This window comes from Devosia crocina (assembly GCF_900116545.1).
GTDB classification, from domain to species: domain Bacteria; phylum Pseudomonadota; class Alphaproteobacteria; order Rhizobiales; family Devosiaceae; genus Devosia; species Devosia crocina.
In genome coordinates this window covers 172,034-227,376 of the sequence record NZ_FPCK01000001.1, presented here as the reverse complement: position 1 = coordinate 227,376, position 55,343 = coordinate 172,034, and the positions used below count along the sequence as shown (strand labels likewise).

The 55,343-nt window shown below is 61.3% G+C and carries 57 protein-coding genes and 1 other RNA gene (2 of these 58 running past the window's edge); 18 read left to right on the top strand and 40 right to left on the bottom strand.

Translation table 11 applies throughout. The annotated features are described in order from the left end of the window. The 4 genes in view from BM364_RS01040 to BM364_RS01025 are tightly spaced (at most 8 nt apart) and all read left to right on the top strand, a layout consistent with a single transcriptional unit that may run on beyond the window. Positions 1-532, top strand: partial view of an ABC transporter permease gene (locus tag BM364_RS01040; RefSeq protein WP_092419721.1) — the 3' portion only. The gene continues 308 nt to the left of window position 1, outside the view; 532 of the gene's 840 nt are visible here — the last part of the coding sequence; its start codon lies beyond the left edge, outside the window; it ends in the stop codon at positions 530-532. Continuing rightward, a complete protein-coding gene (locus BM364_RS01035) occupies positions 532-1,902 on the top strand; it encodes an ABC transporter substrate-binding protein (RefSeq protein WP_092419719.1) in 1,371 nt (456 codons plus the stop codon). The genes BM364_RS01040 and BM364_RS01035 overlap by 1 nt, the downstream gene beginning before the upstream one ends. Positions 1,903-1,910: 8 nt before the next feature. Beyond that, complete coding sequence (locus tag BM364_RS01030; RefSeq protein WP_092423717.1) at positions 1,911-2,294, top strand: VOC family protein; 384 nt, start codon at positions 1,911-1,913, stop codon at positions 2,292-2,294. Continuing rightward, positions 2,291-4,000, top strand: coding sequence for an SUMF1/EgtB/PvdO family nonheme iron enzyme (locus tag BM364_RS01025; RefSeq protein ID WP_092419716.1), 1,710 nt, complete (start codon positions 2,291-2,293; stop codon positions 3,998-4,000). The genes BM364_RS01030 and BM364_RS01025 overlap by 4 nt, the downstream gene beginning before the upstream one ends. Before the next feature lie 140 nt (positions 4,001-4,140). On the opposite strand, the gene BM364_RS01020 is transcribed toward BM364_RS01025, so the two are convergent. The 21 genes from BM364_RS01020 to ruvC form a co-directional block, all read right to left on the bottom strand. Then, a complete protein-coding gene (locus BM364_RS01020; RefSeq protein WP_092419713.1) occupies positions 4,141-5,328 on the bottom strand; it encodes a YeeE/YedE family protein in 1,188 nt (395 codons plus the stop codon). A 211-nt stretch (positions 5,329-5,539) separates the two neighbouring features. Further along, complete coding sequence (locus tag BM364_RS01015; protein ID WP_210186403.1) at positions 5,540-6,400, bottom strand: sulfurtransferase; 861 nt, start codon at positions 6,398-6,400, stop codon at positions 5,540-5,542. 330 nt (positions 6,401-6,730) lie between these two features. Beyond that, on the bottom strand, positions 6,731-8,038 hold the full coding sequence (locus tag BM364_RS01010; RefSeq protein WP_092419710.1) for an MFS transporter: 1,308 nt from the start codon (positions 8,036-8,038) through the stop codon (positions 6,731-6,733). 40 nt (positions 8,039-8,078) lie between these two features. Next, entirely contained in the window at positions 8,079-9,098 is a 1,020-nt protein-coding gene (murB, locus tag BM364_RS01005) for a UDP-N-acetylmuramate dehydrogenase (RefSeq protein ID WP_092419707.1), read from the bottom strand. Positions 9,099-9,139: 41 nt separating this feature from the next. Next, a complete protein-coding gene (denD, locus tag BM364_RS01000) occupies positions 9,140-10,123 on the bottom strand; it encodes a D-erythronate dehydrogenase (RefSeq protein ID WP_092419704.1) in 984 nt (327 codons plus the stop codon). Between the two features lie 80 nt (positions 10,124-10,203). Beyond that, a complete protein-coding gene (locus BM364_RS00995; protein ID WP_092419701.1) occupies positions 10,204-10,893 on the bottom strand; it encodes an outer membrane protein in 690 nt (229 codons plus the stop codon). A gap of 116 nt (positions 10,894-11,009) precedes the next feature. After that, positions 11,010-12,353, bottom strand: a complete 1,344-nt coding sequence (gene glmM / locus BM364_RS00990; RefSeq protein WP_092419698.1) for a phosphoglucosamine mutase — start codon at positions 12,351-12,353, stop codon at positions 11,010-11,012. Positions 12,354-12,456: 103 nt separating this feature from the next. Further along, positions 12,457-14,388 carry an ATP-dependent zinc metalloprotease FtsH gene (ftsH, locus tag BM364_RS00985; protein ID WP_092419695.1) on the bottom strand — a complete coding sequence of 644 codons (1,932 nt, stop codon included), beginning with the start codon at positions 14,386-14,388 and terminating at the stop codon, positions 12,457-12,459. 475 nt (positions 14,389-14,863) lie between these two features. Beyond that, positions 14,864-16,138, bottom strand: coding sequence for a tRNA lysidine(34) synthetase TilS (gene tilS / locus BM364_RS00980; RefSeq protein WP_092419692.1), 1,275 nt, complete (start codon positions 16,136-16,138; stop codon positions 14,864-14,866). Continuing rightward, positions 16,123-17,157 (bottom strand): tol-pal system protein YbgF, encoded by a 1,035-nt coding sequence (gene ybgF, locus BM364_RS00975; protein ID WP_092419689.1) that lies wholly within the window; start codon positions 17,155-17,157, stop codon positions 16,123-16,125. The genes tilS and ybgF overlap by 16 nt, the downstream gene beginning before the upstream one ends. 172 nt (positions 17,158-17,329) lie before the next feature. Then, positions 17,330-17,830 carry a peptidoglycan-associated lipoprotein Pal gene (gene pal, locus BM364_RS00970; RefSeq protein WP_092419686.1) on the bottom strand — a complete coding sequence of 167 codons (501 nt, stop codon included), beginning with the start codon at positions 17,828-17,830 and terminating at the stop codon, positions 17,330-17,332. Between the two features lie 320 nt (positions 17,831-18,150). Then, positions 18,151-19,461 carry a Tol-Pal system beta propeller repeat protein TolB gene (gene tolB / locus BM364_RS00965; RefSeq protein ID WP_092423713.1) on the bottom strand — a complete coding sequence of 437 codons (1,311 nt, stop codon included), beginning with the start codon at positions 19,459-19,461 and terminating at the stop codon, positions 18,151-18,153. Between the two features lie 65 nt (positions 19,462-19,526). Then, positions 19,527-20,759: a hypothetical protein gene (locus BM364_RS18290; RefSeq protein WP_175528412.1), complete on the bottom strand. Its 1,233-nt coding sequence runs from the start codon at positions 20,757-20,759 to the stop codon at positions 19,527-19,529. Positions 20,760-20,768: 9 nt separating this feature from the next. Beyond that, positions 20,769-21,212 carry an ExbD/TolR family protein gene (locus tag BM364_RS00955; protein WP_092419683.1) on the bottom strand — a complete coding sequence of 148 codons (444 nt, stop codon included), beginning with the start codon at positions 21,210-21,212 and terminating at the stop codon, positions 20,769-20,771. A gap of 1 nt (position 21,213) precedes the next feature. Continuing rightward, complete coding sequence (tolQ, locus tag BM364_RS00950; protein WP_092423711.1) at positions 21,214-21,915, bottom strand: protein TolQ; 702 nt, start codon at positions 21,913-21,915, stop codon at positions 21,214-21,216. A gap of 197 nt (positions 21,916-22,112) precedes the next feature. Further along, the gene (ybgC, locus tag BM364_RS00945; protein ID WP_092419680.1) at positions 22,113-22,544 is read right to left on the bottom strand and encodes a tol-pal system-associated acyl-CoA thioesterase; all 432 of its coding nucleotides are present in this window, start codon (positions 22,542-22,544) and stop codon (positions 22,113-22,115) included. After that, positions 22,544-23,038: an NUDIX hydrolase gene (locus BM364_RS00940; RefSeq protein ID WP_092419677.1), complete on the bottom strand. Its 495-nt coding sequence runs from the start codon at positions 23,036-23,038 to the stop codon at positions 22,544-22,546. The genes ybgC and BM364_RS00940 overlap by 1 nt, the downstream gene beginning before the upstream one ends. Continuing rightward, entirely contained in the window at positions 23,035-23,898 is an 864-nt protein-coding gene (locus BM364_RS00935; RefSeq protein WP_092419674.1) for a metallophosphoesterase, read from the bottom strand. The genes BM364_RS00940 and BM364_RS00935 overlap by 4 nt, the downstream gene beginning before the upstream one ends. Positions 23,899-23,902: 4 nt before the next feature. Then, on the bottom strand, positions 23,903-24,946 hold the full coding sequence (ruvB, locus tag BM364_RS00930) for a Holliday junction branch migration DNA helicase RuvB (protein ID WP_092419671.1): 1,044 nt from the start codon (positions 24,944-24,946) through the stop codon (positions 23,903-23,905). A gap of 103 nt (positions 24,947-25,049) precedes the next feature. After that, positions 25,050-25,667, bottom strand: a complete 618-nt coding sequence (ruvA, locus tag BM364_RS00925; protein ID WP_092419668.1) for a Holliday junction branch migration protein RuvA — start codon at positions 25,665-25,667, stop codon at positions 25,050-25,052. Next, a complete protein-coding gene (ruvC, locus tag BM364_RS00920; protein WP_092419665.1) occupies positions 25,664-26,170 on the bottom strand; it encodes a crossover junction endodeoxyribonuclease RuvC in 507 nt (168 codons plus the stop codon). Before ruvC ends, ruvA begins: the two co-directional genes overlap by 4 nt. Positions 26,171-26,654: 484 nt before the next feature. On the opposite strand from ruvC, the gene BM364_RS00915 reads away from it, so the two are divergent. After that, positions 26,655-27,437, top strand: coding sequence for a GGDEF domain-containing protein (locus tag BM364_RS00915; RefSeq protein ID WP_092419662.1), 783 nt, complete (start codon positions 26,655-26,657; stop codon positions 27,435-27,437). 88 nt (positions 27,438-27,525) lie between these two features. Here the strand turns inward: BM364_RS00915 and BM364_RS00910 are convergent, their stop codons facing one another. The 7 genes from BM364_RS00910 to BM364_RS00880 form a co-directional block, all read right to left on the bottom strand. Next, positions 27,526-28,272, bottom strand: coding sequence for a YebC/PmpR family DNA-binding transcriptional regulator (locus tag BM364_RS00910; protein WP_092419660.1), 747 nt, complete (start codon positions 28,270-28,272; stop codon positions 27,526-27,528). 194 nt (positions 28,273-28,466) lie between these two features. Continuing rightward, positions 28,467-29,282 (bottom strand): TIGR00282 family metallophosphoesterase, encoded by an 816-nt coding sequence (locus BM364_RS00905; RefSeq protein ID WP_092419657.1) that lies wholly within the window; start codon positions 29,280-29,282, stop codon positions 28,467-28,469. Next, complete coding sequence (locus BM364_RS00900; protein WP_092419654.1) at positions 29,279-29,866, bottom strand: 5-formyltetrahydrofolate cyclo-ligase; 588 nt, start codon at positions 29,864-29,866, stop codon at positions 29,279-29,281. Before BM364_RS00900 ends, BM364_RS00905 begins: the two co-directional genes overlap by 4 nt. 27 nt (positions 29,867-29,893) lie before the next feature. After that, positions 29,894-30,051: non-coding RNA, 6S RNA (ssrS, locus tag BM364_RS00895), on the bottom strand. A 65-nt stretch (positions 30,052-30,116) separates the two neighbouring features. Next, a complete protein-coding gene (locus tag BM364_RS00890; RefSeq protein WP_092419651.1) occupies positions 30,117-31,319 on the bottom strand; it encodes a phosphoglycerate kinase in 1,203 nt (400 codons plus the stop codon). An 84-nt stretch (positions 31,320-31,403) separates the two neighbouring features. Beyond that, positions 31,404-31,694, bottom strand: coding sequence for a hypothetical protein (locus tag BM364_RS00885; protein WP_139232446.1), 291 nt, complete (start codon positions 31,692-31,694; stop codon positions 31,404-31,406). Positions 31,695-31,780: 86 nt separating this feature from the next. After that, entirely contained in the window at positions 31,781-33,592 is a 1,812-nt protein-coding gene (locus BM364_RS00880; RefSeq protein ID WP_092419645.1) for an ABC transporter ATP-binding protein, read from the bottom strand. A 208-nt stretch (positions 33,593-33,800) separates the two neighbouring features. Here BM364_RS00880 and rpmE point away from each other — a divergent pair, with 208 nt between their 5' ends. Both rpmE and BM364_RS00870 read left to right on the top strand, forming a co-directional pair. After that, the gene (rpmE, locus tag BM364_RS00875; protein WP_092419642.1) at positions 33,801-34,022 is read left to right on the top strand and encodes a 50S ribosomal protein L31; all 222 of its coding nucleotides are present in this window, start codon (positions 33,801-33,803) and stop codon (positions 34,020-34,022) included. Between the two features lie 248 nt (positions 34,023-34,270). Next, on the top strand, positions 34,271-35,380 hold the full coding sequence (locus BM364_RS00870) for a DUF4214 domain-containing protein (protein WP_139232445.1): 1,110 nt from the start codon (positions 34,271-34,273) through the stop codon (positions 35,378-35,380). Between the two features lie 48 nt (positions 35,381-35,428). Here BM364_RS00870 and rcdA read toward each other — a convergent pair whose 3' ends face one another. From rcdA to BM364_RS00850, 4 genes are all read right to left on the bottom strand, one after another. Then, a complete protein-coding gene (rcdA, locus tag BM364_RS00865; RefSeq protein ID WP_244542730.1) occupies positions 35,429-35,950 on the bottom strand; it encodes a protease adaptor protein RcdA in 522 nt (173 codons plus the stop codon). Positions 35,951-36,256: 306 nt separating this feature from the next. Then, on the bottom strand, positions 36,257-36,466 hold the full coding sequence (locus tag BM364_RS00860; RefSeq protein WP_139232444.1) for a hypothetical protein: 210 nt from the start codon (positions 36,464-36,466) through the stop codon (positions 36,257-36,259). Between the two features lie 23 nt (positions 36,467-36,489). Further along, positions 36,490-36,711: a hypothetical protein gene (locus tag BM364_RS00855; protein ID WP_139232443.1), complete on the bottom strand. Its 222-nt coding sequence runs from the start codon at positions 36,709-36,711 to the stop codon at positions 36,490-36,492. A gap of 95 nt (positions 36,712-36,806) precedes the next feature. Beyond that, positions 36,807-36,995: a DUF1192 domain-containing protein gene (locus BM364_RS00850; protein WP_244542729.1), complete on the bottom strand. Its 189-nt coding sequence runs from the start codon at positions 36,993-36,995 to the stop codon at positions 36,807-36,809. 96 nt (positions 36,996-37,091) lie between these two features. Between BM364_RS00850 and BM364_RS00845 the strand changes: the two genes are divergently transcribed. Together BM364_RS00845 and BM364_RS00840 are read left to right on the top strand one after the other, a co-directional pair. Next, on the top strand, positions 37,092-38,120 hold the full coding sequence (locus tag BM364_RS00845; RefSeq protein WP_244542728.1) for an NAD(P)H-quinone oxidoreductase: 1,029 nt from the start codon (positions 37,092-37,094) through the stop codon (positions 38,118-38,120). 135 nt (positions 38,121-38,255) lie between these two features. Beyond that, a complete protein-coding gene (locus tag BM364_RS00840; protein WP_092419624.1) occupies positions 38,256-38,981 on the top strand; it encodes a DUF1013 domain-containing protein in 726 nt (241 codons plus the stop codon). Between the two features lie 309 nt (positions 38,982-39,290). Here BM364_RS00840 and BM364_RS00835 read toward each other — a convergent pair whose 3' ends face one another. The 4 genes from BM364_RS00835 to BM364_RS00820 all read right to left on the bottom strand — a co-directional run bounded on the left by BM364_RS00835 (position 39,291) and on the right by BM364_RS00820 (position 43,284). Continuing rightward, positions 39,291-40,085 carry an inositol monophosphatase family protein gene (locus BM364_RS00835; protein ID WP_092419621.1) on the bottom strand — a complete coding sequence of 265 codons (795 nt, stop codon included), beginning with the start codon at positions 40,083-40,085 and terminating at the stop codon, positions 39,291-39,293. Between the two features lie 130 nt (positions 40,086-40,215). Next, on the bottom strand, positions 40,216-41,364 hold the full coding sequence (locus tag BM364_RS00830) for a tetratricopeptide repeat protein (protein WP_092419618.1): 1,149 nt from the start codon (positions 41,362-41,364) through the stop codon (positions 40,216-40,218). Next, positions 41,361-41,960 carry a thiamine phosphate synthase gene (locus BM364_RS00825; RefSeq protein WP_175528411.1) on the bottom strand — a complete coding sequence of 200 codons (600 nt, stop codon included), beginning with the start codon at positions 41,958-41,960 and terminating at the stop codon, positions 41,361-41,363. Before BM364_RS00825 ends, BM364_RS00830 begins: the two co-directional genes overlap by 4 nt. Positions 41,961-42,252: 292 nt before the next feature. Then, entirely contained in the window at positions 42,253-43,284 is a 1,032-nt protein-coding gene (locus BM364_RS00820) for a class I fructose-bisphosphate aldolase (RefSeq protein ID WP_092419612.1), read from the bottom strand. A gap of 174 nt (positions 43,285-43,458) precedes the next feature. Between BM364_RS00820 and BM364_RS00815 the strand changes: the two genes are divergently transcribed. Beyond that, on the top strand, positions 43,459-44,289 hold the full coding sequence (locus BM364_RS00815) for an aldo/keto reductase (protein WP_092419609.1): 831 nt from the start codon (positions 43,459-43,461) through the stop codon (positions 44,287-44,289). Positions 44,290-44,391: 102 nt separating this feature from the next. Here BM364_RS00815 and BM364_RS00810 read toward each other — a convergent pair whose 3' ends face one another. Further along, positions 44,392-44,766: a cell division protein ZapA gene (locus tag BM364_RS00810; RefSeq protein ID WP_092419606.1), complete on the bottom strand. Its 375-nt coding sequence runs from the start codon at positions 44,764-44,766 to the stop codon at positions 44,392-44,394. 3 nt (positions 44,767-44,769) lie between these two features. Continuing rightward, complete coding sequence (locus tag BM364_RS00805) at positions 44,770-45,057, bottom strand: DUF4164 family protein (RefSeq protein WP_092419603.1); 288 nt, start codon at positions 45,055-45,057, stop codon at positions 44,770-44,772. Between the two features lie 248 nt (positions 45,058-45,305). Between BM364_RS00805 and tkt the strand changes: the two genes are divergently transcribed. The 4 genes from tkt (at position 45,306) to BM364_RS00785 (ending at position 49,601) form a co-directional block, all read left to right on the top strand. Next, complete coding sequence (gene tkt, locus BM364_RS00800; RefSeq protein WP_092419600.1) at positions 45,306-47,282, top strand: transketolase; 1,977 nt, start codon at positions 45,306-45,308, stop codon at positions 47,280-47,282. Between the two features lie 50 nt (positions 47,283-47,332). Continuing rightward, entirely contained in the window at positions 47,333-48,340 is a 1,008-nt protein-coding gene (gap, locus tag BM364_RS00795) for a type I glyceraldehyde-3-phosphate dehydrogenase (RefSeq protein ID WP_092419597.1), read from the top strand. Positions 48,341-48,441: 101 nt separating this feature from the next. Beyond that, positions 48,442-48,990 (top strand): hypothetical protein, encoded by a 549-nt coding sequence (locus BM364_RS00790; RefSeq protein ID WP_092419594.1) that lies wholly within the window; start codon positions 48,442-48,444, stop codon positions 48,988-48,990. Positions 48,991-49,070: 80 nt separating this feature from the next. Next, positions 49,071-49,601 carry a putative glycolipid-binding domain-containing protein gene (locus BM364_RS00785; protein ID WP_175528410.1) on the top strand — a complete coding sequence of 177 codons (531 nt, stop codon included), beginning with the start codon at positions 49,071-49,073 and terminating at the stop codon, positions 49,599-49,601. Between the two features lie 49 nt (positions 49,602-49,650). Here BM364_RS00785 and BM364_RS00780 read toward each other — a convergent pair whose 3' ends face one another. Then, complete coding sequence (locus BM364_RS00780; RefSeq protein ID WP_092419588.1) at positions 49,651-50,676, bottom strand: peptidoglycan -binding protein; 1,026 nt, start codon at positions 50,674-50,676, stop codon at positions 49,651-49,653. A 3-nt stretch (positions 50,677-50,679) separates the two neighbouring features. Further along, entirely contained in the window at positions 50,680-51,669 is a 990-nt protein-coding gene (locus tag BM364_RS00775; protein WP_092419585.1) for a flagellar motor protein MotA, read from the bottom strand. A 181-nt stretch (positions 51,670-51,850) separates the two neighbouring features. Here BM364_RS00775 and BM364_RS00770 point away from each other — a divergent pair, with 181 nt between their 5' ends. The 4 genes from BM364_RS00770 to BM364_RS00755 all read left to right on the top strand — a co-directional run. Further along, a complete protein-coding gene (locus BM364_RS00770) occupies positions 51,851-52,609 on the top strand; it encodes a sulfite exporter TauE/SafE family protein (RefSeq protein WP_092419582.1) in 759 nt (252 codons plus the stop codon). Positions 52,610-52,852: 243 nt separating this feature from the next. Further along, positions 52,853-54,661: a M3 family oligoendopeptidase gene (locus BM364_RS00765; RefSeq protein ID WP_092419579.1), complete on the top strand. Its 1,809-nt coding sequence runs from the start codon at positions 52,853-52,855 to the stop codon at positions 54,659-54,661. An 82-nt stretch (positions 54,662-54,743) separates the two neighbouring features. Continuing rightward, positions 54,744-54,857, top strand: coding sequence for an aa3-type cytochrome c oxidase subunit IV (locus BM364_RS00760; RefSeq protein WP_175528409.1), 114 nt, complete (start codon positions 54,744-54,746; stop codon positions 54,855-54,857). Positions 54,858-54,916: 59 nt separating this feature from the next. Next, positions 54,917-55,343, top strand: the beginning of a protein-coding gene (locus tag BM364_RS00755; protein ID WP_092419573.1) for a Re/Si-specific NAD(P)(+) transhydrogenase subunit alpha. It continues 881 nt past the right edge of the window; 427 of the gene's 1,308 nt are visible here — the first part of the coding sequence; the start codon lies at positions 54,917-54,919; its stop codon lies beyond the right edge, outside the window.

Genomic DNA, 55,343 nt, shown 5'->3' with positions numbered 1-55,343 from the left:
CGGAGCGGTCGACATGATCATCATGCGGGTCGTCGACGCCATGCTCTCCTTCCCCGCCCTGGTGCTTGCCATCGCGCTCGCCGCCGCCTTCGGTCCGAGCCTCAATAATGCCATGCTGGCCGTCGCCATCACGCTTGCGCCCCAGTTTGCCCGCGTTGCGCGCAGCCAGGCGCTTGCCATTTCCGTCAAGCCCTATGTCGAAGCCGCCGTTTCACTGGGTTTGCCGACGCGCCGCATTCTCTGGAGATATGTGTTCGCTAATGGCCTCGGCCCGCTCCTTGTACAGGCCTCGCTCAGCTTCGGCAGCGCCATTCTGCAAACCGCTAGTCTTGGCTTCCTTGGCCTCGGCGCGCAGCCACCTCTGGCCGAATGGGGCGCCGACGTTTCGGCAAACCTGCAATATATGCGTGAAAGCCCATGGGTCGCGCTGTCGCCCGGCATGGCGATCCTTCTGACCGTCCTGTGCTTCAATCTGATTGGAGACAGCTTGGCCGACTGGTTCAACCCGCGCCGGCGAAACGAGATCGACTGATGCTGACGATCGCTCTTGAAAAGCTCGACTTCCTTCCGGCCAATCGAGTGACGGACGATACCTCGATCCTGACCCTGAAAAACCTGGTCTTCGAGCCATTGCTGCGCTGGCAGCCGGGCGGACGCGTTGCCCCGGCCCTTTTCTCGCACTGGTCGCACAGCGCCGACGGACGGCACTGGAGCTTCACGATCCGGCCCGGCGCGACCTTTCATGATGGCGTCGACTGCACTGCCGATCACGTCATGGCCTTCATCGAAGGCATCCTGAACTCCGTCGACATGTTCGGCATGAAGTGGAGCTATTCACGCTACCTGGCGCAGGCCAGGATTAGCGCGCCTAGCCGCGATGTCATCGAGGTCGACAATCCAGAGCCGCTGGCCGACATTCTCGATATCTTCTCGGAATTCTTCATCTGCCGGCAGGACAGCCAGGGTCGCGCCGTGCTGGGCACAGGACCATACCGCGTTACGGCGTTCACGCCGGGACAATTCGCACGCCTCGACGCGGTGGCGGGCGGGCGGTCGATCGAGGTCCAGTGCGTCCCGAGCGCCGAGGAGCGTTATGCAAAGCTCAAGGCGGGGCAGATCGATGCTGCCCTTAATCTTGAGCGTCTCGATGAGCCCGTCACGTTCGATCCGCAGTTCCAGTGGGGCAAGGCAGTCAACACGCTCTCGGTGATGTATTACCTCAATTGCAGCACCGGGCTGTTCACTGCGCCTCAAGCGCGTCTCGCGGCCAATCACGCCATCGACAAGAAAAGCCTGATCGCGGAGATTTTCCAGGGCCTCGGTGCTGAAGCCTCCACCATTGTCAGTCCTTTTCACCTCGGGATGGCAGAGCCCATAGCCCCAATCGCCTATGACCCCGATGCGGCCAAGCGCCTCCTCGACGCGGCAGGCGGGCCCAGCGCCATCACCCTGCGCACGCCGCTCTACATGCCCGAACGCGCCCCCCGCATCAGCCAGTTCGTCGCCGCAGCGCTTGAAGCAATCGGGCTGAGCGTAACGATCGACACCGAAACGGATCGGCCCGACTATGCCCGCCAGGTCGGGCGCAAGGCGATGGGCGACATGGCCATTTTCGATTCCTCGCCGCAAAGCACCTTCCGCGTCCTCGACGATAAGATTTCTGCGCGCAACCAGGCTGTGTGGTGGCAGGGCTTTGACGATCCGGAGACCGAAAGTCTCATCGCGGCGGCCAATCGCGCGGTCCATGACGACGATCGTGAAAGAGCCTATGGCGCCACTCTCAGACGCCTCAACGCCAATCCACCCTGGCTTTACCTCTTCCACCCCACCGATATTTTTGCGGCCCGCGCCGGCCTAGGCGGACTGGGCATCGACCACAAGGGGATCCTGACGATCCAATGAGCAGCGACATGACCAAAGACTATTCCATCACCTTCTTCTACTATCCCGACATTCACGCTGTGACGGCCTTTTATGAAGAAGTGCTCGGCTTCGAGCTGGTTCTGGACCAGGGCCTCGCGCGCATCTATCGCATCGCGCCAAACAGTTATTTCGGCGTAGTGGACGGGAATCGCGGCCATCTCAAGCATCAGGAAAAGAGCGCCGTCCTGCTCACCATCGTGGCTCAGGATGTGGAAGGCTGGCACGCGCGCATGAAATCAGCCGGCGTCGCCAATCTTTCGGAAATGCTGCGCGGCAACTATTGCGAGCACTTCTTTTTTGAGGATCCGGCCGGTTACGCCATCGAAATTCAGCGCTTCCACAATCCCGAAATTGCCAAGCTCTTTCGATGATCGAGCCTCATTTCACGCTGCGGGTGAATTTCACCCATGAAGACAAGGCCGCCAAGGGTCTGCGCTCCTTGCGCGAACCATTGGCCGCGCCAATCCCGCCCGTCTATTTCACCGCTGAGGAAGCTGTGGACATGTATCCCCGGCTGCTGCTGCTCGGCGAGCGGGGTGCAGGCAAGACCACTTTTGCCAAGGACCTGGCGGCCAAAACCGCCGCCACCTATGTCGATCTCGCCCTGGGCCGCGATATTCCGGCAGAAGGGCCACTGATCCTTGACGGTCTCGACCGCATCGCCGAGACCGAGCTTGCGCCTCTCTTCGAGGCGATTGACGATCGCCCGGTAGTGCTGCTCGGCGACGGCGCGGTGGTGAAGGGCTGGAAGTTTCCCGCCGGCATCACCATCCACACCCTGAAGCCGCTTGAACAGACCGAACGTGCAGCATTTCTTGAAAGCAAAGGCATTGCTGCGCCCGCCGCACTTTCCGAGGCGGCAGGCAATCCTGCGCTTTTCGCGCTGGCGACGAGCATGAGCGAACCGGCGGAGACGGCAGAGGACATCATCGATATTTGGCTGCGCAATGAACCCGAACGGGCCGAAGCGGGCTTTCAGGCCCTCTCGACCGGCGCCTCCGCCAATCGTGCGATCGACGGCCTCGTGGCCGGAAAATTTCTGAGCTCACGCGACGACGCCAGCGTGGCGCGGCTATTCCTCGATGATAGTGCCCTTTGGACGCCGAGCCTTGCCAGCCTTCTGCGACGCATGCCCCAGCGTGCGGAAACCCTTGCTCCCCTGCTGATCTCGGGCACGAGCGATGCCGCCCTGCGCGGCGCCCTTCTGGTTGCGGACTTCATCCCCGATGACACCGCGGTTCTGGAGCGCCTGCAAGATCTCATCGAAAGCGGGCGGCTCTCCGCGTTAGAGCGCAACCGTGCCGCTCAGATCCTCTCGGTTCGGGGCGACCCGCGTGACCTTGAAGCGCTCTGCCTCATCCCCGGTGGCCGCTTCACAATGGGCTCTACCACACATCCCAATTCCACCCCGGTGCATCACGTACAGGTCGACACGTTCAGTATCGGGCGTTATCCGGTCACCAACGGACAATACGCCCGTTTCGTCGCGGCCACGGAACGGACGTGGGTATCGCCCGCCGCCCATGACCCAGCGCTGCGCAACGTACCGGCCACCGATCTGACCTGGCACGACGCGCGCGCTTATTGCGACTGGCTGACGGCGCGGTGGCGCGAGGAAAAGCGCATCGGAGACGACCAGGTCGTGCGGCTTCCCACCGAGCCCGAATGGGAGCGCGCCTCGCGCGGCGACGTGGAGGATGGCGGCGATGACATCGTCTATCCCTGGGGCAAGGGGTGGAACAGCGATGCCGCCAATTCTGAGGAGAGCGGGTTCAACGCCCCCTGCGCGGTTGGTCTTTTCCCGAGTGGACAATCGCCCTATGGCTGCCTCGACATGGCCGGGCAAGTCTGGGAATGGACAACAACGCTCTGGGGAGACGGCATGGCCACGCCGAGCTTCACCTATCCCTATGCCGACGATGGCCGTGAAGATCCCGATGCGGGCCCTGCGATCCGCCGCGTGCTGCGCGGCGGCTGTTTCTCGAGCACAAGCCTGAAAGCCTGCTGCTCCTACCGCGGCAGCCTCGAACCGAACGGCTTCTGGCGCGGCAACGGCTTTCGCATCGTGGTGAGCTGACGGAGCGTGCCCACCACGGCTCTCAACTTTCAGGCGGAAGGCCTACTAATTCCGCTCGACCCTTGATTCTCAGGTGCGGAAGGGTGGTTTTGCAACCGCGCCCCAGTTCAGATTCGCCGCCATTTCCATGAATGGCGCTTTTAGACGAGGCGACGCGCAAACAGGCGAGCGACCTGCAAGCTAACGAGGATGCCGACTGACATGGCCACCAGAAAGATCCAGCCGGAAAGCGATCCGGCATGGATACCCGAAAGCAGTACCCCGACGGTGCATCCGAGCGCCGTCATGGCGCCCCATCCGAGCAGCAGTCCGCCCAGAAGGCCGCGCACGACATCCTTGCCAGTGATGCGGCGCGGCTGAAATTGTCCAGCTAGGATCGAGGTGACGAAACTGGCAGCGATGAGGCCGATGACGAAGAGTCCGTTGTTGGAGAGAAGTGCTTCCTTGATGATGGTGGCGCAGCCACGAAGGCCATCAAGCCCGAAGAGCGAGGAGGGGACGATGTTCCAATCGGTGCCGAGCGTACGGGCGATGGAGCCGAGTTCGGCCGTAACCCCCAAGGGTGCGACGCGGAAGTAGGCGACGGTCGAGATGGCCCCGATTAGGATACCCGCAGTCACGGCGGGCCATCGAACGATGAATATGCGCTCGACCGCCTCTCGCAGGGACAGCGGTACGGCCGCGGCGGGATTGGGCGCGCGTGCCCACCAAAGGGTTAGGGCAGCCAGACCAGCGAGCACGGCCAGGGTCAGCAACAGGCCGCCGTCATAACCCACATGATGAGGCAGCCAGAAAATGAAGGCATTGCTGGTTATGGTGAGAAACAGGGGGTTCCAGGTCAGAAAACCGATGCCGAAGCCAATAGCAGCACCAAGGATGGCGAACGGCGAGATCACTGACCCTTCAGCCAGACGATAGAAATGAGCTGAAAGGCAGGAGCCCGAAACGGCCATGCCGATGCCAAAAGCAAAGGCCGCGATGACGAGGGTGATGCTGACCGGACCAATATGGGCGGTAGGCGGCAGCCTGTCGGTCGCCGGCGTCGGCAACCAGGCGCCGAAAACGGCAGTGTAGCCGATGGCGCCGACAGCGAGGGCGACCAGGATGGCCAGGACGCCCGAAGCCTCGCGGCGTTCGATCAGGTCGCGGAAGTTGCAGTAAAAGCAGAAGCGGCTGCGCTGGAGCACTGCACCGAAGGCTGCACCAAGTAGCAGGGAAAAGGCGAGCGGGCGGCCTGCGACACCTTGCGTGTTGAGGCTAAGAACGCCCCATGACAGCGCAACAAGAATAATGGCCGGCAGGCCGAAGCGAATGGCTGGTGCTGTCAACGGGTTCCCCAGAAATGAGTGAGACGGGCGCCGGAGCGCCCGCTGAATTGCTTGTGTCCTTGCCTGTTTTCGGGCCGCGAAGCTTCCCACCTTGCCTCCCACGGAAGGCTGTGAGGAGGCCGGTGGAAGACAGGAATAGATCCACGCCCTCGGGTCCGGCTCCTCCCTAGCTCAAGGAGAAGTTGTTTGGAGCTTCACGTTGAGCCCAGAACTAGATCCTGCCCCAGACGGTGCCGGTCGGGTTTTCGATCGGGACGCCGACAGCATTGCCATATTCGGTCCAGGAGCCGTCGTAGTTGCGCACATCATAGCCCAGGATACGGTTGAGCACGAACCAGGTGTGGCTGGAGCGCTCGCCGATGCGGCAATAGGTGATGATGGGCTTGGAGCCATCGATGCCAATAGCAGCAAAGGCGGCCTTGAGTTCTTCAGCAGACTTGAAGGTGCCGTTTTCGTTGACAGCGCCGCCCCAAGGGAAGTTCACCGCGCCAGGAATGTGACCAGCGCGCACCGACAGTTCCTGCACACCTTCGGGGGCGAAGATTTCGCCGGAGAATTCCTTGGGTCCGCGAATATCGACCAGCGATACATTAGCTCCACCTTCAACCACATCGAGCACATCGGTGAGACGGGCGCGCAGAGGGGCCGCTTCATCGGGAAGATCGATAGTGGAGGCCGCATATTCCGGCGTTGCGGTATCGAGCGGCAGGCCTTCGGCTTCCCAAAGCTTGCGGCCGCCATCGAGCAGCTTCACGTCGTGGATGCCGTGGATGTCGAATACCCAGGCGCCCCAGGCGGCAAACCAGTTGTTGTTGTCGCCGTAGAGCACCACGGTCGTATCTTCGGTGACGCCTGCCTGCTGCAGGATGGCTTCCAACCCTTCGCTCGAGACGATGTCGCGGCGAACCGTATCGACAAGATCGGTGTGCCAGGCCAGATTCACAGCCCCCGGAATGTGGCCGCGTTCATAAACGCCGGTGTCGACGCTGACCTCAAAAACGCGGACATTGGGATCGGACAAGTTTTCAGCCAGCCAGTCCACGGTCACGAGCGGATTGTCGTCCTGCGCCATGACCATGGTTGGCACCACGGCGACAGCAACGGTGGCAGCAAGCGCAGCCACGTGTTTGGAGAAGTTGTTCATAAAGGTCTCCTGCTTTCGTCGCGGCACCTGCCGCGTCCCCAATGATGGCCAGAAAATGGCAGAACGATCAAAGTACGGAGCACTAAATCCCGCACCCTTGAGATAAAATCGGTATCTCGCGATCACTGAAGCAGCAATTTTTGTCTATCGCGCCAGACTGTTCACTGCCGCGCTATAGGTTGAGCGGGGTCACTGCACGGACCGTATCTCCTCCTGCCAGGCGCTCCGCTGGGCGATACCTAGAGTAGCGTAAGATATCTATCCCAGCGCCATCGAGCGGGTTTCGGCATCGATGAAACGGGCGGCCAAGGCGCCGAGGAGGAGGAAGCCGGCAAACAGCGCTATGGCCCAGTAGAAGTCCTGGGCGATCAGGATGGCCATGACCGATGGCGCGAGAAGTCCGCCCAGCCGCGCAACGGCCCCGGCTGCACCCATGCCGGTAGCGCGGGAGCCGGTGGGATAAAGTTCGGGTGTAAAAGCGTAAAGCGCTCCCCAGGTACCAAGAAGAGCAAAGCTCATGACAAGGATCGAGCCGCCTACAAGATAGGGATCGCGGGCCAAGAGGAAAAGCAGGCACCCAAGGGCGCTCAGGAACAGAAAGCCGATCAGCGTCGGCTTGCGGCCAAGCGCCTCGACTCCCCAGGCGGCCAGCGCATAGCCCGGCAATTGGGCGAGCGCCACGACAACGAGAAAGCCATAGCCCCGGACATAGCCGAACCCCTCCTGCGCCAGCCGCGCCGGCAGCCAGGTGAAGATACCGTAGTAAGAGATTGAAACCAGGAACCACACGGAGAGAATGGCAAGGGTTCGGCGGCGCAAAGTGGGCGAGAAGATGCCTTCACCCTTAAGCTCAGGCTGCTCGATAACTGTGCCCTGCGGCAACGGCGCCTTGCCATTGGCCGAGAGAACCGAGTTCAAGACGCCGCGCAACTGGTCCTGTTTGCCCTGACGGAGAAGATAGAGCGGGGATTCGGGAACCCAGAGGCGCAACCAGATGCCGATCAGTGCGGGAGCGGCCGTGAAGGCGAAGATCCAGCGCCAGGCATCGGCGGGCACATAGAGACTGGCAAGCCACGCGGCGAGGGCAATGGCAACAGTGCCGACGGCCCAGAAGCCTTCGAGGATCACCAGCCAGCGGCCGCGGTTCCGGGCCGGCAGGAACTCGGCCATCATCGCATAATCGACCGGCAGGGTGCCGCCCACGGCAATACCGGTGAGAAATCGAAGAAGGAACAGCACCCACAGCTCCGACGCGAACACCGAGAGGAAGCCGAACACGGCATCGCAGGCAACGGTGATAAGCAGAACCCTGCGGCGGCCGAACCGATCGGCGAGCCGGCCGAAAAGGCTTGCGCCGATCAACATGCCCAGGAAAAAGACGCTTCCGATCTGAAGCGCTTCGGGCACGGTGATGCCGAAGCTGTCGGCAATGGACGCGCTGGTGAACCCAACCGCCAGCACCTGCATCGCATCGGCCGCCCAGACAAGGCCGAAAATGCCGAGAAGCCGGCGCTGATAGCGCCCTGCCCCGGCTTCGTTCAAGATCTGCTCGACCGTCTGCGCCATGGCTCCCCCGCGGCTCTGCCTCAACTCCCCCAAGGTCGGATCAGCAGAAAACCGGCTCCTCATGCAGTTGCACGCCGAAACGTTCGAATACACGGGCTTTGATATGGGCCGCGATCGCCCCTATATCTTCAGCAGCAGCGCCGCCCCTGTTTACGACCACAAGCGCATGCCGCTCAGAGGTTCCAGCCTTGCCCAGCGCGAACCCTTTTAGCCCGCTCTGTTCAATCAACCAGCCGGCGGAGAGCTTGATCCGGCCATCAGCCTGAACGAAACGCGGCGCTTCCGGAACAAGGGCGCTGACTGCATCGGCCTCTTGGACCGATACGATCGGGTTCTGGAAAAAAGATCCGGCATTGGGCGTGACGCGCCAATCGGGAAGTTTGGACGCACGAATGGCCACGACACGGTCCATAACCATGGCCGGGGTCAGATCCGGTAGGCTGGCCAGTTCACTAAGGCCCGCAAAGCGCAAATTGGGTTGCCAGGGGCGCGGCAACGCAAGGCGGAGCGTCAGCACTACATAGCGCCCCGGCCGATGCTTGAAGATGCTATCGCGATAGGCAAAGGCACACTCGTCCGCAGAGAAGATGATTATCTCTCCCGTTTCGCGATCGAAGGCTGTCAGATTATGGAAGACATCGGCAATCTCGGCCCCATAGGCCCCGATATTCTGAACCGGCGCGGCTCCGACGGTGCCGGGAATGCCGGCGAGATTTTCGAGCCCGCCAAAGCCGTTGCGCACCGTCCAGGCGACAAATTCGGTCCAGGTTTCGCCAGCCGCAGCCCCGATGAGGACATGGTCCCGCGTTTCAGCGAGGACGCTGCGGCCCCTCGTTGCAATGATTGCGGTAATCCCCTCGTAGTTCCGGGAAAGCACCACATTGCTGCCGCCGCCCAAGATCCGTAGCGGCAGACCAAGGCGTCCTGCTTCTGCCACAAGGGCGGGTAGCTGCGCGGTATCCTCGAGCACATAGCCCAGGCGCGATTGCGCCGCCAGAGCCAGCGTATTGCGGGCCGTCAGGTCGAAATCCGGAATCAGGCGCAGGGCTTTCTCACTCATGCTGGGGCTTATAGGTTCGCCTTGTGTAGCCTGCAACGCATTCAGCCAAGGCTGCCGCCGAGTTCATCCTCGATATGGGCGCGGATAATCTCGTCGAAACTGGTTTCGGCCACAAAGCCGAGTTGCTCGGCGCGACGGGCAACAAAGCCCTGCGGCCAGCCAGCCACGATTCTGGAGATGACCGGATCTGGCTCATGACGGATGAAAGCAGCTGCCTTATCGCCAGCCATGCGGCGCAGGGCCTCGATCTCGTCGCCAACCGTCGCGGCAAGTCCCGGCATTGTAAGGCTACGCCGCTGCCCAAGGCTCGTCGTATCGAGCGTTGCCGCATGCAGCAAAAAGCTCACTGCAGCGCGGGGGCTGGCGAACCAGTGGCGTACCGATGTCGATACGGGGAGAACCGCCTCCATGCCCGCAAGCGGCTCGCGGATGATGCCGGAAAAGAAACCGGACGCGGCCTTGTTGGGTTTGCCGGGACGCACGACGATGGTTGGCAGCCGGATGCCGATGCCATCAACGAACCCCCGACGGGAATAATCGGCCAGCAGAAGCTCGCCGATCGCCTTTTGCGTGCCATAACTCGTCAGCGGGGTCAGCGGGAACTCATCGGGTATGTCGGCCGGCAGGGGCTCGCCGAAAACCGCGATCGACGAGGTGAAAACGAGGCGCGGACAATAAGGCTCAGTGGCGCTTTCGAGGCGAATGGCTTCAAGGAGATGCCGCGTGCCATCGAGATTGATGCGATAGCCCTTTTCGAAATCGGCTTCCGCTTCGCCCGAAACAATAGCTGCGAGATGGAAGATAACGTCGGGACGCTCTCCGACGAGGCGCGCCGCGGCGCCCGGGGCAGACAGATCGAACGACTGTGCGTTGACCGGCGTTGTGCCGGCTCCAAACTCCGGGGGCACCACATCGGCGAGGGTGAGCTGGGAGATGTCCCTGGAGCCAACGCGGCCCTGAGACAAGAGAGCCCCAGTCAGCTTGCGCCCCACCATGCCGGCGGCGCCGATAATCAGAACCTTCATCGTCCCCTCCTCGAACCGATCCTAAAGCAAACGGCGCCTCCGGGGAGACGCCGTTCGAGCTTTTCACGATCGGGGAGAAATCAGAAGCGATAACGCAGCGAGGTCCGCACTTCGTGGATGAAGTTGTTGTTGATCAGGTAGGCATTGGCCAGGTTTTCAGGCTGGCTCATCACCTTGTTCATGTAGATGCCGCGATAGCCGACATCGGCGACATAGGAGCCGAAGTCGTAGCTGACACCCGCCATGACGGCGCCGGCGCCTTCGAGCGAGGTGCCCCAGGCTTGCTGGGTGCCGCCGCTCATGACTTCCGAATGGTTCTTGGCAACGCCCAGACCTGCGCCGACATACGCACCGAGACCTCCGGCACCATAGCCGTCACCCGAGAGGTTGAAGTCGTAATAGATATTGGCGAGAGCAAGGCCGGAGCGCAGATTGACATCGTGCCCGGTGGCGGTGTGCAGATTGCCATAGCTGAGATAGTCGATTGTCACGTCGGCACGGATGCCGTGGCCGCTGTCATAGCCGAAGCCGGCGCCAAGGCTATAGCCATAGCCCACCTTGTCGAACTCGACTACGCATGCGCAGTTCTGGCCATCCTGGGCCCACCAGGCGCCACCGGCAACGCTGCCGCGCAGGTAAAGACCGCCGGAAACGCCATAGTTCACATCCGGGATCTCGATCACCGGCGGGTAATAAGGGAGGTCCGCGGCGAAGGCCGGGCCTGCGACTGCTGTACCGACCAGCAGGGCTGCAGCAACAAGATTGCGCATGGGTTCAGTCCTTGAAAATGCCACGACACGCGTTCGTTCATGACACCTTTGAACCAAATGTCTTAATTGCCGCTTAACCGTATCCATTAACCCTGATTTTGCGCGCCAAAATCGGCTTACGCCACCTGCAAAATGGCCGCTTCTACCTGCGAGACGACACTTTCTACCAGCCCCGCATCATCGGCCTCGCCCATGACGCGGATCACTGGTTCAGTACCCGAGGCACGCACGACGAGCCGACCCGAGGTGCCAAGGCTCTCCTCGGCATCGCGGATAGCCTGCTTGACGCTCTTGTCGTCAAGCGGCTTGCCGGCCCGGAAGCGCACGTTGCGCAAGAGCTGCGGCACTTTTTCGAACCGATGGCAGATCTCGGAGACCGGCCGGTCATATTGCTTGAGCACGGACAGAAGCTGCAGGGCCGCGACAAGACCATCACCGGTGGTGGTGAAATCGGAGAGGATGATATGGCCGGACTGCTCGCCGCCCACATTGAAGCCCTTCAAGCGCATGGCTTCAAGCACATAGCGATCGCCCACCTGGGTGCGTTCGAGGGTGAGTCCGAGCCCGGTGATATAGCGCTCAAGGCCGAGATTGCTCATGATCGTGGCAACGATGCCTCCGCCCAAGAGCATCTCCCGTTCGAACCAACTCTGGGCGATCACGGCCATGAACTGGTCGCCATCGACCACGTTGCCCTTCTCGTCGACGATGATGACGCGGTCGGCGTCGCCGTCGAGCGCAATGCCGATATCGGCGCGCACTTCCTTGACCTTGGCCGAGACAGCTTCCGGCGCGGTGGAGCCGACCTTGTAGTTGATATTATAGCCATTGGGTTCGTCGCCGATGGCGATCACCTCGGCTCCAAGCTCCCAGAGCGCGACCGGAGCAACCTTGTAGGCCGCGCCATTGGCGCAATCGATGACGACACGGAGGCCCGAAAGATCGATGCCGCGCGGCAGGGTGCGCTTGGCGTATTCGATATAGCGGGTGCTCGCCGCTTCGTCGCGATGGGCACGGCCGATATTCATGCCGTGCGCCAGAAGCTTGGACGTGTCTTCCTCAATCAGCCGTTCGATCTCCGCTTCGACTTCGTCACTGAGCTTATAGCCATCGGGCCGGAAGAACTTGATACCGTTGTCGTCATAGGGATTGTGGGAAGCAGAGATCATGACCCCGAGGTCGGCGCGCAGCGAACGCGTGAGCATGGCAACGGCGGGGGTGGGCATGGGGCCCAGGAAATAGACGTCCATGCCCACGGCTGTGAACCCGGCCGCGAGGGCGCTTTCGAGCATGTAGCCGGATCGGCGCGTATCCTTGCCGATGACAACACGGTTGCGATGTTCGCCACGGACGAATTTAGTGCCGGCCGCCATGCCGACCTTCATCGCCAATTCGGGCGTCAGCTTGTCGCCATTGGCAAGGCCACGAATCCCGTCCGTGCCAAAGAATCTGCGCGCCATGAATCGCTCTCCCGCAAACTGGTCTTATGGGCTTGATACCACTTTCCGCGTGGTTCGGAGAAGTCTCTCAGCAAAAGGGCCACCCGAAGGTGACCCCAAATGCTTAACTTTCCGGTTGCGGCTCCATGCCGGGCTCCGGCGGAGCGTCGGGACGCTTCTTGCCCGCCCGTCCGGCGGTCGGCACGCCGGTCGCCTTTGGCGTCGTGGGACCGCTGTCGTCGGGACGCATGGGCTGCTTGCCATCCATGAGGGCGCGCAGTTCGTCGCCAGTCAGCGTTTCGTATTCCAGCAGCGCCTGGGCGATGGCTTCCCACTGGTCGTTATAGGTTGTGAGGATATCGCGGGCCGATGCTTCGCCGTCTTCGATCAGCTTGCGCACTTCCTGGTCGATCAGGCGTGCCGTGTCATCGGACATGTGCTGGCTCTGCGTTACCGAGTGACCAAGAAAGACTTCCTGGTCGTTGCTCTTGTAGCGCACGCGGCCGAGCTTTTCGCTCATGCCCCATTCCATGACCATCGAGCGGGCAAGCGAAGTTGCCATCTGGATATCGCCCGAGGCGCCGGAAGTCACCTTGGCCGGGCCGAACTTGATGATCTCGGCTTCACGGCCACCAAAGAGCATGGTAAGGCGCGCAAGGGCCTTTTCGCGGCTGAACGAATAGGTGTCGTTTTCCGGCAGGGTCATCACCATGCCCAGCGCACGGCCACGCGGAATAATGGTTGCTTTATGGATCGGATCGATGCCGGCAACCTTGAGCGCGATGATGGCGTGACCAGCTTCGTGATAGGCAGTCAGCTTCTTTTCGTCATCGGTCATGGCCATGGTGCGACGCTCGGCGCCCATCATGATCTTGTCCTTGGCGTCTTCGAACTCCTGATGGGTGACGAAGCGCTTGTTCTTGCGCGCCGCCATCAGGGCCGCTTCGTTGACGAGGTTCATTAGGTCAGCGCCCGAGAAGCCGGGGGTGCCACGAGCCAGGACCTTGAGATCCACGTCGGGAGCGAGCGGCACCTTGCGGACGTGAACCTTGAGCACCTTTTCGCGGCCCGAAACATCAGGGTTCGGCACGACGACCTGACGGTCGAAGCGGCCGGGACGGAGCAGCGCGGGGTCGAGAACGTCGGGACGGTTGGTCGCCGCAATCAGGATGATGCCTTCATTGGCTTCAAAGCCGTCCATCTCGACGAGGAGCTGGTTGAGGGTCTGTTCGCGTTCGTCATTACCGCCACCGAGACCGGCGCCACGCTGGCGGCCGACGGCGTCGATTTCGTCGATGAAGATGATGCAAGGCGCATTCTTCTTCGCCTGTTCGAACATGTCACGGACGCGGGACGCGCCGACGCCAACAAACATTTCAACGAAGTCGGAACCCGAAATGGTAAAGAACGGCACATTGGCTTCGCCGGCGACAGAGCGGGCAAGAAGGGTCTTACCAGTACCCGGAGGGCCGACCAGCAGCACACCGCGCGGGATACGACCACCGAGGCGCTGGAACTTGCCGGGGTCGCGCAGGAATTCGACGATCTCCTCGAGGTCCTGCTTGGCTTCGTCAACGCCGGCGACGTCTTCGAAGGTTACCTTGCCCTGGGTTTCCGTCAGCAGCTTGGCGCGCGACTTGCCAAAGCCCATGGCGCCGCCACGCCCACCACCCTGCATCTGGCGGATGAAGAAGAACCAGACGCCGATGATGACGATGAACGGGAGCCAGGAGGAAAGAAGGATCGACCAGAACGGGCTCGATTCCGGCGCGCGAGCCGTGATCGAGACATTTTCGGCCTCGAGACGCGATATAACGTCGGCACCGGCAGGAACAATGGTTTCGAAACGGCTTCCGTCATTGAGCACGCCATTGACCACATCATTGGTGATCGTGACGCTCGAAATGCGGCCCGCTTCCATGTCAGAAACAAACTGGCTGTAACTTTTCTCGCCCACGGACATGGTCCGCGTAGACGATTGGAAGACCTGGAACAGGCCCATCAGCATAAAGAGAATAACCAGCCAGATGGCAAAGTTGCGGAAATTTCCGTTCATTAATCCTGTCCCGGAGGAGCCAGCGCGCAGCGCGACAGCGTTTTGGCGAATGTAAGTCCCTCATTAGGGCGTTACAAGGGCAAGACCTGCGGTCTTCCGCTGTCGCCGTCCAGTCATATTGTCGCGACGAGGTTAACGAGGCATGGAGTCGAGGGGTTCCGGGGGTAGGTGCAAACTTTACACTCACTCCGAGGCTTATCGGCCAGTGATGGCACGCCTCCTTTTTTATCCTAGCGACGATAGAGAATAGCGAAAGGTTTTAAGGGTTTGGGCGAAATAGGTACGCTGAAGGCCCCTCACCCTGACCCTCTCCCCGAAGGGGCGAGGGGACGATGGGCGATCGCGCAGTGCGCAAGCCGTCACGAGATCATCGCCTCCTGCGTCCCCTCGCCCCTATGGGGAGAGGGTTAGGGTGAGGGGCGAGCGGGCAACCAAGCGCGCGGTCGTGAAGGCCGCCCTTGAGACAATGAGACACTCACTCCACCAAAAGCGTGATCTTTATGCGTTCGTCGAACGACCATCCGCCGAGAGCCAGGACGGCGCCGGATTCGTCGCGGACGATGGGGGCGGTGCGGATGGCTTCGGCGGGGGTGGTGACCTTGAAGCCCAAGACTTCTTCGAGCCGGTGACGGGGGAAGAAGTCGGTGGCGGCAGCGGTCAGATTAGTTAGTTCCGAAACATTGGTGATCTCGAAGCGATCGTCCCAAACAAGGGCAGCCTGGGGCGGCAAGATCATGCCTTCGGGCAAGGCCCGGCCCGGCTCGCGGGCGATAACAACGCAATCGTCCTTGATGCGAATGACTGTTCCAAGGAGCGTCGTGCCCTTGGGCAGGGTGTGGTTCGCGATCTGCTCGAAAAGGCGCTCAACCTGGCCCAGGGCGCGCGGTTTTTGGCGACCGCCGACAACTGCGAGGATCCGGCTGAGAACGCGGCGGCCGACAGCGGGACCTAGCTGGGTGAGCGGGGTAATGGAAAGCGAAGCGGCGCCGAACCCGTCAAAGCGCACAAGTTCGGAAAAAGCGGCGCTTGCGAGCTGGGCCAGCGCCTCGTCCGCTTCGGCCATGCGAACAGCAAAGCGCGACAGAGCGGCACTGTCGAGCCCTTCGCGGGCGAGCGCAGGCAGAAGTTTTCGCCAGCGCACGCGCTCATAATCATCGCTCTCATTAGATGGATCATGCGCAGGAGCCAATCCGGCGTCCTTGACCACCGCAGCAAGCGCAGACGGCTCGGCATCGAGGAGGGGGCGGAAAATGCGCACCCCTTCCACTTCGGACAGCGCCGTTATGCCTTTGAGGCCATCGAGCCCACTGCCATGGGCAAGACGCATGAGGATGGTTTCGGCCTGGTCGGCGCGATGGTGGGCGGTCAGCAGCACATTGGCGCCATCCATGATCATGGCGGCACCGATCAGTTGATAGCGCGCTTGGCGGGCCGCCTCCTGAAGCCCGGTCTCGGGGCGCTCGCCGGGCCAGGAGAGAGGCCGAAACTCAAGCCCGAGCCGGGCGGCCTCGCGACCGACCATGGCCACTTCGTCGGCTGCTTCGGGGCGAAAACCATGATCAAGACTATAAACGAAAAGGCGCGGCGCGTTTTCGAGAGCGTTGGCCCAGCGCGCAGCAAGCACCATGAGCGCGAGGCTATCTGGTCCCCCGGAAACGGCCAGCCCCAACGCCCCCTCGCCCGCAACCGGGGCGAAGAGCGCCGCCAGCGCCGAAGGATCGGCCAGATCCGGCGTTACGCTGGCGGACATTGGGCCTTGGCCTTTTCTTCGCCGAGGCGGGTGGTAAAGGCAGGAGGAACGGCCGTGTAGCGCCGCTCGACCTCGCCAAAGGTTCGGCAGGCCGTTTCGCGCTCGCCCGCCCCGTTGAGCGCCATACCCAGCTTGAGGAGCAGATCGGGCGCCCGCGCATGCTCAGGCTCTTTCTGCCAGGCATCGAGCAGCACTTCGGCGGCCCGATCGAACTGGGATTCGTAGATCAGCGCCTCACCGAGCCAGTTGGCAGCATCGGTGATCTGAGGATTGTTGGGATAGAGCTCGACGAACTGGCTGAACTGGTCGCTCGCAAAGGCGTAGTCACCGGCGACCATGGCCTCATAGCCGGCGGCGAACTGGGCGTCGGCATCGGCATTGCCGGTGTCGCGGCTGCTCGGATTGTAGCTCAGATCGAGCGGCTGGCCGGTGACGAGGTCGATACCCCCGGCTTGACCGGTGCCCACGAGCGGATCGGCGGAATTACCGATCTCGTCGGTGGGCGCGGCAGACTGGTCATCAAAGGTGGGGTCGAACTCGATCTCGCCCGGCAGCGGCTGCACGCCCTGTTCGGGGATATCGGTCATCGGCACGGCGTCTTCGCCGGTGGGAACGGGAGATTGGTTCTGCGGCGACGCCTCGGGCGGCGTCACGCCACCGGGTTGGGTCACCGCCTCAGTTTTTCCCCCAGCACCGCCTTCCAGCTGCTGGAAGCGGAACTCGTTGTCTTCCTGCATGCGGTTGACGATTTCCTGCATCTGGGTGAGCTGGAACGTCAGGCCTTCGATCTGGCCATTGAGCGAGCGCGTCTGCTCCTCGAGCTGCTGAATGCGCACCATCAGCTGAGCGCTGTCGGCCTGGGCGACCAGCATGCGGTCAGGCTGGGTGTTGGTGAAGGCAAGGCCGCTCAATTCGGCGGGCAGGGTTTGTGCCTGGGTCGCCGGGGCATAAAGGCCCAGCCCCATGGCAAGGGCGCACAAGCCGGCGCGCGCCTTTGTGTTGATCAGTCCAAGCTTCACGCCGTGTCTCCGTTTGGGTGTACGCCACCCCAAGATGGGTACTATTGGCCAGCCGATAAAGGCCAAATTTGGCTAAAACAAAACGCCCGGCCCACTTTCGTGATGCCGGGCGCTCCTTGCCTCCAGTTCTTTGAACTGGACTTCGGTGCACTCCTTTCGGAATGCCCGAGTTTTACTGCACCACGGTGACGGAGCGGCGGTTCTGGCTCCAGCAGGAAATGTCGTTGCAGATGGCAACCGGACGTTCCTTGCCGAAGGACTGATTGGTGATGCGCTGGCCGTTGACGCCCTTGGAGACGAGGTAGTTGACGACAACGTTGGCGCGGCGGGCGCCGAGGGCGATGTTGTATTCGCGGGTGCCGCGCTCGTCCGCATGGCCTTCGATCAGGATACGGTAGTTTCCGTACTGGTTGAGCCAGGCGGCCTGCTTGTCGAGGGTCGCCATGGCTTCCGAGGTCAGCGAGCTCGAATCGGTTTCGAAAAAGACACGGTCGCCGACGGTAACGATGAACTCCTGTTGGCTGCCCGGAGCACCGCCGCCGGGGCCGAGATTGCCCGCGCCGGTCAGGCCAACGGCATCGTTGGAACTGCGCGAACAGGCTGCGATGACAACAACGAAGAACAGCATCGCAGCAGCGCGCAACGCGGTCGAAAGAGGTGCGGGAATGGCCACGGGTAGCTCCAGGAAAGGCAACAATCTTAAGCACGGGATTTACCGCGCTTAATCTTAAAACCGGGTTTGTCCGGATGGTTAATCTTTGCCTATCGCGGCGCGAATGTGGCGGCAAACCGGGCTTTTTCGTGGCGTTGCAGAAGCGCAACAGGGAGGGTGGTCGATCACGTTAAGGTTAAGCAGAGTGGGGTGAGAAGAAGAACGCCCCCACTTAGCCTCCCCCTCCAGAAGGGAAAGGACGGATCGAGTTAATCTTGATGTCAGTGAGCCACCGCAGATTCCTCCCCCTTCTGGAGGGGGAGGCTAGGTGGGGGTATCAACTAGCTCCGCAGCGCTGACCACGAAGGGTCCGAGGCGTAGCTCTCGGTCGAGACGGTGAGCGGGTTGCGGCCCCAGATATCGACGCTCATCAGGCGCGGGCCGTCATTGCCGCCCGGATCCTGGAAGAACATGATGACGCGGCCATTGGGCGCCCAGGTAGGCCCTTCGGCGTGGTAGCTCGAATAAAGGAGGCGCTCGCCCGAGCCATCGGGGTTCATGATGCCGATGTGGAACTGACCACCGGATTGGCGGGTGAAGGCGATGAGATCGCCCTTGGGGGACCACACGGGGGTGGAATAGGAACCCTGGCCGAAGCTGATGCGCTGAGGATTGCCGCCGCTCGAGCCCATGAGGTAGATCTGGGGCGAACCGCCGCGATCGCTTTCGAAGACGATACGGCTGCCATCGGGCGAGTAGGATGGGCCGGTATCGATGGCCGAACCCGAGGTGAGCTGCATGGGCTGGCCGCCGCCGGTCGAGACGGAATAGATATTGGTGGCGCCGGACTGTTCGACCGAGAAGGCGACCGTGCCGCCGTCGGGCGAAAAGCGCGGCGCAAAGGTCATGGCCCCGACATTGGCAAGGCGCTGCTGACGCCCCGAGGACAGCTGCAGCAGATAGACCTGCGGATTGCCTTCGGCGAAGTTCATATAGGTAACAAGGTCGCCATTAGGGGCAAAGCGCGGCGTCAGTGCCATAGACGAGCCATCGGTCAGGTACTGCATATTGGCGCCGTCCTGATCCATGATCGCAAGGCGCCGCGTGCGGTTCGCCTTGGGTCCGCTTTCAGCGACATAGATGACGCGCGTATCGAAGTAACCCGTGCCGCCGGCGAGCTGTTCGTAGATGGCGTCGGACACGATATGGCCTATACGTCGGGCCGAATTAGGATCGGTATTGTAGCTCCGGCCGACGACCTGGCTGGCCTGCTGGGTGTCCCAGACGCGGACCGAAGAGGAGATCTGCCCCCCGCGCTCCACCGAACCCATGACGAGCGCGTCGACATTGACGGTGCGCCACTGGTTGAAGTCGGGCGTGCCGTTGACATCGCCCACCTGGATCGGCAGCGAGGCCGGATCGAGCGGCAGGAAAAGGCCGGAACGGCGCAGATTGTTGCGCACGATCTCGGCGATCTCGCGCCCGAAAGTCGGATCCGAGGATGCAAAATCGGGGATGGCGATCGGCAGCGGCTGGAAATTGGCGCCTTCGACCACGATGCGCAACTGCGCCATGGCCATGGGAGAGGTTGCCAGCAGCGCGCCACCGGCGAGGCCGAGCTTGAGCGCAGAGCGACGGGTGAGAAGCGTCATGGTCTTGGTTGTCTCCAATTTCGCCGTTTGGCCGGTTTTTGGCCAGCAAGAGGGCAAATTCAAGGTCACGGTCTGAGTTCCACTTCGATGGAACGCCACTCGTTGAAAGCATCTGCGGACAACATGGTATAGGGTCCGCACTGGACGACGGCACGCTGCGCGGCGCGCGCGATCGCCTGGCCGGCCGGCGTCTGGTCGGCCGACACCACCTGCGGCGTGCCGTTGACGCTGCCATCCTGGTTCATGGACATGCGCAGGGTCACGTTCATGCCCGAATTGTAGTCGCTTGGCAGCAGGTTCCAGCAATTCTTGATTCGCGCCACAAGCCCATCGATAGACGACTGGCTGAGGCGGGCGGAGGTGCCGGTGGTATCTCCGAGCGTGGGCGAGCCGCCCTGCCCCGTCGTGGCTCCTGTGGTCGGCGCATTGTTGATCAGCGCGGCGATATCGTCGGCTTGCGATGCGTTGGGCGCAGTGGGACCAGGCGGGCTTGGCCGGGGCGCGGGCGTCTGCGACTGGTTCTGTGCAGCTGCAGCGGAAGCCTGACGGCGGCGCTCCTCTTCCTCGCGGCGACGACGCTCGGCTTCGGCCGCGGCGAATTGCTCGCGCAGCTGGGCAAGGTTGGACGGTCGCGAGGCTGGCGTGGGTGCAGCAACCTGTGGCGTCTCGGGCTCCGGCGTTGGCTCGGGCGTCGGCTCTGGGGCCGGCGAAGGTGTCGGTGCCGGAGTGGGTTCAGGCGTCGGCTCTGGCTCTGGTTCCGGCTCGGGTGTCGGCTCTGGCACAGTCGTGGGTTCAGGACGCGTTTGCGGCACGGGCGCGACAGGCTGCGGCGTTGGCTCTGGCTCGGGAACAGGTTCGGGTGCAGGCGTCGGCTCGGGGACCGGCTCTGGTTCTGGTTCTGGTTCTGGCTCGGGTTCCGGCTCCGGCTCCGGCTCGGGCTCGGGCTCGGGAACAGGATCGGGCTGCGGCGCCGGTTCGGGCGCGGGAGCCGTTTCGGTCACCGGCTGAGGCGTCGGCACATCGGCGGGCGACGGGGTGGGCTGGTCCTGCTCGGTATTGCCGGTCGGCTGAGCCAGTTCGGCAGGCTGATCGCTTTCCACGATCGAGGGCGTATCGGTTTCAACAACCGTGCTGTCGAGCTGACCGGCCCGGATATTGGAATATTCTTCGATCGGCACGAGATCGACGGCGATGGATTCGACGACAGGCGTCAGCGGCTCGGTCGATCCAAGATTGATCAAACCAAGCACGATCAGCAGAACATGGGCTGAAACTGAAACGGAGACGCCTGTACGCATGGGCGCGGCCTATCGCTCGCGCTCGGTGACGAGCCCGATCTTGGAATAGCCTGCCGCCGACAGCAGCCCCATGACGCGCATCACCGCGCCGTAATTGGCCGTGGTGTCGCCCCGCAGGAATATCCGATCCTCGGGAGTCGCCAGTTCGGCAACTGCAGTAACAAGCTGCGTTTCGGAAACAGGGTTCTCTTCAACGAAGATCCCGCCTTCGGGCGTGACGGCCACGGTGATGGGCCGGGTCTGGCTAGCCATCTCCCCAGCTGCGGTGCGCGGCAGGTCAACGCTGACGCCCGCCGTCATCATCGGGGCCGCCACCATCATGATGATCAGCAGCACCAGCATGACGTCCACCATGGGCGTGATGTTGATCTCGCTGATCACGCCCGATCTCTTGCGGCGACGGCCGCGGCGTCCGCCCCCGCCTCCACCACCCGATACGCCTCCCATGCCCATGTCAGCGGCTCCGCGCTTCGAGCTGGCGGGACAGGATGGTCGAGAATTCGTCGGCAAAGCCCTCGAGGCGGCCAATCATCTTTCCGGCATCGGCCGAGAGCTTGTTGTAGGCGATAACTGCCGGTATAGCGGCCACAAGGCCGATGGCGGTCGCAAACAGCGCTTCGGCAATGGGACCCGCCACGACGGCAAGATTGGTATCGGACGAGGCGGCGATGTTGGTGAAGGCATTCATGATGCCCCAAACGGTGCCGAAGAGACCGATGAAGGGGCCAGCAGAACCGACGGTTGCCAGAAAACCCAGGCGCTTTTCAAGAAATTCGCTTTCACGCGCGATGGCGACGTCGAGCACCTTGTCGAGGCGCTGCTGCATGCCGACAAAGCTGGCTGCGTTCTGCTCGTGGCTGCGCTTCCACTCCTTCATGGCAGCGACAAACAGCGCGCCCATGCCACCGGAGGTCTTTTCCGACTGCTGCTTATAAAGCTCTTCAAGCGACTGACCGGACCAGAAGGTGCGCTCGAAATTGTTCATCTCGGCGCCAATGCGTCGGTAGGCAATGGTTTTGTCCACGATGATCGCCCAGCACCATACCGAGGCGGCCAAGAGACCCAGCATCACCGTCTTGACGACGATGTCGGCCATCCAGAACAGCCCCCAGATGGACAGGTCGGCATGAGGAGCGGCTGCTCCTACTGCATCCATGGCTTCCATGAAGTGATCCTTTCGGCCCGGCCCAAGCGCCCGACCCCATGTTGCTCGGATGGGGGCGGAATCTGTCAAAATTAAGAGAAATGCTTTGCAATCCGGGGCTTTCGGCACCGGCCGCAACGCAATCGTTCCTTTGACTCGATTATGGTGACCAAGTGGTTAACAAAGCGATTCCGCAACCTGCCACCCGATCACTTTGACGGGAGATCATCCAAGGCTGCACGTGTTCCTACGCTCGCGAGTCGCTGACGGAGATCGGCCGGCAGACGAGCGGGACCGCCGGTCAGCTTGATGGCGACGATGGTCACACGGGCGCTGGTTAGTACCGTATCGCCGCGCCTTATGGTTTGGTTGAGGACCAGGCGGACGCCGCCGGTTTCAGCAACCTCGGTGGTGACAGTCAAAAGATCGTCGATACGAGCCGCCCCGGCAAAATCGAGATCCATGGACCGAACGGCGAAGGCGATTCCTTGCTCGGCAAGCTCATGGTGATGGATGCCGAGATCGCGTAAAAACTCGGTTCGGCCGCGCTCGAAGAACTTCAGATAGGCGGCATGGTAAACAAAGCCGGAAAAATCAGTGTCTTCGTAATAGATGCGGACAGGAAACCGATGCTGAGCCATCAGCGGCGCTCGTCATGAACATGATGGATCTGCTGCTCGGGCAGATTACGCAGAAAAGCAGGCAGCCAGGCCGGCAAGAGATTTAGGTCTTCGAGGGCCGTGCCCTCGACCGGAACCCAGAAGAAGGAGAGATCGTGCCCTTCGTCCCGCCGCTTGAGCCAGGGTGAACGGCCATCGGGTCCGTGCCCCGGCAAGGTGACAGCGTAGAAAAAGCCGAGCTCGTGAAAATCCTCGTCGTCGCGGCGGTAAAAGCTTTCGGAGGTGGCGATCATCGCCCCGACTTCGGCCTGCAGCGCCAGTTCCTCTTCGACCTCGCGCGCAAGGCTGATGCGGGAGTGTTCGCCCAGTTCCACCCGCCCGCCCGGCAGCATGCAATAGGCGTCGTCATCTTCCCGGCACACCAACACATGGCCATCGGCGATGATTACGGCGGCGACGCGATAGTTGAAGCGTCCTTGTGGGTGGGGAAAACTCAAGACGTGGCGCTCGGTCACCGTGTCTCTCCAAGTTCGATAACGACAAGTTCGGGTGGGGCCTGGAAGCGCAAGGGGATACCGGAATGGCCCAGACCCGCCCCGACCACCAGATGCTGCCCGTTCTCCACGATGTGCCCATGCAAGAACCGCTGTCCGAAGCCGGAGGGCACGATGGGGGCATGGCCGAATAGGCGGATCTGCCCGCGATGAAGGTGCCCGGACAGTGTCAGTGCCACGCGGCGGGGAACGCTTGGAAAGATCTCCGGCTCATGGGCCATGAGAATGACTGGCGCATTGTCGGTAACGGCGGCGAGGGTGCCCGAGAGATCGGCAAGGCGGCGGCCATCGGGAAATTGGGCGATCTGGTCACCAAGCCCTGCAAGCCAGAATGCCGCGTTGCGCCAGGAAAGCCGGCGTGCGCGATTGACGAGCACGTCCACGCCAGCCTCGATCAGGGCGACAAGCGCCGGCGGATGCGGAACGGCCGCAGGATTGCGCCCAAGGCGGGGATAGTCGTGGTTGCCCAAAACAGCAAATGTCCCTAACGGCGCCTGCAAGTGCGCGAGGCGGGCGGCCCAGTCGCGCGCGGCGATCGGACGGCTAAAGCGCGGGCCTTCTTCGAAATCGCCAAGAAGGAGGACGATGTCGGGCGCAAGAGCATTCGCCTTGGCCACGATGCCCTCAAGCGCTTCCATGTTCACCCAGGGCTCGGCGAAGTGGAAATCGCTGAGCATGACGATGCGAAGGGAGAGTGCGGCGGGCCAGGCTGGAATGGCCGGCGTGTAGCGGGCAATACGGACCTGATCGGGATGGATAAAGGATTGCGCGCCCAAAACATCGAGGCTGCGCCGCAAGGCGGATTTCGCCAGCCGCCGCATGAGCTCAGTCCTCGCCTTCCGCGTCTTCGAAGAGGCTCGATTGCAAGCCCACAAAGCCCTGCGGCACGACCTTGTTCAGATGCTGAAAGGCAATGGCCGTGAGCATGCGGCCACGCGGGGTGCGCTGGATAAAGCCTTGCTGCAGCAAATAGGGCTCGACGATTTCCTCGATCGCGTCGCGCGGCTCGGACAGGGCGGCGGCAATGGTTTCGATGCCGACGGGGCCGCCATTGTAGAAATCGGCGATGGTGTTGAGATAGCGGCGGTCGAGCTGGTCGAGCCCGCGCGCATCCACATCGAGCCGCAAGAGCGCCTTATCCGCAAGTCTCGCGTCGACCTCGTCTGCGCCTTCGACAATGGCGAAATCGATGACACGGCGCAGGAGGCGCCCGGCGATGCGTGGCGTGCCGCGGGAGCGGCGGGCGATCTCGAGAGCACCGTCAGGCGCCATGGGCGTGCCCATGAGCCGGGCGCCGCGGGTGACGATCTTCACCAGTTCCTGCGGCGTGTAAAAATTGAGGCGCACGGGTATGCCGAACCGATCGCGCAAGGGTGTGGTCAAAAGCCCTGCCCGGGTGGTGGCACCGACAAGCGTGAATTTGGCGAGGTCGATGCGCACAGAGCGCGCGGCAGGCCCCTCCCCGATGATGAGATCGAGCTGGAAATCCTCCATGGCGGGATAGAGCACTTCCTCGATCGCAGGATTGAGCCGGTGGATTTCATCGATGAAAAGAACGTCGCGCTCTTCGAGATTGGTCAGGAGCGCAGCGAGATCGCCAGCCTTGGCGATGACCGGGCCGGAGGTGGCGCGGAAACCGACGCCGAGCTCCTTGGCGATGATCTGTGCCAGGGTTGTCTTGCCAAGGCCGGGCGGGCCAACAAACAGCACGTGATCGAGCGCCGAGCCGCGTTTCTTGGCCGCTTCGATGAACACTTCTAGATTGGCGCGTGCATCGGCCTGGCCGACGAAATCGGTGAATCCCGAGGGCCGCAGCGACACATCGAGACTTTCGTCACGGCCGGCGGAGGCAGAGGTAAGGGAAGTCAAAAGAGCGCCTCGCGGAATTCAGTCATATGCGGCAGGCGCAGCGCCTTCCGCTCGAAGGTAATGGCAACCGTGCATTCGACTTGCTCACTGCGGAACAAGCACGTCACTGGCTGAGCTCCCGCAAGCCAAGGCGGATCAGCTTCTCGGTAGGTGTGTCGTCGCCTTCCCGCGCCACCACCCGTGCGAGGGCAGCGGACGCCTGGGCGCTGGAATAGCCGAGATTGGTGAGCGCCGAGACGGCATCAGCGACGTTGGAAGTGGCGGCGCCTTCGCCCAGAGCGGTTTGAAGGCCAAGCGTGCCGGCGTCGACAGCACCAATAGCCGGCACCTTGCCCTTGAGTTCGGTGACGATGCGCACGGCCAGTTTTGGCCCAACGCCATTGGCGCGACCGACCATGGCTTTATCCTGAAGAGCAACCGCGCTCGAAAGCTCGGAGGGCGTCAGCACCGAAAGAATGGCAAGCGCAACGCGGGAGCCGACGCCCTGGACAGTGGTCAGCAGCAGAAACCAGGACTTTTCCGCCTCCGAGGCGAAGCCATAGAGCCGGATCAGATCCTCGCGGAGGATAGTCTCGATAAAAACCACCGCTGCCTCGCCCACCCTTGGCAGGGACTGGAGCGTGCGCGAGGAACAGTGCACCTCATAGCAGACGCCGCCGCAGTCGATCAGCACCCAGTCGTCGCCAAAGCTATCCACGAGCCCCTTGAGCTTGCCGATCATACAAGAGCTCCCATGCGCTTGGCCGAGACGCGGTGATGAGCATGGCAGATCGCCACGGCCAGCGCGTCGGCCGCGTCCGCGCCCTTGAAATCGGCAGCGGGCAGCAGCGTGCGCACCATCAGTTCCACCTGCTTCTTTTCGGCGTGGCCGGTGCCCACGACGGATTTTTTAACAAGGTTCGTAGCGTACTCGGCCACATAAAGCCCAGCTTGTGCCGGAGTGACCAGCGCAACGCCACGCGCCTGGCCAAGAATAAGCGCGGAGCGAGGTCCCGAATTGACGAAGGTTTCTTCGACCGCCGCTTCATCAGGATTAAACTGGGCAAGGATGTCCTTGAGACCAGCTGCAAGCGCAGCCAGGCGATCGGCCAGAAGACCATCGATCGGCGGGGTGACGGTACCCGCCGCGACATAGCTCAGGCGATTATCCTTGGCATCGACAATGCCCCAGCCGCAGCGGCGGAGCCCGGGATCGATGCCGATGATTCGAACGGGTTTGCTCATGGCCTACCTTGTAACAGCTTGGCTCATGCTACCAAGCACAATGTGAACAAAACAGAAACTTCGAGCAACAGCAGGAGGATAAGTCAAAATTTACCCAACCGGGAAACCCGGAATTCACATTCGTACTTCTACTTTGCTTCTGGGACGCAGGGACAATGATTCACGATGACCGGTATAGCAACCGCGCTACCGAAGCAGACGTGGCTTTGGATTATTCGCACGACAGCTTCAACAGCGGGCGCAGCTGCGCTCTCTTATGCGGCAATCGCTTCGTATTTCCTACAATCCGCATCCCCAAAGTTCGAGCCGATACCTGCCCTGGATCGGCCGGCGAAAAAGAAGTCTTGCAGCGTCCAACACGCTGAGGCGCGAAAAGAGCGTCAGTCTCTCTGCATTCACAGTGTGGAGCCAAGCGCCTAGCCGCTCTGCCTGCTGATACCAACGACCTCGACTACGCCGCTTCAAACTTTATCAGGGTGCCGACATGACATCTCCACGCACGGTTGCATCTTTGCAAAGCTGGTCCAGCGTCGCGAAATGGACCGTGTTCGGACCCATCGCCTGCGTCATCGTATCGCTTGTCTGGAACGCGCTGACGTTCTCGGATCTTGGAGCCGAGGCGCTGCGACGGGCGCTGATTTCGGCAACGATCCTGCCGCTGCTGCTGGCCATTCCGCTGTTCTTCTATTTGTCGATGCGCCTGCGTGGCCTTGCCATCACCAATCGCAAGCTTGGGCTGGTGGCGCGAACCGATAGCCTTACATCATGTCTCAATCGCGGTGCGTTCACGGCGCGCGTCGAAACCATTCTTGCTGACGATCACCCAGTGAGCATGGGCGCGCTGCTGATAATCGACGCGGACAATTTCAAGGCCATCAACGACCTTTACGGGCACGATTGTGGAGACGAGGCCCTGACTATTCTCGCGCGGTCCATTCGCTCAGTCCTCAAGCCAGGCGACCTCATCGGTCGCATGGGTGGCGAGGAATTCGGCGTGTTCATGCCCCATATCGATCAGTCCGGTGCCGAACTGGCTGCCGAGCGCATCAGACGTGTCGTGCAACTGGCGCAATTTGCGCCGCGCGGCCAGCCTTATGCTCTGACCGTCAGCATCGGGGGTGCGGTGTTCGCAGACAAGACCGATTTCGCCGAGCTCTTCCGCATCGCGGACCAGCGGCTCTATGGCGCCAAGCATTCGGGCAGGAACCAGGCCGTGATTGTGCATACACTGGATCAGCCGCCCGTGCAGTTCAGGCGATCGGCCTAGGACAGCGCAGAGCCGTCACCGCTGTGCGGCAGAGGCCCTCAGGCAAAACCCGAGGGGCTGATGCTTGTCCAGACGGCGAGTAGCGCCCTTAGCCGGCCAGCTTGGCGGCGTCTTCCTCGCTCATATCGAAGTTGGAATAGACGTTCTGGACGTCGTCATCCTCTTCGAGCGTCGCGATCAGCTTCATCAGGGTTGCGCCCTTGTCAGCATCGATCGGGGTCTGGTTCTGCGGGCGCCAAATGGCCTTCACGCCCTCGGCTTCGCCAAGTACCTTTTCAAGCTCGGCAGCCACGTCGACCATGGCTTCAAAGGCGGTGTAGATATAGTGGCCGTCTTCATCGCTCTCGACATCGTCGGCACCGGCTTCGATCGCCGCTTCCATGACCTTGTCTTCCGAGCCCGCGCTTGCCGGATAGGTGATCTCGCCGACGCGATCGAACATGAAGCCGACCGAACCGGTTTCACCCAGAGCGCCGCCATTCTTGGAGAAATAGGAGCGCACATTGGAAGCGGTGCGATTGCGATTGTCGGTTAGCGCTTCCACGATAACGGCAACTCCGCCCGGGCCGTAGCCTTCGTAGCGGATTTCATCATAGTTCTCTGCATCGCCACCGGCGGCCTTCTTCACGGCGCGCTCGATATTGTCCTTGGGCATGGACTGGGCACGCGCATTGGCAATGGCAAGGCGCAGGCGCGGATTGAAGGCAGGATCTGGCTGCCCCATCTTGGCCGCCACGGTGATTTCGCGCGCGAGCTTGGAAAAGATCTTGGAGCGGATCGCGTCCGACTTGCCCTTGCGGTGCATGATGTTCTTGGCGTGGGAATGGCCTGCCATTCGGAACCTCGGAATGTCTGAATTTGAAGGGCTTATAGGGGGCAGAAACGGAAAATGGAAGGGTGGCGGATACCCCCGGCAGGCCTTCCGTTCGAGAAGAGGTTGGAAGGCACCGCGTGTGCGGAAGCGAGGGTGAGCCCACGGCAAGTTCGTCCTACACCTGACAGAGGAGGTGAGATGGAAGGCTCTTTTGGCTAGAGTTCAGGCAGAGCCTGGCCCAGCGAACCGCCGACGCGCACCGGCAATACCTTGCGTGCAAGTCCGGTCTTGGGATCGGTCTCGACCGCAACCCCGCACAGCGTCGCTTCGCCCTCGGCGGGCGTGAACCGCCCATTGGGGATGCCGGTCAGGAAGCGATTAAGCGGCTCATCGGTTTCCGTGCCAATGATGGAATCAAAATCGCCGCACATGCCAGCGTCGGCCATGAAAGCGGTACCGCCTCGCAAGATCCGATGATCGGCGGTCGGGATATGGGTATGGGTGCCCACAACGAGCGAAGCCCGGCCATCGAGGAAATGCCCCATGGCCTGAATTTCCGAGGTCGCTTCGGTGTGGAAATCGACGATCACGGCATCGACCACTTCGCCCAGCGGTGCCGCCGCCAGAGCCGCCTCGATGGCGCGGAACGGATCATCGACCGGCTGCATGAAGACACGGCCCAGCGCGTTGACCACCAGAACACGATGACCATTGCGCCCCTCGACCATCATTGCGCCGCGGCCGGGTGTCCCGGGCGGATAATTGAGCGGCCGCACCAGTGTCGGCTCACGCTCGATGAAGCTGATCGTTTCGCGCTGGTCGAAGGCGTGATCACCCAGCGTGACAATGTCGGCCCCGGCATCGCGCAAGGCGCGAAAGTGTGGCTCGGTCAGGCCACGGCCATGGCTGGCATTTTCGCCGTTGATGACAACGAAATCAAAGCCATAGTTGGACACTAGGCCCGGCAGGCGCTCGCTGATGGCATCGCGGCCGGCGCGTCCCATGACATCACCCAGAAACAGAAATCTCAAGAACGCTCTCCAAAGAACTGAACGCCTTCCTCGGTCACCACGGCGTCGAGCGGCATATCGTGAGCTTCGCGCGGTATATGATCGAGACGCTGGGCCGAGTAGGCAAGGCCCACCAGCAAGGGACGTCTCGGCAAATGCGCCAGGGTGCGATCATAGTAGCCGCCCCCGTATCCAAGGCGCGTGCCGGCGCTGTCATAGCCGACGAGCGGCACGAGGATCAGATCGGGATCGCGCCGCGGGGCAAGCTCGGAAGGGGCGAGAGTCCCAAAACCTGCTTCATAGAGCGGGGCGTCCGGCGCCCAGACGCGCATCTCGAGGGGCGCGCCGGCATCGGTCACCACCGGCAGAATGACGGTTTGTCCGCATTCGAGCAGACGCACAAGGATCGGCTGGCAATCGATCTCGTCCCGGATAGCCCAATAGCCGGCAACTGCATCTTCGGGGCCAAAGGCGATCTTATCGAAGAAATGAAATGAAGCGGACTGCGCCGCGTCCAAGCGGAAGTCGGGATCGAGTCCGGCGCGGCGGGCAAGAGCTTGCTTGCGCAGGGCGGATTTGAGCACCTCGGCTCCATCTTCCCCCATGCGCGATATGTCTCCGGACCCGATAATCAGAGTGCCGCCCTGGCCGTGGGAATGTCGATCCCGGGAACCTACTCACGTAGGTGGGCGCCGTATGTCCGAGCCCACGGGCCCGGTCAGGGACAGCTCCCTTAGGATCGATTAAGGCCCCGGGGATATGAATGTCCTCACGCGCCGGGCAGCAATTGAGATATAGGCGCTTCCCTGTCCGGGCGCAAATGTCTGATGGCAGATTTGTGTGCGCTGCAAGCGCCTATTTCTTGAGAGCTTCGACACCCGGAAGCGGCTTGCCTTCCATCCATTCGAGGAAAGCGCCACCAGCCGTCGACACATAGGTCAAAGCGTCCTTGACCCCGGCATGGGCGAGGGCGCTGACGGTGTCCCCGCCTCCAGCAACCGAAATCAGGTGGCCGTCATGGGTTCGCTTGGCCACGTGCTTGGCGATGGCGACGGTACCGGCATCGAACGGCTCCATTTCGAAGGCGCCGACCGGGCCATTCCAGATGATGGTGTGAGCATCGTCGATGGCGCCGTTGATGCGCTCGATCGACTGTGGGCCGACATCGAGGATCATGCCATCGGGATCGATGGCGTCGACGCCGTAGAGACGCGTCGGCGAATTGGCCTTGAAGTGCCAGGAAACGACCGCGTCGACCGGCAGGATGATAGCGCAATTGGCCTTGTCGGCCTTGTCCATGATGCGGCGTGCGGTGTCCGCGAGATCCTTTTCGCAGAGCGACTTGCCGACGCCATGGCCCTGGGCGAAAAGGAATGTGTTAGCCATGCCGCCGCCGATCACGAGGCCATCGACCTTGGTCACGAGGTTTTCCAGAAGATCGATCTTGGAGGACACCTTGGCGCCGCCGACGATGGCGACAACGGGCTTCTTTGGCTTACCGAGACCCGCCTCGAGCGCTTCGAGTTCGGCCTGCATGGCAAGTCCGGCAGCAGCGGGCAGAAGATGGGCTACGCCTTCCGTCGAGGCATGGGCGCGGTGGGCGGCCGAGAAAGCGTCGTTCACATAGACATCGCCGAGACTGGCCATGCGCTGCGCAAGCTCTGGATTGTTGGCCTCTTCGCCCGGGTGGAAGCGGGTGTTTTCAAGCACCAGGATCGAGCCTGCAGGCGCCTCCTCGATCGCCTGCCGGGCGGCGCCTACATCTTCCCAGTCCGTCGCAACGAAACCGACCGGGTGACCGGTAACGTCGGCCACGGCGGAGCAGACCTGTTCGAGCGAGAATTCGGGATCGACCTTGCCCTTGGGGCGGCCGAAATGGCTGAGCAGCACGACCTTGCCATCATGGCGCATGATAGCGCGCATGGTGGGCAGAAGCCGCTCGATGCGCGTTGCGTCGCTCACCTTGCCATCCGCCACCGGCACGTTGAGATCGGCCCGCAGCAGCACGACCTTGCCGTCGAGATCGAGTTCATCAAGGGTCTTGAAATGGGCGGTCATGGCCGGGCTCCGAAAACTCACGAAACGTGCGTCATGGCCTAGCAGAGGCGGGCTGATCGGGAAAGCGCTGGTGCGAAAAAACTGTCAGCCTGGCAAGAGCAATTGCCGTATCTGCAGACCGGCAAGAAACGGCAGAGGGCTCAGCGCAGTCCAGCCGGCAAGGCGCAGAAGGTCTTCAACCGTCACATGGCGCGCAAACCCCACGCTTGCCCATGGCGTGACACCAACAAGCCCCACGATGCGCAGATGGCGCCGGATGAGCCAGCCCAGCAGCATCAGCGAAGGCAGCATGAGCAGTGCGAGGCTGTCCACGAGCCCTGCCGCGAGCCATGCGAGGGGCAGGATCGAGTAAAAACGCCGGGTAAGAACAAACATAATCGCCTCCGCTGATGCGCTATCCAGCATCAGGGTTAGGCAGAATGGTTGACAACAGTTTGACGCATTCGTGTGAGGACCCAGCCCTATTCGTCGCCCCGGAACTGGAGCTTGGCCAGTTCCGCATAGCGGCCGCCTTTGCTCACCAGTTCGGCATGCGTGCCCTGGTCGATGATCTGGCCGCCTTCAAGCACAAGGATATTGTTGGCATCGCGGATAGTGGCGAGGCGGTGGGCGATCACAAGCGTGGTCCGGCCCGCCATCAAGTGTTCGAGCGCCTGCTGCACAAGCCGTTCGCTCTGAGCATCGAGCGCCGAGGTCGCCTCGTCGAGCAAGAGGATGGGCGCGTTCTTGAGAATGGCACGGGCAATCGCCAGGCGCTGCTTTTGTCCGCCCGACAGCATTACGCCACGCTCCCCAACGATCGTGTCGTAGCCCTTTGGCAGATCCAGCACAAAATCGTGGACCAGCGCCGCGCGAGCGGCTGCTTCCACTTCGTCATTCGAGGCATCTGGTTTGCCGAAGCGGATATTGTCGGCAATCGAGCCGGCGAAAATGGTCGGCTCCTGTTCAACATAGGCAAAACGTTTTCGCAGATCGGTGAGCCGCACATCGCGGATGTCGACGCCATCCACACGGATGGCGCCGCCCGTGATGTCATAAAAGCGCTGCAGAAGAGAGAGCGTCGTCGACTTTCCCGAACCGGAAGGACCGACGAGTGCCACGGTCTCGCCCTTGGCAACGGCAAAGCTCACCCGATCGAGCACGAGACCGGGCGCAGCGGGATCGTAGTTGAAGCTCACTTTGTCAAATTCGACGGTGCCAAGCGGCGGTACGGGAAGAGCAACTGGTCGGGCCGGGTCTTCGATGGCAGCATTGGTGTCAAGGATTTCGGTTAGGCGTTCGGTCGAGCCAGCAACCGATTGCAGGGTGCCAAGGACCTCGGACACATTGGTCAGCGCGCCCGACGCCATGAGTGCATAGACCATGAACTGGGCCAGCTGTCCTGCAGTGACCGAACCGTCGAAAACCGCGCGCGCGCCCCACCAGACAAGCCCGACAAGTGCGCAGGTGCCAAGAAAAATGACAAGCGAGACGAGGATAGAGCGGGCTCCAAGCCGGCGCACTTCGGCGCGATAACTGGCCTCGGACCGATCCTGGTAGAGATTGGCTTGCACTGTTTCCTGAGTAAAGGACTTGACCGTGCGCGTAGCGCCCAGCATTTCGGTTGCCATTGCTGAGAGGTCGGCCAGCGCATCCTGAGTCTTGCGCGACATGCCGCGTAGGCGCCGAGAATAGGCCACGACCGGCAGAAGAATGGCCGGAACGGCAATAGCGACGGCGAAGGTCAGAACAGGACTTGTCAGCACCATCATGATCAGCGCACCGATGATGGTGACCATGGAGCGCAGAAACAGCGAAAAGCTCGACCCCACCGCGCCGCGGATAATGGCAACGTCGCCATTAAGACGGCTCGTCAATTCGCCCACGCGATTGGTATCGAAATAACGCGCATCGAGCCGCAGAAGATGGGAAAACACCGCTTGGCGCAGATCTGCGATGACGCGCTCGCCAATGACGGAGATGAAGTAGAATCGCGCTCCGCTTGCAACTGCCATGACCGCGGCAATGGCGATGATGATCCCGCCATAGCGTCCTACCATTTCCAGGTTCTGCTCGATGAAGCCCTGGTCGATTACCCCGCCCAGCATTGCGGGAATGGCGAGCGAAGTGACCGCGGAGACAAGAAGAAAAAGGACAGTGAGCGAGAGGCGGACAGGATAGGCCAGCATGAAGGGCAGGAGCCGTCGCAATGGCTGGAGCTTCTTGGGCTGGAGCTTGAGACCTGCAACGGCTTTTTCGCTGGCGCCTTGTGCGGGCACGGCTTCATCGGTCATATCGCTTCGCCGTACTCCATTGCAGCGGACCCTGCGCGGGCCGGTTGCATATAGGCTTCTGCCGGGCAGCGAGCAACAGGCGGAAAACGGGTAAAATTGCCGCCCCCCTGCCCTTGCCTTACCGGGCTCGTTTCTGTAAGAAGCGCGCCAACGTAAAGTTTCCAGCTCTCCGGGCGCCACGGCGCCCGTTTGATTTGAGGCGCATGCTATGAAGTCCGATATCCATCCCGACTACCACACCATCACTGTGGTGATGACCGACGGCACCAGCTACCAGACCCGTTCGACCTACGGCAAAGAAGGCGACACGCTGCAGCTCGACATCGACCCCAAGACTCATCCCGCCTGGACTGGCGGCACGGGTCAGCTGATGGACCGTGGCGGTCGCGTGACTCGCTTCAAGGAACGCTTCAAGGGCCTCGGCATCTAAAACCGATCCTTCTTCACTGCAAAAGCCCGGCCATCGTGCCGGGCTTTTTGTTTGAGCTGATCCTAGCAGACGGCGGGAATTCTGCAGCAATCGGAAGCAGTTACAACCAAAGACTACAATCAAAATGAAATGGAAAACAAACCAAGATCAAAAGAACAGAAAACAATTAATACTGTCCCGAAGCAGCCATGATCCAATTGGGGTGAGTACGCATTAGCCTAACTCATAGCTTGCAAGAGGAGATAGCAATGGCTGTTCTGGGTGGTTTGCTGAACTTGAATGATACGCTCACCAACGTTCTTGGAGGAAGAGGGGGATCAAGCAATTCGGGATTGTTGAGTCCAGTCACCAATCTGGTAGCAAACCTTGTGAGTATTGGCGGAGAAGACGGGAGCGGAGCAACAGACCTGCTCAATCTTGGCCTTCTTACCGAGGAAGGAGTTGTCGAACTTAATCTGCTCGGTCAAGAACTTATCGTTCTGCCGAACAATGGTGGAATCATCGATACTGACCTGCTGGATGGCTCTGGGGGACTTCTCGGGAGTGTAACAAACATCCTTCAGCTCGATGGCCTGCTGGGAGAGGCAGGGCTCCTCGACCTGACGGGCATCCTTGGCGAGGGCGGCATCCTCGACCTCAGCGGCATTCTTGGCAGCGTGCTGGGCCTGCTGAGCCCAGGCGGCGCACTGGACCCCGACGATCATCTTGACCCCGATGGGGAAGTGGACCCGGACAGCTTCGATAATGTCTTTGTTGGAACATCAGGCAACGACAACTTCATCGTGCCCACGTCTTCAACCTATATCGATGGCAAGGGGGGCATCGACACGGCAGACTTCGCGCGCAGCTCGGAAGGCATGAGCTTCGCGGTAGGTGACGACGCCGTGCTCTTTGCGCAGGACGACACCCTCTACTATTTCAAGGATGTTGAACGCGTGAACTTCTTTGAGGGCACGCTCTATCTTGACACCGGCGCTGGCGAAAACGCGGGTATGGCCTATCGGCTCTACCAAGCAGCCTTCGATCGCATGCCGGACGCCGAGGGGCTTGAATATTGGATTGGGCGCCTGGACTCAGGCAACACCAATCTTGCCGCCATCGCCGACAGCTTCATTCACTCGCCTGAGTTTATCCGCACGTTCGGAACAGAAGCGACAGTCTCGAACGCTGAGTTTGTTGAACTTCTCTACCAGCATACGCTTGATCGCGGATCGGATGGTCCCGGCTACGACTACTGGGTAGAGCGATTGGATTCGAATCAGACCAACCGCGGCGACCTTCTGGCTTTCTTCTCCGAGAGCGACGAGAACCAGGCGCAGGTTGCAAGCCAAATCGATAACGGCATCTGGATCGCATAGGCCAGAGTCGTGGGGCGCCGAGCTTGTCCCAGCTTGGCGCCTCTCTCCTCAAGAGCGCCGAAACGCGGCCTGTAGGCGGGAGAATTGGTCGGCGATACCGTTGACCTGAGGGGCGGTGGTTTCGGGAAGTTTGCCGCGTTCGAGTTGGTCGAGCTGTGTCACGCGATCGAAGAGCTTGTCGCCTTGATCGATGAAGTCCCGCAACTGCAGGGGCAAATGGTCATAGCCAGGGCCACCACGCTCCGAAGGGGTGGCTGAAAACTGCACCTTTTCCTTTTCGGCACGGGCGCTCTCGCGCGTGATTTCGCCTTCGTTGACGGCACGCTGCAACAACAGCCATGAGGCGATCTGCATCAGGCGCGTGGTCAGGCGCATGGATTCGGTCGCATAGAGAAACGATGCTTCGCGCGGCAGGAGGCGGCTTTCATGCCTGCCTTCCTGATCGAGGTAGGAAGCCACCGCTTCGATCAGCCCCATGCCTTCACGATAGAGCTGATCAAAGCCACCGGAGGCCGCGATGCGGGGCCCAAGGGCTATGGCCGAATTGCTCGTTTCGTTCGTATCCGCCACGATTCTTTCCAGCTTTGGCGCCGAGAGTGTCGACGCTTCAAGATGTGATGCTAGGGGATCGCCCCGCTCGCGTCATGCCTGAGGGCAAACTAGCCTAAAGAAGTCGTATAACGCCAGAACCCGGAACCCTGAAAAAGAAAAAGAGCCGTGGAACACGGCTCTCGAAGTTTACAGGGAGGCGTCAAACAGAGGGAGAACCACTCTGAAAAATCCAGAAAGATCTGAATAATGACACCTTAATCTCAAGCTCTTAATTGTGCGTTAACAGGAGTCGATTTCTTAACCCTGCTGGCGATCACGCCGGAGTTACTGGCCTGGGCGGCTGACGCCATCAAGAAGCGTGCGACCCGTCAACGTGATGAGGGGCGTACCAGCGACCGTTTCGACCCAGCCTTTGTCTTCCAGAGGCTGCAGCGATCCGGCTCCGAAACCTGACTTGCCTTCTGCAAGCGCCTGAAGCTGGATCAGTTCGGCTGGCCGGACACCTTCAAGGATCCTGTCGATTTGCGGTTTCATTTCCACACTCCTGCACTCTTTGGTCAGCGGCGACGGAACGGAGGCTTCCAGTATCTGGCGACCTGAACCTGCCACATAAATGTTTGCACGGGCTCTTCGCGAAAGGCGCGATCGAGCGGGGCGTCGGAAACAGGAGCCTTGAGGGGTATGCCGTCTTCAACACCGGCCAATCGCAGCGCATAGACCAGCGCGGCGATCCCGAGTGCCATGACAAGGGTAGTAAAGACCAAAAGGTTCCAGAGCATTGGCAATCCAGTGCCGTTTTGGGCGAGAGCCGCTGACACTAGCTGCTGGCTGCGCAACCCTCCACGTTTACCGCTGCTTAACCTTAATGCTTCTGCTAGATCTTGAAGGCTGCTTCAGCGGCTCGCAGCGTTTCCCCGCGCGCTTCTATAGCTGCACGCAGGCGCCTGATCTCACCCTCGAGCAACCCGATCCTGTGCTCCAGCTCCGAAACGGACAGGGTATCGAGGACCATGCCGATCTCATGGCTGCGGGCGGCTTTGAGGCGCTGCTGTTCGTCTTCCATCGCTCGTACTCCTGACTGATCGCAGACAAGATGGGTTTCCGCCCCTTGCCGGGCAAGGCCGGTTTGCGCCACCATGGACTCATGGATAACTCATCTTTGCCCTCTCGGATGCAGGCGATCATCATTTCCGCGCCGGGCGCACCGGACGTGCTTGAGCTGGCCGATCTTCCCCTGCCGGTTCCACGGGCCGGCGAAGTGCTGATCAAGGTGGCAGCAGCGGGCGTCAATGGCCCGGACCTCGCCCAGCGGCGCGGACACTACGATCCGCCCGCGGACGCGTCTCCCATTCTGGGGCTGGAAGTAGCCGGGGTGATCGCTGTGCCAGCTGCCAATGGTACGCGCTTTGCCGGTGGCGAGCCGGTGATGGCACTAACCAATGGTGGAGGCTATGCCGAATATGTCGCTGTGCCCGAAGGACAGGTGCTGCCGATCCCTTCAGGCTGGAGTTTTGCCCAGGCGGCAAGCCTGCCTGAAACCTGGTTCACGGTAACGCAGACCCTCGTGATGCGCGCTGGCCTCGAGCGGGGCATGAGCGTGCTGGTGCACGGAGCCTCAGGGGGCATTGGGGGCGCGGCGATCCAGATCGCCTCGCTTCTCGGAGCGGAGGCGATCGGGATCACTTCCAGCGCTGAAAAGGCGGACTATGCCCGTAGCCTCGGCGCTATTGCGACCCTCGACAGGCACGAGGACATCCCTACCCGCGTCTTAGCGCTGACGCATGGCAGGGGCGTCGATCGCGTTGTCGACCTTCTCGGCGGCGAGATGGCCTCGGTCAATGTCGCAGCTTCGGCGCACAACGGGCATATCGTTCAAGTCTCGACGCTTGATGGCGGAACAGCTTCGGTGCCACTGCGGCTGATGATGGCGAAATCGATCACCATTTCCGGCTCGACGCTGCGGCCGCAAACGGGGGAAATCAAGGCCGCCATAGCGGACAGGATCGACCGGGACCTCCTGCCGGCTCTCTCGGCAGCTAGTTGGACCAAGCACAAGGTGACATGCTTTCGGCTTGAAGACGCAGCATCGGCGCATGCGGCGATGGAGGCGCGGGGGCATGTGGGCAAGTTTGCCTTGCTCACCTCATTCGGTCTCTTGGCTTCCGCCAAACAGGGCGAGTCACAATAAAGACCTGCAGGTTGACTTAATCCGTTGCGGAAATCTGGCCGAAACTCTATATTGAAGCCAGTTCCCCCTCAGCTTTAGGCCAAGAGGCGGAGCGGTCCGGAGGAAAACCGGCCGCGCCAGCAGGAGAAATTTACCATGTCCCAGCCCCTTCTTATGCCCAAGGCGACCGCCGTTTGGCTCGTGGACAATACCGCTTTGTCCTTCGACCAGATCGCAGCCTTTTGCACCCTGCACCCGCTGGAAGTGCAAGGCATTGCCGATGGTGATGTTGCCAGCGGCATCATGGGCGTCAATCCAATCCAGAACGGTCAGCTGACCAAGGAAGAGATCGAGAAGGCCGAGGCAGATCCCAACTATCGGCTCAAGCTCTCCGACCCCAAGGTTCGCGTTGCCGCCGTCAAACGCAAGGGCCCGCGCTATACGCCGATCTCGCGCCGCAACGAGCGCCCCAATGCCATCAAATGGCTGGTGCGCAACCACCCCGAACTCAAGGACGCGCAGATCATGCGCCTTGTCGGGACAACGAAGTCGACCATCGAATCGGTGCGTGAGAACACGCACTGGAATGCGGCTAACCTAACTGCGATGGACCCGGTGACGCTGGGCCTTTGCAGCCAGATCGAACTCGACCTCGAGGTCAAGCGCGCGTCCAAGGATGCCGGCGGTCCGATCGAATTGGCCGAAGGTACAACGCTGCTGACCGCAGAAGAAGCCCTCGCTCGCGCCGCAGCGCGTCAGCAGGAAAGCTATGGCGAAGACGGCTTTGAAGGCGAAGAGCGCAAGAGCCCGCAGAACGAAGAGTTCGATGCGGATTCGGTTTTTGCCAAGCTCAAATCGCTCAAGTCCGACACGGACGAATAGGCAGCGCTGGTTTGTGACTGACAGATCCCCGTCCTTGTGGCGGGGATTTTTGGTTTTGGGGGGGTTTTGGAGAAATGCCCCTCACCCTAACCCCCTCCCCCAAAGGGGCGAGGGGACTGGGCTGGTGAGCGGAACCAGATCGAGCGTCAAACTGATTGCTGTCCCCTCCCCCTTGGGGAGAGGGTTAGGATGAGGGGTTCGGGGACGGTGAACGCAACTGACGCGTCCCGAGGCACTGAACGCCTCACCCTACCCTGCGGCTCGACCCCTCCCCCGAGGGGAGAGGTGAAGGAGGCGGCGCCGAGGGAATTACTGAATGCCCTTGAGCGTCTTCATCAGGGCGCCGTGCAGGATTTCGTTGCCGGCGACGATCTGGCCATTCCAGACCGACCCACCCTGCCCGGCATAGTCAGAGACAAGACCACCGGCTTCCCGAACCATCAGGAGACCGGGGGCAACGTCCCAGGGCTTGAGGCCCGCTTCCCAAAGGGCGTCGAAGCGCCCGGCGGCGAGCCAGGCCATGTCGACCGAAATGGAGCCCGAGCGGCGGATGCCGGCGACCGCCGGGTTAACCTGCACCAGCTGGCGCAGCTGCAGCCCGTCATTGGAGGTGCCTTGGGTTTTGATACCGGTCGAGATCACCGCGTCCGACAGATGGCGGCGCTCGGCAACGCGCAGGCGCTTGCGATCGGCGAGCCAGGCACCACCGCCCTTTTCAGCCGTGTAGAGTTCGTCCATTACTGGATTGTAGATGACGGAGGCGACGATATCATCGCCCCGTTTCAGGGCGATAGCGACCGCAAAAAGCGGAATGCCATGCAGGAAATTGGTGGTGCCATCGAGCGGATCGATGATCCACGTATGCTGGCCGTCAGTCCCTGCGACTTCCCCGCCTTCTTCCATCAGAAAAGCATAGGTGGGACGAGCCTTGCGCAGTTCATCGAACACGATCTGTTCGGCCCGCAGATCTGCCTTGGACACGAAGTCGGCCGGCCCCTTACGGGACACCTGAAGGTTTTCGACTTCGTTGAAGTCGCGCGACAGCGACTTGCCAGCCTTGATGGCGGCATTGACCATGACGGTGAGAAGGGCGGAACGCGCCATCGTGCTTCAGCTCGCTTGTTTCAGCGGCGTACAGGGCACCACCGCAACAAGGCCGATGGACACCAGGGGCATAGCCCCGCCGCTTAATTAAAAGGTGTGGGGCGCTTATTGCCCCAGAAATAGCGTGGGTTCAAGGGTTTTGCGCCGCTTCGGCCTCGGGCGCGGGCGCCTCACCGGCGGAAGCTGGTACAGGCGCCACCACATCTTCGGAGGACGGCGTCTCGGATGGCACAACGACACTGCTGGGCGCGTTTTCCGGATCGGTCGGCGCTGGAAGCGTTGGGCCGATGATTTCAGCGCCTCGCGCGGGCATCCCGCCATAGTTCTCGCGGCTGGGCGGACTATCGGGCCAGAAACGCGCGCGCTCTTCGGCCCGGGCCAGCGCCTCAGGTGGGATCGAGACAAGCAGACGATCAAGCGCGGAATCGGTCAGTCCCTGGCGGCGTGCGAGAGCGCGCCACATGGCAGCAGTTTCCAAATCGAGCGGCGTGCCCTCACCAACCGCAACCAGTTTGGCCAACCGGTTCTGCGCTACAGGATTGCCACCTTCGGCAGCACGCTGATACCAGCGCACTGCGCCTTCGAGATCTTTCTCGACACCCTGGCCCAGATAAAGAAGCGTAGCATAGTCGATTTGAGCAGCCAGCAACTCTCCTTCCGCGGCGAGGCGAATGAAGCGGGCTCCCTCGACCGGATCAGGCGCAACGCCCGCTCCCTCGATCAGCATCGACCCGTAATCGTATTGCGCTTCGGGTAATTCCGCTTCAGCCGCTTCCTTCATCAGCGCTGCAGCGCGTGTCAGGCTCGGCTCGGCATAGATGCCTTCGACATGAAGAAGGGCGAGATTATACTTGGCGGGAATATAGCCCTTGCCCGCCGCCTCGCGGAAGAGTTCGGCGGCGCGTCTCCGGTCACGCTCGACGCCCACGCCGTCCTGATAGAGCATGCCCAGCTCGAACGTTGCGAGCACATCGCCGCTCCGCGCGGCAAGATTATACCAGCCTGCGGCTCGCTCGGAATTTTGGGCAACGCCGAGGCCCTTGGCATAGAGTTCGGCAATCAGGGTCTGCGCTGCGGCATCGCCGGTTTCGGCCCGCGGCAGGGCGAGTTCGAGAGCAGTCAGGAAATAGCCGCGCTGAAATGCGCCGAAAGCCAGATCGACTGGTACGGAAGCACCGAACACGGTGTTGCTGATGCTCTCGGCTTCGGTGTCCTGCGCCAAGGCAAGCGAAGATGGCGCGGTAAGAAGCACAACCAGAAGTGAGGCGCGCCAGTTCATGCCTCAGCCCCAGCGGTGAACGCCTTGAGCGCCTCTGAAGGATCCTCGCCCTGCCAGATGCAATCGGACAAGGCAAGAAACTCTGCTCCGGTCGTGTCGCCACGGCCTGCTTCGGCCTGGGGATCGGAGTGAACTGCCGGCACTTCAAAAGTTTCCGCCCACCATTGCGCAAGTTCGGCGGCCTGCGGGTCCGCTGCGCCGCCGAGCGGGCCGAACATCACATAGTCAATATCGAGTTCGCCAAAACTCATCGCATCGTGTCGCGAGCGGATGTTGCCAGCGCCAACGATGGCATCGGGCTTGAGCATGGCAATGGCCTCGCGAAGGGCCTTGATCCCGCCATCGGAAATGTGAACGCCGTCGGCTCCGAGAGTATGTGCCAAGGCCGGATCGTTCTCCACCAGTACGGCGGCGCCCGCTGCCTGGCCGATCTGCACGAGGCGCTCGGCAAGCTCCGCATATGCGTCATCACCCAGCTCACCGCGCCGGACAAGCAGCGCCGCGATGTCCGGCCCTGTCAGCACGCTCATCAATCGGCGCGGAAACTGGCTGGGATCGGGATCTGCAGGGGTGATGAGATAGAGCTGAGGGGCCATGGAAATTCCGGAATGACTAAGCGTCCCTAGGCCGTCAATTTGGCAAGAAAGGGACGGGCTTTTCATTAGGGCAAGCCGACAGGGGTGGCAATGAGGGGAGCGCCGGGCGATCGGCAACCACCCAGGGCTCGAGCCTCTGTGCTGCCCTCACCCTGACCCTCTCACCTTAGGGGGAAGGAAGCGGATCAGTAGTGTTGACCAGCTTGGCCCTGAACTCGGAGGGCCGCTTTGCCCTTCAAAGAAAAACGTGCTCCCTTCCGGGAGCACGCCATGGGCAAACAGGCACCAGGGATCAGGCGGCAGCGCGGTCGGCTTCGTTGGACCATTCGCCAAGGGCCGCAAGAGAGTTCATGTGGGCGCGATGGGTGAAGGCGGCCTGCGCGGCCGGGAAGTTTTCGCGGCGACCGGCCCATGTGCGCAGGGCCACGTTCTGCAGGGCGCGGCCATAGGAGAATGTCAGCGGCCAGGGCTTATAGGCAATCTGGTTCATGGCCGAGAGGTGCGCCGTGGCTTCCTCGTCGGTCTGCCCGCCCGAAAGGAAGGCAATTCCCGGCACTGCAGCGGGGACGTGCTGCTTGAGCACGTCGACGGTGCGGCGGGCAACCTCCTCGACGCCGGGCCGATCACGGGAATTGACGCCGGGCAGCACCATATTGGGCTTGAGCAGCATGCCCGAGAGATCAACCCCGGCGAGGCGCAGTTCCTTGAACACGTTTTCGAGCACTTCGCCGGTGACCTGCGCGCTGCGTTCGAGCGAGTGATTGCCCGGATCGCCATCGCCGACAACTTCGGGCTCGACGATCGGAACAATGCCAGCTTCCTGGCAAAGGATGGCATAGCGGGCCAGAGCATGGGCATTGGCGCGGATATTGTTGCGGGTGGGCGCAACGTCGTTGATGGTGATCACGGCGCGCCACTTGGCAAAGCCGGCACCAAGCTCGGCATAGCGCACCAGACGCTGACGCAGGCCATCGAGACCCTCGGTGATCTTTTCTCCGCTATCGCCCGGCATCGGGAAGGCGCCGCGATCGACTTTGATGCCGGGAATGCAATCGGCATCGGCAAGAATGGCGCGGAACGTCGTGCCATCGGCGGCTGATTGCTCAAGGGTTTCTTCGGTCAGGATGACGCCGGAAATGTACTTGGTCATGGCTTCGGTCGAGCGGAACAGCATCTCGCGATAGTCACGCCGCAAATCGAGCGAATTGGGCAGGTTGATCTTGGCGAAGCGCTTTGCGATCGTGCCTTCGGATTCGTCGGCAGCAAGGATGCCCTGCCCCGGGGACATCAGCTTCTGGGCGATGGCGTTGAGAGATTTCGTCATGGCTTATGCCTTGCTCGCATTGGTGGAACTTTGCCCCAAGCTTAGACTTTCGCCAAAACCCGTCGATTAGACCTTGGGTTATCAGACGAAAGACTAATCTTGTATGGAAGAAAGTCCCCGGAACCGCCTTGCGAGAGGCAGACCGGTTTTCTCCACAAACAATGGACATAGCCAATGACGACGCAACCACACTTGAGCTTTCACGATGGCCGGACTATTCCCCAGATCGGCCTCGGGGTCTGGCAGACGCCGGACGATGTGGCCGTGACAGCGGTCGAGACTGCGCTCAAGGCGGGCTATCGCCACATCGATACCGCAGCTGTGTACCAGAACGAGCAAGGCGTTGGGGAAGGCATTAAGGTCTCGGGCGTTCGTCGCGAGGACATTTTCCTGACCACCAAGGTCTGGAACGACGATCAGGGTTTTGACGAAACGCTGCGCGCCATGGACCAGAGCCTTGAGCGCCTTGGAACCGACTATGTCGATCTCTACTTGATCCACTGGCCCTCCGCCTATCGCGGCAAGTTTGTCGACACATGGAAGGCGCTGATCCGCCTGAAGGACGAAGGAAAGGCCCGCTCCATCGGCGTTTCCAACTTCGAAGGCAGCTATATCGACAAGCTCGAGGCCGAAACGGGCGTGCTGCCGGTGATCAACCAGGTTCAGCTTCATCCAAGGTTCCAGCAGCGGCAACTGCGTGCCCGCTACGAGCCTAAAAAGATCATCACCGAGAGCTGGAGCCCCCTGGGGCAGGGAAAGATGCTGGAAGATCCCACCATAGCCGGAATCGCACAGCGCCATGGCAAGAGCGCGGCTCAGGTAATCATCCGCTGGCATATCGAAGAGGGTCTGGTGGTGATCCCAAAATCAGTCACACCCAGCCGTATCGTGGAGAATTTCGATGTCTTCGACTTTGCACTGACCGAAGAGGACAAAGCTGCAATCAATGGGCTCGATAGCGCCGAAGGACGGATCGGCTCGGATCCATTGATGGCGAAGTTCTAAGCCGACACTGCATCAGCAGCCCTGTGGTAAGGCGGTTTTCGTCAGAAAAGCCTCCAACCACGGGGTGCGTAGCGGCACCTTCCAAATGCCCATGGAAAGAAACTAGCTCTGCAGCGGCGCCGTTTCGTCCAGCACACCGGCGATGGAGTTGAGAACCTTGGCCGCTTGGTCAAGCTTGCCGGCGAACGCTTGTTCAGTCGCTTCCAGTTCGTCGGCAATCTGGTGCCCGGCGGCAGTCAGCGTCTCCACCTCGGCTTCCAGCGCTGCGATACGGCGCTCGGCCTCGGCGAGTTCGTCGAGAACGGCGATGCCGGCCATGACGGTCAGGCGATTGTCGCCGATTTCACCGACGGCGCCCTTGAGTTCCTCGACCTGGGCGTTGAAGCGCTCGGCCAGGGCGATCAGATGACCCTGCTGGCCGTCCTGACACGCCATGCGATATTTGCGGCCGTTTATTTCGACATTGACCTCGGGCATTGGTTACTCCGTCTTGGCCAGCACTGCGCGCACCGTTTCCATGGCCACGACCAAGCGCCGCGACACGTCGTGGGCGCTATCGTCGAGACGCTTGGCGCGGGCTGAGGTCTTGTCGAGCTCCGTAGCGAGCCGGGCCCGCTCCTGCACGAGGCGCTGAGTGTCGACTTCGATGCGCTTGATGCGCTGCACACGATTGGTCAATTCGACAAGGCTCTGGTCGAGCCGAGCCAAGGCCGCATCAAAACGGCCAGTCGCTGCCGCAAGGCCGTCCTTACCCTGTGTGTCACTCATCGACCGCAACAACTCCGGCACAAACTCGATTCAATTGTATCAGCGTGCCCCAAGCCTCCTCCCAATGCAACCTCGGGCCGTCCTAACCCTCGCAAAACCGCACTGCGACTGGACGGCTCTGGCCTTGGGTGACATTGACACTAGGGACGAACCTGTTATGGCTCAACCCGCCTTTGGGAGGACGTTTTCCTCAAGCATTCTCCCCCGATTTCAGCCTTCCTCACCCTTTCCAGAGAGCGGCCCGCGCGATGACGAACACAGCCCAGCAGAATGAATTGGCCAATGCCATCCGGTCCTTGGCCATGGATGCGGTCGAAAAAGCCAATTCGGGCCATCCGGGCCTGCCCATGGGCTGCGCCGATATCGCAACCGTGCTCTTCACGAAGGTCATGAAGTTCGATCCCGCGAACCCCCATTGGGCCGATCGCGACCGCTTTATCCTTTCGGCCGGCCATGGCTCGATGCTGCTTTATTCTTCGCTCTACCTGCTCGGCTATGGCGACATGACCATCGACGAGGTCAAGAACTTCCGCCAGCTCGGCTCCAAGACCGCCGGCCACCCCGAATTCGGCCATGCCACCGGCATCGAAACGACCACGGGCCCGCTCGGCCAGGGTCTTGCAAATGCCGTTGGCTTTGCCGTGGCCGAAGCCAAGCTTGCAGCCGAGTTCGGCTCCGACATCGTTGATCACCACACCTTCGTGCTTGCCGGCGACGGTTGCCTCATGGAGGGCATTTCCCAGGAAGCGATCTCGCTTGCCGGCCACCTCAAGCTCAACAAGCTGGTCGTCATCTGGGACAACAACGACATCACCATCGACGGCAAGGTATCCAACGCCGACTCGACCGACCAGATCGCCCGCTTCAAGGCCGTTGGCTGGAGCACGATCGAGATCGACGGCCACGATCAGGACGCGATCGAAAAAGCGCTCAACGACGCCAAGGCCTCCACCGACAAGCCGACCCTGATCGCTGCCAAGACCACGATCGGCTTCGGCGCGCCCAAAAAGGCCGGCACGGAAAAGGTCCACGGCGCCCCGCTCGGGGCCGAAGAGCTGGCCGGCGCCAAGCAGGCGCTTGCCATCGACTACCCCGCTTTCGAAATCCCCGCCCATATTCTCGATGCCTGGCGCGCAGCCGGCACCCGCTCGCAAAACGTGCGCGGCGAATGGGAAGCGCGGCTCGCCAAGGCCGACAACAAGGCCGAATTCGAGCGCCGCATGGCCGGCAAGCTGCCGGCCGAATTCGAGGCGACCTTTGCCGCCTACAAGGAAAAGCTCGTCGCCGACAAGCCCAAGGTCGCGACCCGCAAGTCGAGCCAGATGGCGCTCGAGGTCATCAACAAGGCGCTGCCCGAAACTCTGGCCGGTTCGGCCGACCTGACCCATTCGAACCTGACCAACACGCCCGAGACGCTGCCCTTCCAGGCCGACAACCGTCTTGGCCGTTACATGATGTATGGCATTCGCGAGCATGAAATGGGCGCGGCCATGAATGGTGTGGCGCTTCATGGCGGCCTCATTCCCTATGGCGGCACGTTCATGGTCTTTACCGACTATGCCCGCCCGGCCATTCGTCTATCCGCCCTGATGGAACAGCGCGTCATCTATGTCATGACCCATGATTCCATCGGTCTTGGCGAAGACGGCCCGACCCACCAGCCGGTCGAGCACCTGTCGGCCCTGCGTGCCATTCCCAACCTCCTCGTTTTCCGTCCTGCCGATGCGGTCGAAACCGCCGAGTGCTGGGAACTGGCGCTCAAGAGCGAGAAGGCTCCATCGATACTGGCGCTATCGCGCCAGAACCTGCCGGCGCTGCGCACCGAAAACTCGACCGAAAACAAATCGGCCAAGGGCGCCTATACCCTGGTCGGCCCGGCCGATGCGGATGCTGTGATCTTTGCGACGGGCTCGGAAGTCGCCATCGCCGTCGAGGCCCAGAAGGAACTGACCGAAAAGGGCATCAAGGCGCGCGTCGTTGCCGTGCCGTCCATGGAGCTCTTTGCCAAGCAGTCCGACGCCTACAAGGCCGAAGTTCTCGGCACCGCCAAGGCGCGCGTTGCCGTCGAAGCCGGTATCGAGATGAGCTGGAACAAGCTTCTTGGCGACAAGGGCCGCTTTGTCGGCATGCATTCGTTCGGCGCGTCGGGCCCGATCGACGCGCTCTATGCCCACTTCGGCATTACCGCCAAGGCCGTTGTTGAAGCCGTCACCGCCCAAGTGTAAGAGAGCCTCGCCTCCCTTTCTCTTCCCCTCCCTTCCTGGAGCGTAAAATCATGGCAGTTCGCGTCGCCATCAATGGTTTTGGCCGCATCGGCCGCAATATCCTGCGGGCCATCATCGAATCTGGTCGCACCGATATCGAAGTCGTTGCCATTAACGATCTCGGCCCGGTCGAAACCAATGCGCACCTTCTGCGCTTCGACAGCGTCCATGGCCGTTTCCCGCACACGGTTACCGTGTCGGGCGACAGCATCGACGTCGGTCGCGGCCCGATCAAGGTGACCGCCGAGCGCGACCCGGCAAACCTGCCCCATGCCGCCATGAACATCGACATCGCGCTCGAATGCACCGGCATCTTCACCTCCAAGGAAAAAGCCTCGGCTCATCTCAAGGCCGGCGCCAAGAAGGTGATCATTTCCGCTCCCGGCGAAGGCGCGGACAAGACCATCGTCTATGGCATCAACCATGCTTCGCTCACTGCCGACGACGTGGTGATTTCGAACGCCTCGTGCACCACCAATTGCCTCGCGCCGCTCGCCTATGTGCTGCACAAGGAATTCGGCATCGAAAAGGGGATGATGACGACCATTCACTCCTATACCGGTGACCAGCCGACGCTCGATACCATGCACAAGGATCTCTATCGCGGCCGTGCGGCTGCGCTCTCGCAGATCCCGACCTCGACCGGTGCAGCCAAGGCCATCGGCCTTGTTCTGCCCGAACTCAAGGGCAAGCTCGACGGCGTCTCGATCCGCGTGCCGACCCCGAACGTGTCCTGCGTCGACTTCAAGTTCATCGCCAAGCGCAATGTGACCGCCGAGGAAATCAATGCGGCCGTGAAGAAGTATGCCGATGGCGAACTTAAGGGCGTGCTCGGCTACACCGAACAGCCCAACGTTTCCATCGACTTCAACCACGATCCGCATTCCTCCACCATGGCCCTCGACCAGACCAAGGTCATGGACGGCAATTTCGTGTCGGTGCTTTCCTGGTACGACAATGAATGGGGCTTTTCGAACCGCATGGCCGATACGGCCGTGGCGTTCGCCAAAACCCTCTGATCGGAAAAGCCCCGCTCTGGCGGGGCTTTTTTCTTGCGGTCACATTCTCGTGCCAAAGCGCAGTTTAGGTTGAGGCCCTGTTGCTATACGGAGCCATTTTCATGCGCCTTTTGCCTTGTGCCTTCCTTGCCGCTCTCGCCCTTGGCTCGACCACCTATGCCGCTGAGGATGCGGCGACCGGGCTTGGCGTAGCTCTTGATGGTAATTTCGTTGTCGAAGCCATCGCGCCAGCTGCACCCTATACCGCCAATTTCGGCGTCCGTTCCGCCAGCGGCAGCCCCGCAAATTTCGAGGGCGAGGAGTGGCTCTGCCAGGTCAGCTTTGCGCCAGCCCCGCAAAACGCCGACCTGAGCCAGACCGAGATCAATGACATGGTCACCTCGCCCGAATGGCTGCAGTTGGCCAAGGACAGCATGAGCTCAGTTTTCGACTTTGAGGACGACACGGCTTTCGAGCTTGCCGGCTATAGCGGCCATGAATTCGTTGCCGTGCCGAGGCAAGAGGGTGCCGAAAATGTCCGGCTTGTCCTTTCGATGGTCGAGACAGCAAAGGGGCGCACTGCGATCTCTTGCGTTGCGGACGAAACAACGCTCGATCAGGCACTCCCGGTCTTCCGCGACATTCGCGATGCGGTAAACCCGCCGGCCTGATCCGCCCAGGCTCCGGAGCGCAAATCGCTTGCCTTCCGCCCATGCTTTTGCTGCAAAGACAGCACAGCGTGGAGGCAGGCGTGATACTTGATCGGTCTTACCGGTGGCGGGGGCGTGACCTCTCGAGCATCGAACATTGCCATGTGATCGCCAATGGCCGCGACACGCGCATTCGTGGCGCCGTAGTAGGACCCGACTTCGGTCTTTTCTATCGCATCAGGCTCGATGAGAACGGCCATGCGCGCACGCTGAAAATCGAGCGTGCGGATGGAAGGGCATTGGAGCTTTTCTGCGATGGCGGGGGAGGCTGGTCGGATGACCGAGCCGAGCCAATAGCCGGTCTTCGCGGCTGCACCGATGTCGATATCTGGCCCACCCCGATGACCAACTCGCTTCCGATCTGGCGTGGCAACTGGCAGCCCGGGCAATCGCAGAAATTTGCCATGGTCTGGATCGACGTGACCACGATGGCGGTGCAGCGCAACGAGCAGATTTACACACAGCTCGACAGTACCCACTTCCGCTTTCAATCGGCCGACTTCGAGGCCGTGCTTCAGGTGGATGAAGATGGGGTAGTGGTCGATTACCCGGGCTTGTTCGAGCGCATCTAGCTTGAAAGTGAGCCGCCTTCACGCGGCTCACCCAATCCAGCGCGGCCGGTCACCCCTCGGTCAGTTTGAACTCGATGCGTCGGTTGCGGCGATAGGCTTCTTCGCTCTGACCGGGATCGAGCGGCGCGAATTCGCCAAAGCCAGCTGCAACGAGCCGCGCCGGAGCGACACCGCGCGAAACGAGATACTGCGCTACGGAAATGGCACGGGCTGCCGAGAGCTCCCAATTGGACGGGAAGCGGGCATTCGAGATCGGCCTTGCGTCCGTGTGGCCGTCGATGCGCAGGACCCAATTGATATCGGGCGGAATCTCTTGTTCGAGCTGGAGGATCGCGTCGGCCAAAGCGTCGAGCTGCGGCGTGCCTTCTGTTGCAATGTCGGCCTGACCCGGATCGAACAGCACTTCGGACTGGAAGACGAAGCGGTCGCCAACGACGCGCACATCGGCACGGTTCTCAAGGATTGCCCGCAAGCGACCGAAGAAGTCGGAGCGATAGCGCGCCAGATCCTGCACCCGTTGCGCAAGCGCAAGATTGAGCCGGCGCCCGAGATCGGCGATCTGGGTGCGGGATTCGCTGTCGCGCGCTTCAGAGGCTTCGAGAGCACTTTCGAGCGCTGCGATCTGGGTTCTCAGGGCGGCGAGCTGCTGGTTGAGGAGAGCCACCTGCGCATTGGCTTCGTCCGACAGCCGCTCGGCGCTGATCAGGTCATCCTGGAGCCCGGCTATGGTCGCGTCGCGATCGCCAAGGCCGGAGCCAATGCCCGCCAATTGTCCGGCAAGGTTCTGATTTTCCGCTTCCGCGCTCGAAAGCGTCGCCGTCAGGTTCGCCAGTTGTTCGGTCAGGTCGTCCGAATTGGCCCGCTCGAGCTGGAGTAGTTCGGTCAGCTCCGCGATCTGGCTGTTGAGCCGCGACAGGGCCGTGTCGCGCCCCTGGATCTCCTGGCCTAGAAAGAATTGGGTAAGCATGAAGAGGCTGAGAAGGAAGATAATGACGAGCAGAAGGCTCGACAGGGCATCCACAAAGCCCGGCCAGTAATTGGCTTCGACGCGGCGGCGTGAGCGGCTCGATGCCATGGCCTATTCCCGGCGCCCGGCATTGTTGTCTTCATTGAGCATGGCTTCGATCAACTCGCGCAGGCGCTTGTTTGTGGCGCTCTGCTCGGTGATATAGGCGCGCAGATCCTCCTGCTCGGTGCGGATATGCTTGACGAGGCCATCGATGCCGCGGGCGAGTTCGGCCATGGCGCGAATGGCATTTTGTGACGAGCTCTGGTTCTGCATCGTGGTGCCGATGCGGTCGATCATGGCCTGCATGTCCGGCCCCGCAGCATTGGCCTGCATGGCGGAGACGGGATGGTCTAGCTCGGTCATCGAGGTCATCCAGTCCTCAAGATCGGTGTAAAAGGCGTTTTGGGCCTGGCTCGTCTGCAGATCGAGAAAACCAAGGATCAGCGAGCCGGCGAGACCAAAGAGCGAAGACGAGAATGCCGTGCCCATGCCGCCAAGCGGAGCGGCGAGACCTTCCTTGAGATTGGTGAACAGCGCCGCGCTGTCGGCCGAGGTGACATCGAGCGCATTGATGACATTGGCCACCGACCCAACGGTCTCGAGAAGACCATAGAAAGTGCCCATGAGACCGAGGAATACGAGCAGGCCTGTTAGATAGCGCGACGTGTCTTTGGCTTCATCGAGCCGGTTCCCTACGGAATCAAGGATCGATGTCATCGAGGCCGGCGTGATCACTGCCTCCCCGATGCGCTCGCGCAGAATGCCGGCCACCGGAGCAAGCAGAACCGGCGGACGCACCTGGGTGGAATTACCCTCCTGGAGCGAATTGACCCATTTCACTTCCGGAAAAAGCCGGAAAATCTGTCGGAAGCTGAGAAAGATGCCGACGAACAGGGCGAACAGGATCATCGAATTGATGAACGGGTTGGCCCAGAAGAAGCTGATGATATTGGTGAACAGGATGGCGGCGACCAGGGCCACCAGCACCAGAAAGATGATGATCTTGACGAGGTAAACGGCCGGCGAGGCGAGATGGTAGGGATCGTAACCTTGCGACATCGTGCCTGAACCTCGCCCCGCGCACACAAATCAATGTGGGGAGAGTAGTGGCGGGGGATTGGCGTGACAATGGAAAAGGTTAACACGTCCGCAGCGCGTGAAAGGCTGAACCCGCGCGGTTGACAAGTCTTCCATTCAAGCATGGGGATAGTTTTCCTGCCTGCCTGGATTCGCCTTTCCCATGTTCGACCCCGTCTTTGTTGCCGTCGCCGTTTTCGCGGTGCTGATTGTTGGCCTGTCAAAGGCTGGGCTTCTGGGCGGATTAGGCGTTGTGGGCGTGCCGCTTCTTGCCCTAGTCATGCCCGCGCGCGACGCAGCCGGAATGATGCTGCCGGTCTTGCTGTGCATGGATGCTGTTGCGGTCTGGATGTATCGCAAGGAATTCAACCGCGAAATCCTCAAGATCATGCTGCCGGGCGCGGCGGTGGGAACGCTGCTCGGCTGGGCACTCTGGGCCTTTGTCAGCGATGCGGTTGTCTTGCTGATGGTGGGCGTGATCACCCTGATCTTCGTCATCGACGCCATTCTGCCGCTGCGCAAGAAACTCGAAGGCCTGCCGCCATCCAAGCCATGGGGCACGTTCTGGGGTGGCCTTGCGGGCTTTACGAGCTTCATTTCCCATACCGGCGGGCCGCCCTTCCAGATCTACGTCTTGCCGCGCAAATTGGCGCCGGCGATCTATGCGGGCACAACCTCGGTGTTTTTTGCCATCGTCAATACGGCAAAACTCATTCCCTATTTCTTTCTTGGCCAACTCAACGTGCAGAACCTGACATTGTCAGCAGCGTTGGCTCCGGTCGGTGTCGCCGGCGTCTTTCTCGGGATTTATCTGGTGCGCAGGATCTCGATGAAGCTGTTTTATCGGATCGCCTATTGGCTGGTGTTCCTGTTGGCGCTGCAATTGATCTGGGATGGGACGAACAGGTTGCTGGCGGGGTGACTTTCGCTTTCTGGATGAGCGACGTATCCCCCTCACCGACTCGGCTGCGCCGAGCCACCTCTCCCCGAGAGGGAGAGGAATAAGAGGCGATCGCCTGGCTGTTCTTCTCCCTCTTAGGGGGAGAAGGCGGCGCGCCGCGCCAAGATAGGGATCACGGCAAACCCGACAGTGACAGGATGCCTTCACAGCATCGCCTCCCCTCGCTAAGGTCCAGCCCGAAGCAAATTTTGGAGTCGAGTTCGCATGAGCGCTGCCGCACAAAAGGGCCACAACCAGTTTGGCAACCTTCCGGTCTGGGATCTTTCCGACCTTTATCCGGGCAAGGACAGCAGCGAATTCAAGACCGCACTCGAGGAGGCCAAAAGTCTCGCGAGCAAATTCGAGGCCGACTACAAGGGCAAGCTGACCGAACTCACCAAATCGGGCGCGCTTGTCAAGGCCATCAAGGACAGCGAAACGCTTGGTGACCTGACCGGACGCATCGGCTCCTTTGCTTTCCTTCAATATGCGCAGCGCTCGACCGATCCGGATCGCGCCAAGTTCATGGGCGACACCAACGAGGCGCTGACGACGCTGTCGACGCGGGTCTTGTTCTTCGAACTGGAATTGAACCGCATCGACGACGCGACGCTCGACGCGGCCATTGCGGCCGACCCTGAACTGGGGCGTTACAAGACTTGGTTTGCCGAGTTGCGCAAGGCAAAACCCTATCAGCTCGACGACAAGCTCGAAGAGCTGTTCCACGACAAGTCGGTCACCGCTTTTTCCGCCTGGAACCGGCTCTTTGACGAGACCATGTCGAGCCTTGAATTCGAGGTGGACGGGGAAACCCTCAACCTTGAATCAACGCTCCACCTGCTTTCCGAAAAGGACGAGAAGAAGCGCGAAAGCGCCTTCAAGGCGCTGGCCAAGACCTTCAAGGCCAATGGACGGCTCTTTGCGCACATCACCAATGTGCTCGCCAAGGACAAGGAAATCTCGGATCGCTGGCGCGGCTTTGGCGATATCGCCGACAGCCGCCACATGGCCAATTCGGTGGAGCGCGAAGTGGTGGACGCTCTTCAGGCGGCGGTCGAGGCGGCCTATCCGCGGCTTTCCCACCGCTACTACAAAATGAAGGCAAAATGGTTCGGCAAGGACAAGCTCAATGCCTGGGACCGCAATGCGCCGCTGCCGACGAGTGATGAACGCATCTGGGATTGGGACACGGCGGTTTCAACCGTGCTCGATGCCTATGGGCGTTTTTCGCCCGACCTTGCCGAGGTTGCAAAACCCTTCTTCAACTCCGGCTGGATCGATGCGCCAACCGGCGAAGGCAAGCTTTCAGGCGCCTTTGCCCATCCCACTGTGCCGAGCGCCCATCCCTATCTGATGCTCAATTATCTCGGGCGCACGCGCGATATCATGACGCTGGCCCATGAACTGGGCCACGGGGTTCACCAGCGCCTGGCTGCGGCACAGGGGCCGATCCTTGCCAATACCCCCTTGACGCTGGCCGAGACTGCCTCGGTTTTTGGCGAGATGCTGACCTTCCGCTCGCTGCTCGACAAGACCACCGACCCCAAGCAGCGCTTCGCGCTTCTGTCCTCAAAGGTCGAGGACATGCTCAACACGGTCGTGCGTCAGATCGCCTTTTACTCCTTCGAGCGCCGGGTCCATACCGCAAGGCGCAAAGGCGAATTGCGGCTCGAGGAGATCAACCAGATCTGGCTCGACGTGCAGACCGAATCCCTTGGAGACGGGATCATCCAGAACGAAGGCTACGACATCTTCTGGACCTATATTCCGCACTTCATCCACTCCCCCTTCTATGTCTATGCCTATGCCTTCGGCGATTGCCTTGTGAACTCGCTCTACGCACAGTATGAGAAATCGAGCGAGGGCTTTGCGGAGCGCTATTTCGAGCTTCTGAAAGCCGGAGGGAGCAAGCACCATTCCGAGCTGCTGGCGCCGTTCGGGCTGGATGCTAAGGATCCCAACTTCTGGTCGCTCGGCCTCTCGATGATCGAGCGGCTGATCGACGAGCTTGAGACAACATCGCCGCAAGGCTGATCGACAATGACGACTTATTCTCGAGGACCAAATGGCCACACACCGACCAGAGCATCATTCCGAGCCGGTACTGGAGTCCGGGATGGACTACGCCGAACACGAAAAGACCTATAACGGGTTTCTGATCGGGGTGAAGTGGTCCGTGATTGGGACGGCGGCCCTCCTGATCATCCTCTACTTCGTGGTCCAGCCATAAAGAAAACAAGCAGGCGCTAGAGCTGCCTGCCCGCCGGCAGGCGGGTGGGGAGAGTTCTGATGAAGATAGCGGTTCTACGGGAAACCGTGTCAGGCGAACATCGCGTCGCCGCCACGCCCGAAACCGTCACCAAGCTCATCGGGCTTGGCGCGCAAGTCAGTGTGGAAACGGGAGCTGGCTCGGGCTCCCGCATCCCCGATGCGGCCTTCACGGCGCAGGGCGCTGCGATCGCGCCAACCGTTTCTGCCGCAGTTCACGGCGCCGATCTCATCTTGACCGTTCGCCGGCCATGGGCTGGGCGGCTTGCCGGGGCCAATCCCGGTGCCCTCCTGATCGGAGCGCTCGATCCTTTCGGCAACGATGCTGAAATCTCAGATCTCGCTCGTGCGGGCATCACCGCCATTGCCATGGAATTGATGCCGCGTATTACCCGCGCGCAGGTGATGGATATTCTCTCGTCCCAGGCTAACCTCGCCGGCTATCAGG

What these genes read in the sequence shown, in the direction of transcription:
- BM364_RS00850 (WP_244542729.1), bottom strand. Translation starts at nt 36,995, where the DNA reads ATGGAAGACGAACAGCAGCGCCTCAAAGCCGCCCGCAGCCATGAGATC.
- BM364_RS00815 (WP_092419609.1), top strand. Translation starts at nt 43,459, where the DNA reads ATGACGACGCAACCACACTTGAGCTTTCACGATGGCCGGACTATTCCC.
- tolQ (WP_092423711.1), bottom strand. Translation starts at nt 21,915, where the DNA reads ATGGATGCAGTAGGAGCAGCCGCTCCTCATGCCGACCTGTCCATCTGG.
- BM364_RS00760 (WP_175528409.1), top strand. Translation starts at nt 54,744, where the DNA reads ATGGACTACGCCGAACACGAAAAGACCTATAACGGGTTTCTGATCGGG.
- BM364_RS00855 (WP_139232443.1), bottom strand. Translation starts at nt 36,711, where the DNA reads ATGCTCTGGAACCTTTTGGTCTTTACTACCCTTGTCATGGCACTCGGG.
- ybgC (WP_092419680.1), bottom strand. Translation starts at nt 22,544, where the DNA reads ATGGCTCAGCATCGGTTTCCTGTCCGCATCTATTACGAAGACACTGAT.
- BM364_RS00935 (WP_092419674.1), bottom strand. Translation starts at nt 23,898, where the DNA reads ATGCGGCGGCTGGCGAAATCCGCCTTGCGGCGCAGCCTCGATGTTTTG.
- ruvC (WP_092419665.1), bottom strand. Translation starts at nt 26,170, where the DNA reads ATGAGCAAACCCGTTCGAATCATCGGCATCGATCCCGGGCTCCGCCGC.
- murB (WP_092419707.1), bottom strand. Translation starts at nt 9,098, where the DNA reads ATGAGTGAGAAAGCCCTGCGCCTGATTCCGGATTTCGACCTGACGGCC.
- tolB (WP_092423713.1), bottom strand. Translation starts at nt 19,461, where the DNA reads ATGACGCTTCTCACCCGTCGCTCTGCGCTCAAGCTCGGCCTCGCCGGT.
- BM364_RS00825 (WP_175528411.1), bottom strand. Translation starts at nt 41,960, where the DNA reads ATGGCCCCTCAGCTCTATCTCATCACCCCTGCAGATCCCGATCCCAGC.
- BM364_RS18290 (WP_175528412.1), bottom strand. Translation starts at nt 20,759, where the DNA reads ATGCGTACAGGCGTCTCCGTTTCAGTTTCAGCCCATGTTCTGCTGATC.
- BM364_RS00915 (WP_092419662.1), top strand. Translation starts at nt 26,655, where the DNA reads ATGACATCTCCACGCACGGTTGCATCTTTGCAAAGCTGGTCCAGCGTC.
- BM364_RS00775 (WP_092419585.1), bottom strand. Translation starts at nt 51,669, where the DNA reads ATGTCGCAAGGTTACGATCCCTACCATCTCGCCTCGCCGGCCGTTTAC.
- BM364_RS00830 (WP_092419618.1), bottom strand. Translation starts at nt 41,364, where the DNA reads ATGAACTGGCGCGCCTCACTTCTGGTTGTGCTTCTTACCGCGCCATCT.
- ruvA (WP_092419668.1), bottom strand. Translation starts at nt 25,667, where the DNA reads ATGATCGGCAAGCTCAAGGGGCTCGTGGATAGCTTTGGCGACGACTGG.
- BM364_RS00835 (WP_092419621.1), bottom strand. Translation starts at nt 40,085, where the DNA reads ATGGCGCGTTCCGCCCTTCTCACCGTCATGGTCAATGCCGCCATCAAG.
- BM364_RS00820 (WP_092419612.1), bottom strand. Translation starts at nt 43,284, where the DNA reads ATGACGAAATCTCTCAACGCCATCGCCCAGAAGCTGATGTCCCCGGGG.
- BM364_RS00765 (WP_092419579.1), top strand. Translation starts at nt 52,853, where the DNA reads ATGAGCGCTGCCGCACAAAAGGGCCACAACCAGTTTGGCAACCTTCCG.
- BM364_RS01015 (WP_210186403.1), bottom strand. Translation starts at nt 6,400, where the DNA reads ATGGCGCAGGACGACAATCCGCTCGTGACCGTGGACTGGCTGGCTGAA.
- gap (WP_092419597.1), top strand. Translation starts at nt 47,333, where the DNA reads ATGGCAGTTCGCGTCGCCATCAATGGTTTTGGCCGCATCGGCCGCAAT.
- BM364_RS00880 (WP_092419645.1), bottom strand. Translation starts at nt 33,592, where the DNA reads ATGACCGATGAAGCCGTGCCCGCACAAGGCGCCAGCGAAAAAGCCGTT.
- BM364_RS01030 (WP_092423717.1), top strand. Translation starts at nt 1,911, where the DNA reads ATGACCAAAGACTATTCCATCACCTTCTTCTACTATCCCGACATTCAC.
- tilS (WP_092419692.1), bottom strand. Translation starts at nt 16,138, where the DNA reads ATGTCCGCCAGCGTAACGCCGGATCTGGCCGATCCTTCGGCGCTGGCG.
- BM364_RS00955 (WP_092419683.1), bottom strand. Translation starts at nt 21,212, where the DNA reads ATGGGCATGGGAGGCGTATCGGGTGGTGGAGGCGGGGGCGGACGCCGC.
- BM364_RS00810 (WP_092419606.1), bottom strand. Translation starts at nt 44,766, where the DNA reads ATGCCCGAGGTCAATGTCGAAATAAACGGCCGCAAATATCGCATGGCG.
- BM364_RS00805 (WP_092419603.1), bottom strand. Translation starts at nt 45,057, where the DNA reads ATGAGTGACACACAGGGTAAGGACGGCCTTGCGGCAGCGACTGGCCGT.
- BM364_RS00885 (WP_139232446.1), bottom strand. Translation starts at nt 31,694, where the DNA reads ATGTTTGTTCTTACCCGGCGTTTTTACTCGATCCTGCCCCTCGCATGG.
- BM364_RS00995 (WP_092419701.1), bottom strand. Translation starts at nt 10,893, where the DNA reads ATGCGCAATCTTGTTGCTGCAGCCCTGCTGGTCGGTACAGCAGTCGCA.
- BM364_RS01025 (WP_092419716.1), top strand. Translation starts at nt 2,291, where the DNA reads ATGATCGAGCCTCATTTCACGCTGCGGGTGAATTTCACCCATGAAGAC.
- BM364_RS00910 (WP_092419660.1), bottom strand. Translation starts at nt 28,272, where the DNA reads ATGGCAGGCCATTCCCACGCCAAGAACATCATGCACCGCAAGGGCAAG.
- glmM (WP_092419698.1), bottom strand. Translation starts at nt 12,353, where the DNA reads ATGGCGCGCAGATTCTTTGGCACGGACGGGATTCGTGGCCTTGCCAAT.
- BM364_RS01010 (WP_092419710.1), bottom strand. Translation starts at nt 8,038, where the DNA reads ATGGCGCAGACGGTCGAGCAGATCTTGAACGAAGCCGGGGCAGGGCGC.
- BM364_RS00860 (WP_139232444.1), bottom strand. Translation starts at nt 36,466, where the DNA reads ATGAAACCGCAAATCGACAGGATCCTTGAAGGTGTCCGGCCAGCCGAA.
- tkt (WP_092419600.1), top strand. Translation starts at nt 45,306, where the DNA reads ATGACGAACACAGCCCAGCAGAATGAATTGGCCAATGCCATCCGGTCC.
- BM364_RS00890 (WP_092419651.1), bottom strand. Translation starts at nt 31,319, where the DNA reads ATGACCGCCCATTTCAAGACCCTTGATGAACTCGATCTCGACGGCAAG.
- ftsH (WP_092419695.1), bottom strand. Translation starts at nt 14,388, where the DNA reads ATGAACGGAAATTTCCGCAACTTTGCCATCTGGCTGGTTATTCTCTTT.
- BM364_RS00790 (WP_092419594.1), top strand. Translation starts at nt 48,442, where the DNA reads ATGCGCCTTTTGCCTTGTGCCTTCCTTGCCGCTCTCGCCCTTGGCTCG.
- rpmE (WP_092419642.1), top strand. Translation starts at nt 33,801, where the DNA reads ATGAAGTCCGATATCCATCCCGACTACCACACCATCACTGTGGTGATG.
- BM364_RS01035 (WP_092419719.1), top strand. Translation starts at nt 532, where the DNA reads ATGCTGACGATCGCTCTTGAAAAGCTCGACTTCCTTCCGGCCAATCGA.
- BM364_RS00870 (WP_139232445.1), top strand. Translation starts at nt 34,271, where the DNA reads ATGGCTGTTCTGGGTGGTTTGCTGAACTTGAATGATACGCTCACCAAC.
- BM364_RS00780 (WP_092419588.1), bottom strand. Translation starts at nt 50,676, where the DNA reads ATGGCATCGAGCCGCTCACGCCGCCGCGTCGAAGCCAATTACTGGCCG.
- denD (WP_092419704.1), bottom strand. Translation starts at nt 10,123, where the DNA reads ATGAAGGTTCTGATTATCGGCGCCGCCGGCATGGTGGGGCGCAAGCTG.
- BM364_RS00770 (WP_092419582.1), top strand. Translation starts at nt 51,851, where the DNA reads ATGTTCGACCCCGTCTTTGTTGCCGTCGCCGTTTTCGCGGTGCTGATT.
- BM364_RS00900 (WP_092419654.1), bottom strand. Translation starts at nt 29,866, where the DNA reads ATGGGGGAAGATGGAGCCGAGGTGCTCAAATCCGCCCTGCGCAAGCAA.
- BM364_RS00840 (WP_092419624.1), top strand. Translation starts at nt 38,256, where the DNA reads ATGTCCCAGCCCCTTCTTATGCCCAAGGCGACCGCCGTTTGGCTCGTG.